Raw genomic sequence first — 56532 nt, forward strand, 5'->3', positions numbered from 1 at the left:
CCGAATCAGCAAGAATGTCGCATAGTCATGCGCCAGTCCAATGGCCATTACAGGAAGAGACCCGACCAATAGAAGGAAGGTATAGCTAAGGCGAGGGCCAATGCGATCACAGAGCCAGCCAATGAACAGGCGGGCTACAAACGTAATCGAGACAGAGGCGATGATCGTATTGCCGATCTGTGCCTTTGTCAGGCCCAGTTCTCCCCGAACCACCGCCATGAGGGGAGCAATCCCAAACCAGGCAAAGAAACAGAGGAAGAAGGCAAACCAGGACATGTGAAATGCCCTCATCTGGGGGGTTTTCAAGCTGAAGAGATCAATGCTCGTTGCCTTGTTTCTCACTTCCATTGATCAATCTCCGAAAAGGAAGGGGTTGGGTTAGCAGGGGATTTCAGCATTCTTGCGCGCATAGAACCACCAGTTCAGCACCAAGCATGTTGCGTAGTAGACGGCGAATCCGTACAGCGCATACTGTGGGGTTTTAGCCTCGATCTGAGTGGCGAAGATCTTGGGGATAAGGTAGGCGCCATAGGCTGCGATGGCTGCGGTCCACCCCAACACCGGTCCCCGCTTGTCCTTGTCAAAGATGACGCCGATCATGCGGAAGGTCGAGCCGTTTCCGATCCCCGTTGTGGCAAAGAGCACGATGAAGGTCAACAGGAAGGGTATGAAATACTGTCTCGGGTCCTCGGAAACCATCGCCAGCGAAACCAGATAGCCGGCACCGATGGTCGAGATGATCATGATGATGGTGTCCCAGTGGGTCACCCGGGCGCCGCCGAACTTGTCGGAGATCCACCCGCCGACGGGACGGAGAAGGGCACCCACTCCCGCGCCGATCCAGATGTAGGCTGCTGACGACAGGCCCGTGGGCTCTCCGGCCTTGGCGCCCACCGCGTAGACGCCAAACACATCGTCGATGAGCTTGGGAAAAGCATTGGCGTAGCCGATGAAGGAGCCAAAGGTCATGACGTAGAGATAGGTCATGATCCAGTTGTGCTTTTCGCTGAAAATTGAGAACTGTTTCTTGAGCGGTTCCTGGATAGCCTTGGGAGTCAGAAACCGCATCCCTCCCAGGGTGATCAACACCGCCACGATCGCCACGATGAAGGTCTTGATCAGGACCGGGAATCCACCCCAGGGGATGATCAGCAGAACAATCGCAACCCAGGCGCCCACAAAACCGATAAGTGTCAGCCACAGGTATTTGCCGACGGCCACAGGCGTCGAGCCCGTCTTGTGGAAGGGGAGGTTGTTCATGAAGAAGAAGGCCAGCAGCACGCAGGTCGCCAGGATGGGCACCCACACGAGGCCTGCGTTCTGGATCCACATTTCTGTGGTACCGCCATCCACGGCGTACTTGTAAGGGTCGCCTCCCATGCCTCCGAACAAGCCGAAAGTGACGGCCCACGGGATCAGGAACTGCATCAGGCTGACGCCGAGGTTTCCCAGTCCTGCGTTGAGGCCCAGGGCCAGCCCCTGCATCCGCTTTGGATAGAAGAAGCTGATGTTGGACATCGACGACGAGAAGGCTCCGCCCCCGACCCCGGAGAGCGAGGCCAGGATGATGTAGATGTGGAAGGGGGTCTCTGGATTCTGTAGCGCGATGCCTGCACCCAAGGCGGGCAGTATCAGCAGGATCGTCGTCATGAACTTGACGTTGCGGCCGCCGCAGATGGCGATCATGAAGGAGTTGGGGATGCGAAGCGTGGCCCCCGCCAGGCCCGCCACCGCTGGCAGAGCGAACATCAACGCACGGTAGCCAGCGTCGTCGTAGCCCTGACCGTTGTTCATGAAGGTGAAGTTGAAGAGCTCACCGTCGGAAGCGAAGTGCAGTTTCTGGATGTACTTGGCGACCATGCCCCAGTAGATCCATACAGCAAAACCAAGGAGGAGATTCGGGATGGAAATCCACAGATTCCTGTTTGCAATCCTGCTTCCTGTATTCTCCCAGAAACCCTGATCCTCAACTTCCCAGTGTTCAATCTTGGACATACAGCACCTTTGATATGACGCTAGTTATCTTTCAAGGAAGAGTCGCGGTACCATCGAACCACCTGATTTCTGCGAGCCAGATAGACAAGAGGGGCTACCAGTGCATGGACCAGGCGGGTGAAGGGGAAAACGAGAATGATCAGGAAGGCCGAGATGATGTGAAGCTTCACCATCAGGGGCATGGCCGACACCAAAGCGATCTCCGGTCGAAGAAGAAAGATCGACTGGAGATAGGGAGACACGGCAGCAGCAAACCACGAAGAGCCCCAGGAATGCAGAACCGCAATATAGACCCCACTCGCCAACTGGAAGAGAAGTAGCAGGTTCATAATCCAGTCCCCGGGGCTTGTGACCACCTTGATCCTGGAAGAACTCACTCGACGGTACAGACTCCATGTAAATCCAAAAAGCGCAAGGAACCCGCAGGAAAGGCCTGTCACTTCAAGGACATAGAGCCGAAGGGGAACTGCATTCCAGGCAAGAATGGAACGGGGAATCATGAAAGCAAGGAGATGTCCCAGCAAGACAACGATGATCCCGTAATGAAAGGGGACGAGCCCCCAGAAGTGCTTCCGGTTCTCCAAAAACTGGGACGACAGACTCGAGTAACTGAAGGGGTGGCCACGATACCGGGAAACACTGACCAGGAAGAACAGGACCAGAGCAACATAGGGGAGGATTGCAAGGAATAGGTAGTCCAGGTACTGAAAGAACGCGAGTGCGAAGAGGGATATCATTCGCTGTCCTCCTTGGAGGATGGGTCCAGGTCGGATTCGTCACTGGCACTCGGCATGCCATACGCATCAAGCAAGGTGTCTCCAATCACCTCAATCACTTGTCGATATGGATTCTTGATCTCTGCAAATCCTTTTCTCATCTTGCTCATCGCCGGGAGAACCTCGTTCACAGCAAGCTGTTTGGCCTGCTCTTCAGGGAGTCGGGAAAGAAGGGGAAGGACATGGCAGAGATGGTCCGGTAGCTCTGCGGTCTCCTCCACTTCATAACTCCTCAACATTTCCCGCATTCTCACAAGGAAGGCCCCTCGCTCATACTGCTCTCCATAGAGAAGCCAGCCCAGTTCCAGGTTGCAGACCGGATTGATGTCAAAGGTTCTCGTGAACTGTTCTTCCAGTTCACAGAGATCGGTAGCTTCGACGAACTCGGCAAATCCACGAAGCCCGCTTCCCAGTTCAGGAACCTGATTATCCAGTTCCTCGCAGGCGGACTTCACGGTCTCCTGATAGCCCGCATGCGGGTAATCAAGCAGTTGAGCCAGAAGCTCGAAGGGGTGCTGTGCCGTTCGTATCATTTCCCCCTCTTGGGCTTTTCGTTAAAACCGAAGCCAACCATCTGCTTGTGCTCCAGAGGATCTCGCATTGTCTCAATGGCAACCTCGCGATGAGATGGCGGTATGACAAAGCGTTCATCAAATGTGCAAAGGGAAGTCAGGCGATAGATCTCATCGACTTCCTCCGGGTTTGTGTCGGCCTGGCTCATGGCTTCGGCAGCCGTTTCACTGTCCAGATCCCCCACCGTCAGGTTCCTTCTCATGGCACGAACCGCCATTTGCTTGCGCAAGGCATAGCGAACGTGCTCTGTCTGACCTGCGCCAAAGAGGTTGCCAAGGAATTGAAGTGGAACGCGAGCTTCATCAATTTCATGAAAGAAATCCCCGGAAACCCGAGTCACGGTCTCTCCATCCTGGCGATGCATTACCGGAGATAGAGGGGGAACATAGAAAAGCATCGGAAGCGTGCGGTATTCGATATGAGGAGGCAGTGCAATTTTCCAGACCTTTACAAACTGATAGACAGGAGAACGCTGGGCATACTCAATCATGTCATCGGCAATGCCGGCTTCCCTGGCTGCCTGGATTACTTCCGGATCATGAGGATCGAGAATTGCATCACGGTGCGCCTCGACAAGTTCATCATCAGGCAGTTTCGCAGTAGCTTCGATCTTCTCTGCATCGTAGAGCAGAACCCCGAGATACCGGATCCTCCCCACGCAGGAATGGAAGCAGGCCGGCGCCTGGCCGGTTTCCACACGAGGAAAACAGAGGATGCATTTTTCTGACTTTCCCGTTGTCCAGTTGAAGTAACTCTTCTTGTAAGGACAGGCCGCGACACAGGAGCGCCATCCGCGGCAATTCTTCTGGTCTATCAGCACTATGCCGTCTTCACCCCGCTTGTACAGAGCCCCGGAAGGGCAAGAGGCAACACAGGCCGGGTTCAGGCAGTGATTGCAGATTCGGGGAAAGTAGAAGAAGACCAGACGCTCAATAGCGGAGAGTTGAGCGCGCTCGTCCTCACTCAGGGAAGAAAGATTTGGGTCATTGGCAGCGTAGATTTCCGACCCACCAAGATCATCATCCCAGTTCGGGCCGGCTGAGATATCGATGTGTTTCCCTGTAACCATGGAAATCGGGCGAGCCGTAGGTTGATCATCACCTGCGGGAGAATTGAAGAGATCCTGGTACTTGTAAGTCCAGGGCTCGTAGTAGTCATCGAGACTTGGCTGATGAGGGTGGTGAAAGATATTCGTCATGGACTTGCTCTTGCTGGTGGACTTCAGGGAAAGCTTGTCACCTTCAAGTTCCCAACCTCCGCGATAGGCCTCCTGATCTTCCCACTTTGAAGGGAAACCTGTGCCCGGCTTTGTCTCCACATTGTTCCACCACATGTATTCAGTGCCTTTTCGATCCGTCCAGATATTCTTGCAGGCGATGCTGCAAGTATGGCAACCGATACACTTGTCCAGATGAAACACCATCGCGATTTGACTTCGGACTTGCATTCAAACTCCTAGACTACCAGTCAAGCTTCGGAAGCTTGCGGACAATGACATGAGTGTCGCGGTTCGTGCCCACGGGGCCCCAGTAATTGAAATGATAGGTGAACTGACCGTATCCGCCGACCATGAGATTGGGTTTCAGTCGCGTACGGGTCAGACTGTTGTGCCCGCCTGCGCGCTTTCCTTTTCTCAGGGGAGACTTAGGAACACTCAGGGTTCTCTCAGGAGAGTGGTAAATGATGCAGATCCCTCGCGGAATCCTTGCACTGACCGCAGCACGGGTCACCACAACTCCATGGTCGTTGTGAACCTCTACCCAGTCGTTATCCACGATGCCAACATCTGCGGCATCCTTGTGATTCATCCAGAACGGCTCCACTCCCCGGGACAGGGTGGTCATCCTGTGGTTGTCCCCATAGGTGGAGTGAATGTGCCATTTCCCGTGAGGAGTCAGGAAATTGAGCATGATGGACGAGTGATCGCCTTGGGGGCTGCCCAGACGAACCGCAACGCCCTTTTCCACCTCTTCAGCGGGATCGGTTACGCGAAGATCTGCATATTGAGTAGGAAGAGGTTTAGGCTTGTAGGTGGGCAGGTGTTCGCCAAACTGCAGATACCCCGGGTGGTCCAGGTAGAAGTGTTGCCTCCCTGTCAAGGTCCTCCAGGGAACCAAGGCTTCCTTGTTATAGGTAAAGGGTGAATAGGCGCGCCCGTTTTCAATCAAACCCGACCACATCGGGCTATTCACAAAACGAAACGGGCGGGTTTGCAAACCCTTATAGTCGGTTCTCACATCACGGCTCTTCTCCACAAGGTGTGCAAGAGGAAGGCCCGTTCGCTTTTCCATGTTCTTGTAAGAGCGGTGAGAAAGCTCCCCATTGGTCACTGTGGCAAGTCGCAGAATCGTGTCGCAAACTTCCTGGTCCCGTTCCAGGGAAGGATACTTTTCTCCTCCCCACTCCACCGTCGCTGAAGAGTCCTTCATTTCATCGTAGTAATCTTCAATGGAGTATTGGGTACCATGAGCGCCCAGCCCATTCTTGCGAGCCAGTGGCCCGAAGGAAATGTACTGCTTGTGCAGGTTCCTGTAGTCTCTTTCAACCACCTTGATGTTCGGCATCGTCTTTCCGGGGATTGCTTCCACTTCACCCTTGATCCAGTCGCGTATCTGCGTCTGTGCAATTTCAGCCGGCGAATCATGTAGAAGAGGAGCGACCACAATGTCGGTCACCTTCTCCGGAAAATGTTTCTCGGAAAGTTCGGAGAACTTCTCGGCAATAGAGCGGAAAATCTGCCAGTCACTCTTCGATTCCCAGCAAGGTGGTACAGCTTCGGAAAGAGGGTGGATAAAACTGTGCATGTCCGTGGAATTCAGGTCGGCCTTCTCGTACCAGGTTGCAGCCGGAAGAACGATGTCCGAGTAAAGCGCTGAAGTATCCATCCGGAAGTTCAGGTCGACCACCAGATCCATCTTCCCGGTTGGTGCCTTCTCCTGCCATGCCACCTCTTTCACCGAGTCTCCGGCAATTTCATCTGCGATGGCATTTGTGTGTGTTCCAAGATAGTGCTTCAGGAAGTACTCGTGGCCCTTGCTAGAGGACATCAGGGCATTGCCACGCCAGATGTACCAGACACGGGGCCAGTTCTCTTCCGCATCCGGTTCCTCCACAGAAAACTTGAGGTCCTTGGAGACCAGGCGATCAACAACATGACGCACGATGCCATCTTCGTTACTGGCACCAGCAGACTTCGCCTCCTTGGCCAGATCAATGCTGTTCTCACTGAACTGGGGATAGAAGGGAAGCCATCCATTTCGCACGGCACGAACCTGCGTATCCATAGTGTGTCCCTTGGCAAGGCTGGACTCTTCCTGCCCCTTGGGAACAGTGTGATAATCCGTAAAGGACTTCTCGTAACGCCATTGATCCGTGTGAACATAGTGCCAACTGGGGGCGTTCTGTAGACGGCTGGCTCCATACCAGTCCTTGCCAAGTGCAATCGCACCCCATGGTTCTCCTGGAGCAAGTTTCTCCTGACCCACATAGTGAGCCAGCCCTCCACCGTTGACCCCCACACAACCGCAGAACATGAGTGCGTGGATGCCTGCCCGGTACATCAGGTTGGCGTGATACCAGTGGTTGATTCCTGCCCCGATGATAATCGTGCACTTGCCATCCGTCTTCTCGGCTGTGATCCCCCATTCGCGTGCAAACTGAATGAGATCCTCACGGCCAATGCCCGTGTACTTCTCAGACCAGGCCGGCGTATAGGGCAAGTCAGCGTTATCGTAGTCTGCGGGGTAATCTCCCTCCAGGCCCCGGGGAACTCCGTACTGGGCCATCAGAAGGTCGTAGATGGTGGCAACCCGAACCGTCTTGCCATCCTCAGTTTCAATTCGACGGACGGGGACGCCCCTTTTCAGGTTGCTTGCTTCTCCGAAGTCATCGAATGTCAAAGAAAGCACTTCATCGCAGTCTTTGAGAAAACTCAGAGCCGGATCGATGGAACTTCCATCGCTGGGATCCTCTAGTCGCAGGTTCCAGTGTCCGGTCTCCTCTTCCGCCCAGCGGAAACCGGAACTCCCACCCGGCATTTTGGGGCGCTGTTCGTCAGCATCCCAGACCAGCATCTTCCAATCACCGTGTTCAACATCCTTGTACCGGGAGATCCGGTTCGCACGAATCATCTGTCCGGCATGAAAACCGTCCTCCTTTTCCTCGATCTCGACGAGGAAAGGGGAGTCCGTGTATTTTTTCGCATAATCGAGGAAGTAGGATACTTTCTGCTCGTGGTGGAATTCCTTGAGCAGAACATGGTTGACTGACATCCACCAGGCACCGTCCTGCCCGGCATTGATCGGAACCCACTGGTCTGCATACTTCGCCACCTGATTGAAATCGGGGGCGAAGACATACATTTTCGTCCCGTTGTGGCGGGCCTCTGCAGCAAAATGGCAGTCAGGAGTTCGTGTCATGTTGAGATTGGAGCCCATGACTGCGAGCATTTTGGAGTTGTACCAATCGGCAGATTCATTCACATCGGTCTGCTCTCCCCAGGCTTCGGGAGATGCATTCGGAAGGTCACAATACCAGTCATAGAAGGACAGAGAGATCCCGCCCATCAACTGCAACATGCGCGCTCCCGATGCATAGCTGATCATCGACATCGCAGGAATGGGAGAAAACCCGGCAATGCGGTCCGGACCATGTTCCTTGATGGTATGAATATTAGCCGCAGCCATGATTTCCAGAACGGTGTCCCAGTCCGTCCGTCGGAAGCCGCCCTTTCCCCGAGCATTCTGCCAGGTTGCCCTTTCGCCGGGATCCATGACCATGGACTGCCAAGCATCGACAGGGTCTTCATGGGAAAGTCGGGCCTTTTTCCAGAGATCCAGAAGGACTCCACGAATGTACGGGTACTTCACGCGAAGCGGGCTGTAGAGATACCAGGAGTAGGAAATCCCCCGCTGACAACCCCGTGGCTCATAGGGAGGGAGGTGTTTCTCCAGGCTGGGATAATCGGTCCCCTGCATTTCCCAGGTTACAATGCCGTCCTTCACGAATATGTTCCAGGTACAGCTTCCCGTGCAATTCACACCGTGTGTACTTCTGACAATCTTGTCGTGCTGCCAGCGGTTTCGATAGAACTCTTCCCAACCCCGTGACTCTGGCGATACCTTGTCCTTTATCCAGGGGATCTTTCCCTTACCCTCAGACATTCTGTCCTCCCGAGAACCTCGTATGTTTGAGTGATTCCTTGTTCGAGGACCGAATCATGGGCTCCCGAATCGCGCGAAAACGTTTCCTCCAGACTCCACCAAAGAGAGCCAGGATTACGGAAGCTCCCAAGAGGCCGAGTGAGGCAAAGGTGGCTGAGTTCATATCACTGAAGACGGGGGTTTCCACTTTCCCTGACACTTCCACGAGCCAGGCCGTAAGAGCGATAATCTCATCTTCATTGAAAGGATGATTCTCAAAGGTGGCCGACATCTGGTCTGTAGGAGGCGAAGTGAGCCAGTTGTAAAGCCCGACTGCCCCTCCCAGCCGCACCCCAGCCTGCGTCAAGTCCGGTCCGAGTCGCCCTCCCCCAAGCCCGGGACTCCCTGAGACCTGATGGCAGGAGATGCAGGCGGGACCTCCGTTCTCCAGAGGCTGGGCCGCAGAGAATAGGGCGCTACCACGTTCAAGATCCTCCGGGGTGAACTCCCGCAGACTGACAGTGCCGACAAACCGGGAGCGCTCCAGAGCCGACTCCCTCTCGATCAGATCCAGTAACTCAGAGGCCTGAGCCTCCCCCACGCCGGGAACGGGGGCCATCACAACGCCATTGGCCTCTTCAAGCAGTTTGATTGCATAGGCGTCGCCCTCTGCAATCTTGGACTGCGGGTCTACGATGAACTTCTGCAGCCAATTGCGTTCCTGGCGTTCTGTCACACCCTTGAGGTCGGGTCCGACCAGTCGCCCCCCGCCAATGGTGTGGCAAGCCACGCAGGACGAGCGAAAGATTTCCTCCGCAGACTCAGCCTCGCCAGTTCCGGGAATCAAAAACAGGAGCAGAAAGAAAACACCAATTACTCTCTTCGGTCTTCCGGTCGAAAGAGATCTTCGTTGAACCATACTTCCTCGAGACTGGTCTTGACTGAGCATTTCTCAACTCCATAAGTAGCTGAAAAAACAAGACCTGCGGAGATTGCGGAGATTCGCAAATTCATACCGACAGGTCCGGATTAGAAGAAGTTATGCCAACACCGTTAACCTGTCAAGCGCTTGCGTGAGAATACTCGGGAAAAGGACGGGATAACACTTGCCAAGCCTGGTCTGGCAGACTCGGCTAAGATACGATAGGCTGACCCGGGAGGTGGACAATGGCACGAAGAAGAAAGCAGGATGCTACCATTGGCTGGTTACTTCTTCTGGCCCTTCCTGTGCTGATCTTTCAGGCCATGGCCGAGCATCCAGTGATCTCGGCTGTCATTGTCCTGGCCATTCTGATTGTTGCAAGATCTGCCTGGAAGGCTCGCAAGGATTCTCAGGCAGAGAGCCTTCGACGAATGCTGGGGGCCTCTCCCGAAGAACTCGATCTCATGAGTGGCAGCGAGTTCGAGCAATGGATCTGCGCCGTACTGGAAAACGAAGGAATCTCCGCAGAGAACATTCGCAACAGCGGAGATTTTGGCATTGATGTGATCGCAGAAGTGGAGGGAAATCGCATCGGCATTCAGGCCAAGCGCTATTCCTCCGGAGTCGGCAACGATGCCGTGCAACAGGTCATTGCTGGAAGCGACTACCACAACTGCAGCTTCGCCGCAGTCGTCACGCAGTCGCATTTCACCCGGGCCGCCCGGGAGCAGGCCTCCCGCGCCCACCTTCCTCTCGCACTGATTGACAGAACAGGACTCTCTCGACTTTCCGACAGACTCCGGAAACTGGTTTCCCGATGAGCTTCGCATCCTGGTGTACGCTCTTGAGCCTGTTCGTGCTGGGAGCCCTGTCCCCCGGCCCATCTCTCGCACTGGTACTTCGAAACACGCTGAGAGGAGGAAAGGGACAGGGCCTGATGACAGCCCTTGGCCACGGGCTGGGCTTTGGTATCTATGCCTGCCTGGTGGCCCTCGGCCTGGGGGGGCTTCTCACCCTGCATCCTCTTCTCTCTCCAATGCTGCATTGGGGAGGAGTTCTTCTCCTCTTCTTTATGGGGTTTCGTTTTCTTGCCAGCTCTTTTCAGCGTCCTCAGGAAACTGGTGGGGAAGCCGTCCGTGGAGGACAGGCCTTTGTGCAGGGCTTCCTGATGGCCATCCTGAACCCCAAGATTCTGGCCTGGATGCTGGCTCTCTTTGCCCCTGTTGCCGAAGATGCCTCCGGCAAGGGGACTCTCCTTGCGATGGCGACGATGGGGATGTGCATTGATGGTTCCTGGTATGCGCTGGTAGCCATTCTCTTCTCGGGGAGCAACTGGCTCAACATTCTCCGAAAACGGGGGCAGCTTCTGGACCGTGCAATGGGAATCCTGATGTGGCTCCTCGCCCTGTGGATGATCTTTGATGCCATGAGCTCGCACTAATTCCTTCTCCAAGGTGGCGTTTTTCTGCTATAATTCAATTGTGTGGGGAGGGAACGGGTTGTATTAGCAGCACGCAAGGAGACTCCCATGTCCCGGTTCCATGGATTGCTACTTCTTTTCCTGATCGCAAGAATCGCTCTCGCCTGTGATCCCGACACTCCTGTCAAAGCTCCTGACAATCGAAGCAGTTGCGAAATTCTGACCTCCTCCACTCCCTTTGTCGAGTTGAACGAAAGTCCGGTAGCTGCAGCACCCAGTTGGTTTCCCACGGAGTACAACTGCCTTGATGTTGCCAAAGACGATGAAGGCTACCTGCTTCTCTTCACTTCAAGCGAAGGCTTTTATCGTCTGACCTCCCCGGACGGAATCGCCTGGTCTGAACCGGACACGCTTCCGTCCTTCCCCCGCCACACGAGTTGGTTCGCTGACATCAAGTGCCCGGATATCCGTTTCTATGACAACGAACTGCTTCTCTATTTCAAAGGGAATATCGCCGATTCCAGCGACCCGATTGAAAAGGGAATCGGAAGAGCCGTTTCCTTTGACCGGGGCTTGAACTGGGACATTCTCCCCAATCCTGTCATCACTCAGGATCAGGGTTGTGACAGTACTATGATCGACTCACCGTCGGTCATTCCCTTTGGCGACCAGTTTCTCATGAGCTACATGGTGAAGAGCCAGGTTGCGGACTTTCACACCTGCATAGCCTTCTCTCCTGATGGCATCAACTGGGACAAACATCCAGGGAACCCCATCATTTCCCCGGAACCCGGCACCTGGTACGACCGTGCTGCCGGCACTCCAAGGCTCCTTGCTGACCCGGATGGCAGCACGCTGCACCTGTTTTTCACGGGGACGAAGATCGGGACTCTCCGTTGCGCCAGAACCGGTCATGCGGTGAGCTTCGACCAGGGAATGACCTGGACGGTGGACCCGCTCCCCGTTCTCGACCTCAACCCGGTGGACGAATCATGGAATGACTCCAGTATCTGGTGTTCCAGTTTCATCTGGGAGGGGTCCAGACTGTCCACCTACTTCGTGGGGATGAGTTCAGACACTTCTCAAGTGATGCAGTTCGGCCTTGCCCAGGCGCTCTGGCCCCTGGACTCCTCGGTGGATGCCCCGGCCGACGGGGGCTCTTCCGGGAATGAACTTCCTCTGCTCATCACCTGGCCGAATCCCTTTGCACAGAACACCACGATCCGCTTTGCCGCCGAGACGGTTCTGCCGGGAGGCAGCTTGGACCTGGTAGTTTATGACATTTCAGGACGACGGGTTCGCAGCCTCTGGACCGGCAATTCCGGGGAACTACCGCCCCTCTTTGTCTGGGACGGAAAGAACGACCAGGGGCGGAGACTTGCTTCAGGGCAGTACTTGCTGAGCGTCACTCAGGGCGACAAAAAGATCGCCACAGCCTGGGTGACGAGCCTGAAGTAGGGATTCCAAGCCTTCCCCTCTCGATAATAAAGACCTATTCTCCCAATAGGTTCATTTCCATTAAACAGATCCGGCACTCGCGCGTCTAATTCCCGGAGACAGCAGTGAACGAAACCAGTGCGGCAGAAGAACGAGAACTGATTCGCCAATTCCTTGAAGGTGATCGATGCGCATTCAACAAGCTCATGAAAGCAAGTCAGGCAAGGGTTTACGGCCTTGTACTGGGCATGATGGGCGATCCGGACACAGCATCAGACATCACCCAGGATGCCTTTCTTCGCGCCTTTCGCTCCCTGCACCGCTTTCGGGGAAACTCCCGCTTCAGCACATGGGTACACAAAATCGCCGTCAATCTCTGTCTCAGCGAGCTGCGGAAGGCGAAAGTGAGGCAATCCCTCTCGATGGACTCGATTTCCCAGCGACTTTTGCCATTCATCGGGAATCCACTCAAAGAGCAGGAACAGACAGAAGTCGCCCAGGCCATCGAGAATGCCATTCACAAACTCCCCCCCCGCCAAAAGGCCGTCTTTCTCCTGCGAAACAAGGAGGAGCTTTCTTTCGCAGAGATCGCAGGGATCCTGAAAAGAAGCGAAGGGGCCCTGAGAGCCAGTTACTTTCAGGCCATCCGGAAACTGCGAAAGGAACTGAAGGATCATGAGTAGGGACTGTACTGGCATTCGGGAAAGTTTTTCTGAGTACCTTCGCGGGGAAGTTTCCGGGGATCTGCACCGGAAGATCGAGGGTCACCTCGGCCTCTGCAGGAACTGCTCCCGGGAACTGGAAGAGTTCGCCAGGTTCCTCAAGCATATCTCCACGAATGAGGACAGCCCTGCTTCAGATGCAGTTCTTCAGAGGATCCACCATCATATCGAGTCCCGTCTCTATGAGGAACGCAAGCCCTTCCCCTGGCTCCGTCTTGCCCTGCCTCTTGCAGCGACTCTGGCCTTGCTCCTCCTCTGGTCTCCTTGGCAACCAAACCTGCTGGAGGAACTGTCTACCGAGGGCCAACAGTCCCTTGCAGAACTCGGGCAGAGCCCGGATGCTCTGGAGGAACTTCCCCTTGAGGAAGAATCCCTGGATCTTCTTCTCGGTGAACTGGAGGAATCGGAATTGGAAACCCTCTCTCTTCAGTTGGAAAGGATCATGGGTTAGTAATGAGTACTATCAAGCAAGCTGGCATTCTTCTTTGTCTCGGACTCGCCCTGCTTTCCGCATCTGATGCAAGCGCCCTCAAGGCCGAAAAGCGTGCGAAAGTGCGAAAACAAATCGAGAAAGTCCGGACCTGGGAAATGACCCGCGATCTGGAACTCAGCGAAGGGCAGGCCCGTTCTCTTTTTCCGGTTCGCGATCAGTATCGCACTGAAGAGCGGGAGTTCAAGGAAGAGCGGAAGAGAATCGAGGAAGAACTCGACAGCCTGGTCACTCTTCGACAGGATCCCGCCAGCGAAAAGGAAATCCTGCACAGACTGGAGCGGCTCAAGCTTCTGGACCGCCAGAAAAGCACCCGTAGAGTGGAGTATCAGCAGAAACTGGGTCGTATTCTGGACACGAGGCAGCAGGCCCGATATGAGCTGTTTGAAAAGAAGTTCGATCGACGCCTGCGGAAGATGATTCAGGATGTCCGTAAGGAGAGCGTAAGGAAGCCCCATCGCATTTCGCAGGACTCCCTGCGAAACAGAAAACCTGCAGATAGCAAGGACAGGAAGAAACCGTCAAAGACCATCAGGAAGAATGAAAAGAAGAAAAAGAAATCTTCCGATGAAAGTACTCGTCGCAAATCAAGGGGATCATGAGAGGAGTCGATATGCTACGCATTGCAAAAATCCTGGGCACTCTGGCCCTGACCATTCCGGCCATCCTGGGCACAGGATGTCTGGAGACACCCTGCGGAGGGGATTGTGAGCCTCCGGCACCCAGCGGGGTCTACTCCATTACCGGTGATGGATATGTAGAAATCCTCTGGGATGATCTGCACATCGCGAATCTCGATTACTATCGGGTCTACTGGTCCTATAATGAAACCGGCTTTTACGAGTATCTCGGCTCCAGCGATGATCCCTGGTTCCTGGATACCGATGTCAGCAACGGCGTCACCTATTACTATGCGGTCTCTGCCGTGAGTACAGAGGGCTATGAAAGCGAACTCAGTTATGAGACCGTTTTCGACACACCACGCCCGGCCGGGGAAGATCTCGTGGTCTGGGACACGGACGAGGAGTCAGGAGTCGATTTCTCCGGCTACTATCAAGACATGATCACCGCATGGGACGATATCGATGCGGACATGTACCTCTACTGGTACGATGGGCAGTACTGGATGGCCAGCACGGATCGCGATCTCTATGGAACAGACATCCAGTACGCAGGCTATGTCGAGTCTCTTGATGAAATCGACTGGGCTCCCGATGGTGGCTGGACTGAGGACGAAGCCGATAATGTCGTCCTCCACGAAGACCATGCCTACCTTGTATGGACCTGGGACAATCACTTTGCTGCTTTCTGGGTGCGGGAAATCGGACTGAACCATGTCATTCTTGACTGGGTCTATCAACTTGACGAAGGAAACCCCGAATTGCTCATCATGGGTACGGAAACTGGCAGCTTACCCCGCATCGGTAAAGCGCCCCGCAATCCGGACATGCCCCCCGTGAAACCTGCCCAGCGCTCTTCCCGTCCCATCCTGAGTGAAATGAGGTGAGGAAATGAAACGCACATTCATCACACTCCTCCTTTCCATGGTTCCTGTTCTCGGAGCCCTGGCGATTGAGGAAGTCTACGAGTATCCGGAAGGCCGGCTTCAGGCCAGCGTCTGGCTCGATGAGGAGAACGGAGCAGTCCACCAGCCCGGAGAAACCGTGGAAATTTACTTCCGTGCGACCGAAGACTGCTATGTCGCCGTCTATGACATCGACACCGATGGTTTCCTGAGCCTGCTCTACCCTCGCTCCGGGCACTCCGGGCGCGTTCTGGGCGAACACATCTATTCCATTCCCGATGAGAGAGACGACTATGAACTGATCATCGACGGGGAAAAGGGAATCGAATATGTAGTAGCCATTGCATCGCCCTATCCCCTGAACTTCGACGCTCTTTACGAGAATGCCGATTTGGCCGATGGCACCCTGCAGGCAGGGAGAGTGACCGGGGCCCCGCACCTTGCCATTTTCGAACTGAACAATGAACTCACCTGGGGTCGTGCCGAAGAGGCCGACGGTTACTCCTCAGACATTGCCTGGTTCTATGTTCGCGATGAAGTTCCCTACCCGCGCTATGTAGTCTACTCCGTGTATCCAGACAGGATCTGGGACCCCTACTGGGATCCCTACTGCGTTCACTTTGACTACCGTTGGGACCACAACTGGTGTCGTCCCTGGTGGTGGCACCGTGGCTACACGCCCTCTTATCACTACTGGTACTACAGTGGCGGCGTTCAGGTCACCTGGCACTACAAGTACCATCACTCATCGGGAAACTCCCACTGGAAGCGATACAAGGCAAAGCGAACTGCCACCCGCTGGCGCAACAAGGCCGTGCGAAGCAAGCAGGTTCGCAGCAATCGCAAACACTGGAGTCCCAAGTCCGTGAGGAAGGCAACTCCCGTCAAGTCTCCCCCTTCAAAGGTGGCTCGCAGCAAGGACCAGAGACGAAGCCCGGCCCCGGGGAAAGTCGCCCGAAAGACGGAAAGCAAACAGGCACAGAAACCGGCAAAGGTGACGAAAGAGAAGGTAAAGGAAGAGAAGGAATCCCGGAAGAAGTCAGAGACCAAGTCCCGGAAATCCAGGAAGTCCGACTCCAAAAAGCCGACAAAGAAGAACAAGAAAGAATAGGTACTATCGAATGAAAAGCCCCCTTCTTCTGAAGAAGGGGGCTTTCTCTATGCATAGAGGATAAGCTCCGTTGAAAAGGCTAGCGCAACTTCACCAGCCTGCGGGTCTCTCCCTTGAGGCAGGCCCAGTAAGTTCCACTGGCAAAACTCGCAGGGAGTAGCCAGGTCCCGCTTTCCCCTTCGATTCTCTGCGTGGCAACACGCCGTCCCCGCAAATCATAGACACGAATCAAAGATCCGCGCTCTGCCCGACTCCAGAAGAGCCGAGGAGAAGCAGAAGGGCTGTCCCTGGTCTGAAAGACAAGGCTGCCCGGGGAGGGCGGGCTTGATGTGGAACTTCGCAGACCACGAAAGAGTGCCAGGGAGCGAGGCGGCAGAGTAACAAAAAACTCATCGCTGCTTCCGAGGCTCTGGGTACTAAGGAACAGGGGACTCGCCGGATCACTGGAAACAGGCGTGTAGAGATCCATCGTCAGATCCACCTGACTCCCGTTCATGCGAAGAGTACAGGGCTCGCTTACCGCCTCCGAAGAATTGATGAGCAGGAAGGCGAGATTCTCTTCGTCCACCGACGAGAGTGCCAGCACCCGGGGGAGATTCAGGGAGTCGACCGGAACTCCTCCGATCACCGGTGTTTCCATCTCACAATCAACATCCACCGGCATGACATGTCCCGAGAGAGCCTGATGCGCCAGTTTGAATCCGAGACCCCTCATGGTAAGTGCGGAATGCCCAGTCACAGGATCATAGTGGAACATCATGAGATAGCCGCCAAAGTGGCAGGTTGAAAAGTGCCAGGAACCCAGGAAGTCCTCCTGATTCTCCAAGCTTGAAACTCCCCCCTGATACAGCGCGGTAAAGGCCGCAGCACCGGGTCCATAGAGGGCATTCGACTGTTCGTTGAGTGTCGCGTTCCACTCGGTAATCACCCAATTCGGGTCATATCCCAGAGCCGTCTGCACCGAATCCGCCTGGAACTGGTAGAAGTCCCAACTTTCTTTCGCCTTGTGCTCTGCAAGGGAACAGATGAAGGCCATATTCTCACTCCCCACATCATCGGTCGGCTGGATCCTTCCATACCAGTGATGAATCTGAAAATCGAAGCTGCTGAAGAGCTCATGCATTTCCTGTTCGTCCAGTTCAGAAGCAGGAAGCGGATAGCAAAAACCGACGGGAACCTGATCCAGCCCCAGGCTGAGGAGTCGATCGGTCATTGCATTCGCCATTGCAATTGCGCCGTCATGATTGATGGTTTTGTAATCGACCACCAGCTTGATGCCCGGCTCCGGTTGGTAGCCATAGCTCAGGCCATCGCCGATCAGGATGCCGGTACTGTCTGGCTTCACTTCAAAGAAACGTTCGCCGAGCGGGGCGGATAGAATGTCGCTGGTTTCAAACCAGGGTGTCACCGAAATCGGCATCCCTTGTGAATCCAGTTCCACTTCATAGACGCTGACGCTGTCGGGTTCGAGAGGGGGAAATCTCAACAATAGATCCGTGTCCTCGCTAGGCCAGGCTCCAAAGAAATCGGGAAGAAGGGGATCGCGAAGAGGATCTCCTCCAAGGGGCCTTCGCCAGTGATCCCCTCCGAAGTAGTACTCCCGACTGTCCTCTGCCGTCCAACTGTACTCCAGTTCCCAGTCGCCGGCGATCTCATTGCCGATTTCAAAGGCTCTTACTGAAATGGGGCCCGGCTCAATACCATTGGCAATCAGCGCATCGTCACGCATGACCCCCAGGCCGACACCCGAAGGCGCAAGGAAGAACTCCGCGAAGTCGGCAGCATCGGTGGCGCTTCCGGTTCCAAAGCGATAGACCAGCGTCGCATCCAGTTCATCCCCGGATTTCTCCTTCAACTCACGAAGAACTCGTATGAAGCGAAGGGCGTTGAGCCCCTCGCTCCCCAGGTACTCGTCGAAAAACATCCCGTGATTCCAGAGATTGTAGGCATTGGCCCGGCTCCCGGAGGGCCAGCGAAGGGAGGTCATTCCTAATTCAACGAGTTGATCCTGCAGGTCACTTTCCAGCCAGGCATCCCTTGGGCTTCGATATCCAGCGATGCCCCCCCAAGATAATGAAGAGATCTCCTGACAGGGATTGGAGGGGTAGAAATCGAGTTCAGCAGCGAGTAGAGACAGAGGAAATACAAGTAAGGCAATAGCAATCTTCATTGGATTCTCCTTTCTCTCCATCCACTGCAATTGACGAACCTGAGCCAAAGGCACTGCAGAATCCCCGTATTCCCGGGTTTTGCTTGCCTATATTCTACCATGTCGTCTTGTTTTGTGCGAAATGGGTCGATTGGAAAATCGTTATTCCACTAGCCACGATCCCTGTTTCCCAGAGCCTCCGCCACCTTGCCCAGGCGATCTTCCAGGCTCTGGACCCGACGATCAAGGTCTCCCCGGCTCTCCTCTTTGAATTCCTCCGCTGCCCCGGCACTCTTTCCAAGGCGAACGAAACGGACGTAACCGAGAACCAGTGTGATCACAAGGGCGAAGGTCAGAACCCAGAATCGGGAAACTGAACTGTCCGTCGCAATGACCCAGCCGATTCCATAGAGCATGGAAAAGAGGCCCCCGAGAAGCAAGCCATTGCTGATCACGGGGAGTTGATCTGCACGAATCAGGGAGATCATCATGGTCAGTGTAGCAAAGATGATGAGGATGATGCTCGTGCTTCTGCCCCAGGGTTCCAGTGCGTCTTTCGCTGCATCTCGTAGCTTGTTGCGTTCGGCCACGATCGTGGAAATCTCCTGCAGGTCCTCCTCCGTCAGACGCTCCGGTGACCGGTGATCCCGAATGCCCTGTTCTTGCTGCGTCAACTCGCGAATCTCCTTCTCATGCTGCTCAGGCGGAGGATAGTAGGTGTAGACCCCCACGCCTACGAAGGCGGTAAGCATCAGTCCGAGGAAGAGAGAGAAGATCGTTTTCAGTCCTGTATTGTTTCTGCTGGCTCCCTGCATGGCAGGCCTCCCGGGTTTTGTGGTACTAAAAGTGCGCATTGATCAGTGGAAGCAGTCTCAGACCACGGGGGTTGTTGCCCACATAGTTGATCAAGCCGATCTGCACGCCTTTCAAATTCGCTGAGTAATTCACCAGGCCCATTTGGAGGCCGGTGAAACTCTCATTGGCAAGCTTGAAATGGAGAAAGTCCTCCAGATCGATTCGGTCGATGTAGAGCCCGTTCATGGCGCCAAACATCACTCCCTTGACTTCGGGGGCAAAGGCAAGCAGTCCTCCGATGGCAACTCCGCGAATGCGTTCACTGGCCCCGAGACCCAGGCCTGCCAGGAGAAGGCCGTCGAGTCTCTCCCCTCCAATTCCTCCCAGGGTAGCGAAAATGCCCTTCCCATCATCACTGACAGCTGCCAAGCCTCCGAGGGCTATTCCCCGAAGCTTCGAGGAGTAGACTCCGCCGCCCGCTATGGCCAGTCCTTTCAGGCTTTTCTCTCCACCAGCGAAGAGACCGGCCGACGCAACTCCCCGCACCTGCTTTGCCATTGCAATGCCGAAGCTTCCCATGATGCCGTCCATTTGCTCTCCGCTCAGGGTCCATCCTCCGCTCAGATTGATGCCCCGAAATCGTTCCTTCACATCCACCATGATGAGTCCCGCAGCAATGCCCGTCATTTCCCGGGCACCCACGCCGAGGGCTCCCGTGGCAATTCCACGAATGTGATCCCGTGCACTGACGCCAATGCCGCTGAAGGCAAACCCGTTGATCTCGCGAGACTGGGTGCCAATCAGACCGAGAGTAAGGCCATTGTAGACCGCATCAGGATTCTTGCCGGGGTTCCAGAGACTGCAAGTGACTCCATCGATCTGCTCTACCCCATCGTCGATGACATTGAGCCGGACCCCTGTAAAGCGCTTCGAGTTTCCAAAGCTCAGGCCATTTCCCTTGTATGCAATGTCCAGCGAGCTCGCCTCTGCGGCCGCGGCAAGAATCAGGAACAGACTGAGTGTGATCGCTGATTTCATGTTTCATCCCGCTTTCTATCAGAGCGTTCTCACAAGCCCCGATGTTGACTGTGTCAACTTTACCTCTTTGTGTTGACATTGTCAACATTCTTTTCTATAATTCTCCCATGAGCCACAAAAAAGCACGCTACCACCATGGCGAACTGAGAGAGGCACTCCTTTCAGAAGCCGCTGCCATGATTGCAGACAAGGGCGTAGACAGCCTTACCATGCGGGCCATCAGTGCCCGTCTCGGTGTTTCAAGAGCTGCCCCCTATCGCCATTTCCCCAGCAAGTCCGCACTCCTGGTGGCCGTCGCATCCCATGGTTTTGCGAGGCTTGAGAAAAGGCTCCAGGCCGTTCAAGCCGCTAGCAAGCGAGCAAGTGTCGAGCGTTTTCGTCGCATGGGGGAGGAATATGTGCGTTTCGCTCTGGAGAACCCGGCTCACTATCGCCTGATGTACGGCAAAGAGGCTCTCAGTCGCCAGGATCGACCGGAACTCCGCGAAGCCGCCAATGCGATCTTTGACCAACTGGTCGAGATCATCCGAGTCCATCAGGCAAGCGGGAAAATCCGAAAGCAGGATCCCCGAATGCAGGCCTTTGTCGCCTGGAGCACCGTACACGGACTGGCCATGCTGGTGATCGAAGAGCAGATCCTGGGAATCGTGGATGTGGATCGACTGATCCGCCAAACCACAGCCACCATGCTGGAAGGAATGCGCAGGAAATAGGTCCCGAAGACTGGCTCCGCCTGCAAGTCTAATCCGCTCTAGCGCAAGAATTTCCCAATGTCGTGGCCCCAAAAGAAGAGCTTCAAGCTGCGTTGACTTGTGCAAGCGACTTCCCTATGATCGCTCCGATTTTATAAACCACAACGAAGGAGTAAAAATGGGTGTTGTCGTCATGGGCGTCGGCATCTGCGGAACCTTCCCCGCCTCCGGAGGGCTGTCCTATCGCGAGATGATCGCAAAGGCAGCAACAATGGCCTACGAGGATGCGGGCGTGAAGGCAGAGCAGATTGACGGTGCGGTCTCCTGCGAAGAGGACTTTATTTCGGGTTACTCCATTGCAGATGAGTATGTACCCGATCAGCTTGGCATGGTTCGCAAGCCGGTATATACGGTGGGTGGAGATTTCCTTCAGGGAATCGCATCGGCTGTCATGCAGATTCAGACCGGACAGTTCAAGACTCTCGTTGTGGAGAGCTACAGCAAGGCTTCCAACATCCTGACCAAGGACGAGATCCTTCACTTTGCGCTCGACCCGGCCTTCAACCGCTTTGGAGTTTCCCCCCACTATCTGGCTGGTATCGAGATGCAGCAGTTCCTCGAAAGCTCGGCCTACAGTGAGGAAGATGTGGCAGAAATTGCGGCCTATAACCGCAGTCGCGCGATCGGCAACCCACTCGCCTGTTATTCCTCCGATGTGGAAGCAGACGACATTCTTGGCAGCCGGCTCATCTCTTCCCCGGTCACCGAACTCATGATCGCTCGCCCGGCAGACGCTGCGGTGGTCGTGGTCCTCGGCGCAGAGGAAGCGGCGCTGGAGTGCCCGCAAAGTCCGGTCTTTATCTCCGGAACCGGCTGGGCCTCCGGCAACTCGATTATCGAGCGGCGCGCTCATGACAATTCTGATGGCACAGAACTGGCCGCCCGCATGGCCTATGAAGAGGCCGGCATCAGCGTTCCCGAGCAGGAACTTGATCTGGCCTATGTGAGCGACCTTTACGCACATCGGCAACTCATGCATCTGGACGCGCTGGGCATCTCCAGCAACTTCCTGCCGCAGGTCAATCCCGATGGCGGCAGTCAGGCCATGGGCGATCTCTATGAAGCAAACGGTGGCGCCCGCTTCTACGATGCCGTGAAACAGCTTCGCGGGCAGGCAGGTTCGCATCAGGTTCAGGATGCAAAGACGGCACTCTTGCATGGATGGAGAGGAATACCAACGGACACCTGCTCGGTAGTTGTCCTGGACGCGGAGGGAGGCAACAATGAGTAATCGAGTCGCCGTAATCGGTGCCGGCATGACGAAGTTTGTCCGCCGCGCCCAGGAATCCCCCGGTGAGTTGGCCGCTCAGGCCGTGGAAATGGCTCTGGACGATGCCGGACTTACGATCAATGACATCGATGCTGTCTGCCTCGGCACGGCCCCGGATGCCTTCGATGGCGTTCACCTGAACGCAGAACATCTGATCGCTGGCGCAGGCGGAACTCACAAGCCTTACATGCGTCACTATGTTGGCGGAGGCACCGGCATCTTCAGCCCCATTCACGGCTGGATGCATGTAGCGTCGGGCAAGTTCAAGAATGTTCTCGTGGTCACCGAAGAAAAGATGAGCCCAACGCATCCGCATCCTGCGGGAGCCTTCATCACGATCTTTGATCACACGACGGAACAGCCGCTGGACCTGACACTCATCCACATCTTTGGAATCGAGATGGCCAGGTTCATGCACGTGTATGGTTACAGCGAGCGCGATCTTGCGGAGATCAGTGTGCTCTGCAAGGGCAATGCTCTCCATCATCCTGCGGCACAGGTGGCCGAGAAGATCACGGTACAGGATGTTCTCGATTCTCCTGTTCTCAGTTGGCCGGTGAAGCGTCGCGACATCAGTCCCACCAGTGACGGCGCCTGTGCGATCGTCATGACGAACGAGCGCGTTGCTCGCACTCATTCGAAGGCTCCGGTCTTCATTGATGGCGTGGGCTTCCGTCTCGACACGGCCTATTGGCCCACCCGCGACCTGGCCTACCCGAATTATGTGGCCATGGCGGCACTCGATGCCTACAAGATGGCCGGCATTACCAAGCCCGAAGATGAGATCGACATCTATGAGCCCTACGACCCCTTCAACTACAAGGCCCTTCATCACATGAATGGTCTTCTGATGGACAAGTCGGGACGCAAGGTGCGCGAACTCTTTGACGCAGGCGCTTTCACGAAGGAGGGAAGCCATCCCATCTGCCCCTCGGGCGGAGCTTTGGGCGTAGGCAACCCGATCGCAGCTACCGGTCTCATGAAGATCGCCGAGCTCTATTTCCAGCTCAGCGGACAGGCAGGCAAACGGCAGGTCTCCAGAAGCGCCCATCGGGGCGTGGCCCAGGCCTGGGGAGACCTGATGCAGGTGGGAACCGTGGTGGTCATGAGTTCGGAAGGCGCCATGCCGGTGGAAGCCAGCAAGTGGGCGAAGAAAACGAGCAAGGATCTGCCGGGAACACCTCTGAAGAAGGTGGAGCAGGTTCCTCACTTCTCCTATCAGCCGGATTTCCGCTACGCTTGGGACAACGGTTTCGCACTGACCACCTATCTGGATGGTCTCAAGCGTGGAAAGCTGACGGCCTCCCAGTGCAATGACTGCGGACGCATGATGGTTCCGCCGCGAAGCTTCTGCGAGCTCTGCAACCTGCATCCCGTCAGTGAGTATTACGAGATTCAGGACAGCGGAACGGTCATGACCTATACGCTCTCCCATGTTAACTGGGATTCTTCTCCCTTGCCCAAGGGAGAGGTGAAGATTTTCGCGGTCATCGAGATTGACGGAGCGAGCAAGGACATGGGCATCGTACACTGGCTGAAGGACGTGAAGCCGAAGGATGTGGAGATCGGCATGCGTGTAAAGGCAGAGTGGAAACCGGAGAAGGATCGGGAAGGAACGATTCTCGACATCAAGTACTTCCGTCCCCTGAAATCCGGGGAACGCACGAGCCGGGCCGTGAAGCAGATCAAGCCGGTGGAGCTGGACGCAATGAGTGCAAAGGCTTTCCCGGGGCAGATCCCCCTGAATTATGTCTACACGGCGGGTCTTGGCGGAACACGCTTCTACCAGGATCTGGCCAAGGGCAAGCTCAGCGGAACCTACTGCTCACACTGTGATGCGATTCATGTTCCCGCGAGTGCTTTCTGCGAGACAGGGATGATCGAACTGGATGTTCAGAAGAATGCCCGGGTCGTCAATCCGAAGTCCGGAATCCTGCGCTCCTTCACCGAAGTGTATGAGGATCGCAGCGGACACCCGCTCAAGAAGCCGGCCATCGTTGCACAGGTCTTCTTTCCGGGAACCGTGGGGAGCCTCTTCGGGCTTCTGGAACTTGGCAAGGGAGAGACTGCGGAGCTCGGAACTGCTGTGGAGCTTATGAAGAGCAGCAAGGTCGGACCCGAGCACATCAAGTTCAAGCTCAAGGGTCGTAAGAAGTAGGCGAGCTCTTCCCTTTGTCTCGCAAGAGATGCGCCCTCTCTCCTTGTCGAGAGAGGGCGTTTCATGATATACACTCAAAGAAGCGAAGAGAAATCGGTAAAGAAATAGAGATTAATCGCCAACTCGACAAAGAACTCAAAAGCAAGCTCTAGGATGTAAGATAGTGTTTATCATCATCGCAGACACGGAGGGACAATGAATCACTATCTGGTTCTAGCTCTTATTGCCAATGTCTTCGCAGCAGTTATCGCGGCTGTGGTTGCAGACAAAAAGGGATACTCTGCCGAACTCTGGCTTATCCTCGGTCTGATCTTCGGACTTCTCGGCCTATTTGCGATTGCTGTGATGCCGGCCGGGAAAAAGAGAGTCAGAATAGCCTTCTCTGATAGTGACGAAGGAAACTACCGGCAGTGCCCCTTATGCAAGGAGTTGGTTCTCCGGGAAGCGGCTCGATGTAAACACTGTCAAAGCGACCTTGAGCCTCTTTCCCCTTTTCAAAGAGTGGAGGATCCTCATGGGGATAGACATTCAGAGACTAAGGGCTCCTCAAGGGATGATTGGGTAGTTATTGCAATTATCGTCGGAGTGCTGTTTCTCGTCTGGCTTGCCTACGGTCGCTAGATGGCGAAGGTCGCACGCATTCGCGGGAAGTGGGACCGGATAAAGCTTGGCACAATTTCGGCACTTCAAACCGTCTCCTCAAATTGCGAGAAAGGAAAGCCCCGCAATTCCTTGCGGAGCTTCGTCTTGCAGGTACGCCCAGGAGGAGTCGAACCCCCAACCTTCTGATCCGTAGTCAGACGCTCTATCCAATTGAGCTATGGGCGCATTCTCATTCCGCGGAGCCAATCCCGCGGCAGGCGGAGAGGCAGGGATTCGAACCCTGGGTGAGCTTTTTAAACCCACACTCGCTTAGCAGGCGAGCACCTTCAGCCAACTCGGTCACCTCTCCGAGGTGAAAGGCGGAGGACGAGGGACTCGAACCCCCAAGGGCAAAGCCCGACGGTTTTCAAGACCGTTGCCTTACCAGTTAGGCTAGTCCTCCGAAGCGGGGATCTTAGCCCATGCCTTGTCGGCGCGCAATATATCAAGCTCCCTTCTCCCTGTCAATCCAGCGGGAATCATAGTCCTGCGGATCATAATCCCCCTTCCCTCGTCGAATACGACGCGACTTCCTGGCCGCGGCAAGCAGGAAGAGCAGCAGCCCCAAAGAGACCCATCCCGCTCCCAGAAGGGTGCCACCCCATCGGTAGGCGGGCAGAATCTCCTGGTCGAAATAGGCCTCAAAGCTGCGGCCCCGAAGGTCGTAATGTCTCTGGAGCGAGGGAAAGAAGTCCTCTCCTGCTTTCAGCGAGGAAAGAAAATCCGACCAGGAAGATGGATCCTCCATCAGGTAGCGCAAAGCGGCCTGGCTTTCTGCATAGGCCAGCGTGGCCCGAGGCCCGGAGGACGGAAAACTGCGGCGAAGATCGGAAAGAGGAATGCCCCTGCCCAGGATTGCCGTGCGGGCAAGAAGGCCGACCTTCTGCACATCCCACTCGACAGCAAAGACCTGTGCCCAGCCTTCATGAAACCACCGGGGGAGGCGAGGATGTTGCAATTCCCGGTCGATGAGAATATGCGCCATCTCATGTCGCAGGATCTGTCGCCGCCGCTCCAGACGCAAAAACCGGTCCTTGTCGAGGAGGATGCTCTCTCCCCTTTCCAGAATCAGGGCAGCCGCCCACTCGGGATTGCGCCCGCCGGCCAGCTTCGAAAAGGACTCCCGGTCCGGGGCAAGGATGACCCGAATTGCCTGCTTGTTAGAAACCGTCCCCCAGTCCGCCAGAGCCCTTTCCAGTTCGGACTGGATCTCAACTGCCAAAAGTGAGTCGGCCGGCTCGCAGCGAATCTGGATCTCCGCCCCAGCAAAGGCGGGCTGGAAACCCGCAAGAAACAAGAAAAGCAAGAAGCTCTTCCAGCCCTTTCTCCAGACACTCGCCCCGGGGCAGGCCAGAAATCGCTTGCTGAACAGGGATTTCCAAGCTCTGGCCTTCAGAAGATCTCCTCCATTGTGGGTATTCCAGAACCATCTGGGCAAATTGACACTTCTTCTTCGAGAACGCATGAAGTCAGGGCATTGAGCTTTCGATGATCCCGTGACCGGCCACGCGGTCCCCATCATAGAGAACCAAACTCTGACCGGGAGCAACGGCGGAAACCGGCTCTTCAAACTTCACCCTTAGCCAGCCATCCTCGAATTCCACACTCTCCAGCCTCTGGGCTTCGCTCCGGTAGCGTACTCTGCCACGGAGACCGGAACCGGGACGGAACCAGGCCGAAGAGGCCCGAAGCTCCCTGCAGAGGAGATCGGACTCCTCGCCGAGAGTGATCCGCCCTGTCTCGGCATCCATGTGACGGACATAGAGAGGGCGGCCTGCAGCCACGCCCAGACCATGTCGCTGACCGATGGTAAAGAGCTCCATACCGGGATGCTCTCCCAGTACATTTCCCTCAGGCCCGATGATCTCTCCGGGGTGCAGGGCACCAAACTGCCGGAGGTAGTCGGCCAGACTGCTCCCCCCCAGAAAACAGATGTCCTGACTCTCCTTCTTCCCGGCCACATGCAGGCCCGCAGCCCTTGCCAGGGAACGCACCTCGGTCTTCTGCATTGCACCCAGGGGGAAAACGACCAGGGGGTAGAACTCCGGAGCCAGGCCGGCCAAGAAGTAGCTCTGGTCCTTTCCAGAATCCAGACCACAGGCCATCTGCCAGGGATCTCCCGGAAGAATCCGCGCATAGTGCCCCGTGGCTACGAGATCGAAACCTCCCCAGAGAGCTTCCTCCATCAGACGGGGAAACCGCACCTCGGTATTGCAACGCACACAGGGGTTCGGAGTGCGGGCTTTCGAGTACTCGTCCTGGAAATTGTCGATCACCGCCAGCTCAAAGCGCTCGGTTTCGTCGATCACCCGGTGTTCAATGTTCAGGGTGTCGCAAACCCGGCGAGCATCCCGGACAGATTCCACAGAACAGCAACTCCTCTCGGGGAGAACTGTCTCCTCCCCGAAGCAGTAGTTCCGGAATGTGGTCCCTGTAACTTCTGCACCGGCTTCGAGCAAAAGGTGAGCCGCAAGGGAAGAATCCACTCCCCCGCTCAAGGCAAGGAGTACCTTCTTCCCGGCAACCCGGGAACTGAGATTCGGTGTCGAGTTGTTCACGGGTTTAGCGGATCACATATCCGCGACTTGTGGCCAGTTCGTCCTTGGCCTTGTCGAGAAGGATCTCCCACTCACTGCTCCCATGGGGAATCTTGCGGGAATAGCTTTCCACCCGCTTCACGGCCTCTTCATTGATCAGATCCTCGATCTCCAGATCCTTCGTGATCCAGATTTCAATGAGATCCTCGAAGACTCGCTCGGTCACGGTGATGTCGACAAACTCATCGTCAAGAAGACGATTGCAAATGCGACGGGCCAGGATCTCGATTCTTTCCTCATTGAGTCTCATATCGTGTAGCCCCTTTTCCTGGCAAACTCGCTCTTGAGCTTGCGGCGAAGGACATTGCGATCCATGTCACCGCTGTTGATCTGTCGCTCATACTGTTCGAGAACCAAATCCACTTCATCGTCGATCTCGTCCTCGATCTTCAGTTCCTCGGTGATCTCCCAGGCAATCGCACGAAAGACATCATCCTCATCACCCGTGAGGAAAATACCATCGTGTTCCCGCAATTTCCGCAGGAGCTTCTCGGAGAGGTAATCAATCTTCTTTGGGGAAAGTCTCATGGTTCCTCCTGAGAGAAAACTAGAGCCGGCATTCGCTTCTGTAAAGGGCATTCTGTGGCGCGTTTTTCGCATGGACAAGACCGGCAAGGACTATCCAGAGGAAGGACGGGAAGGCATGAGGAAGCCTTGGTACGGGGAAGACAGGCCCGGGAGCTTCGAGAACTGGCTGAACCTGCAGGAAGAACTGCAGGAAGGGCTGGAACTTTCCCTGCGTGCCCGTCTGGGCGACGAATCCGAGCTTCTTCGAAGCTACCGCCGGGAATATCTGGAGGATCTGCCTCGCTGGACCGGCCAGGTGCTGCGCCCCCGTGACCTTCTGGAGAGACTCTCCCGGGCAAATCTCGTCCTTCTGGGCGACTACCACAGCCTGGTCCAGAGCCAGAGGTCTGCTCTTCGCCTGCTCCGGCGCATGGTTCAACAGGGACTTCGGCCCTCTCTCGGCCTGGAGATGTTTCCCATTTCCCTGCAATCCGAACTGGATGCCTTTCTCTCTCACAAGCTCGACGAAGAGGAACTCCTTCACCTCTTTCGCGAGCACTGGGATTTCCTCTGGAGTCCGGTGCGAGCCCTCCTTCTCTATGCCCGCTACCATCGCCTCCACATACTTGCCCTCAACAGCGATCCCTCAAGTGCTTCTTCCCCGCTTCTGGAGCGGGACCACAATGCGGCCAGGGTCATCTCAAAGCACCGTCCCGGAAGGCAAGAAGGCCCCCTTCTGGTCCTCTTCGGCGACTTCCACCTGGCCAGCAATCACCTTCCTGCAGCACTTCGGGAATCAGGCTACCGGGGCAAGATCCTCCGCATCTTCCAGAATCCGGAGGGACATTACTGGCAGTCCCTGCGCCAACTCGGGGAAAGTCCGGAAATCCTGGAACTGGAAAATGGGGACCTGAGCCTGCAAAGTGCCACCCCGATTGTGAAGCTCCAGAGTTACCACTACTGGCTGACTCTTCGGGAACTGGATCTGGATACGGTGCATCTCACCCCTCCGAGTGAGTCCGGAGAATTGCTCCCGGACCTCAGCCAGGAAGTAGACCACCTGCTGCATATGATCGCGAAACTGCTTCGCATTCCTGTGCTTGAAGAGAGTCAGGCTGCGATCTTCTGGATGGGCGAAGAGAACTTCGCCAAAGAAGTCTCCGAGCAGGGACACTGGACCGAAGCAGAGACCAGGAAGGTCGCCAGCGGTCTGGCCTTCGGGATTGGAACCTATCTCCTGGAGAAAAATGTCGGCATCCTTGCAGAACTCAGCCAGAACCGGATGGCCGAAATGGCGTCCCGAATCCTGCACGCTCGCTGTTCCCGCATTCACTCCCGCCCCCGCGGACTCAGTGATGACTTTTACCTGAGAGTAATTGAGAATGCCCTGATCTTCCTGGGCAGCAAGATTCTCAACCCGCTTCGAAAGTACCGGGATCTTGCCTCCCTGCGGAAACTCCTGCGGGAGAGCGACCGCGAGGAAAGGGACTGGCGAAAGCGTGCGGAACAGTGCCTGGACTATCTGGAAGCAGAGGAGCGTTACCTGAAAGACGGGGATGTCGAGCACTTCCCGGGCCGCCTCTACCGGCTCGATGCTGCAGGGCATCTGGCACTTACCCGCTCCGTGGGGAAACACCTCGGGGGACGGCTCTATGAAGCCCTCATGGATGGCAAGATCGACCGGATGAGCATCCGGGAACTCTTCTTTGAGAACTTTCCCCTCGAAGGAAGTCCCACCCGAAGTTACCTGGGTCTTCTGGACCTTCTCGGCGCAGCCGAGGGCAATGAGTTCTTCGCCGGAAACATCGAAACGCTCTAGGCTACTTCTTCAACTCCCGACCGAGTGTCTTCTCAACGGACTCCATCTTTCCTGAAAGCCGGCCACTGCGCCCCTTGTGGTCATCGATCTTGATCAGGGTCGAGATCCTAAGATTGTCTTCTCGCATCCGGGCATGACAGCGACCGATCAGATCCATGACCTCATCCCATTCGCCTTCTACCGTGGTACCCATGGGGCCGAAACGGTATTCCAGTCCGCTCTTGTCTACGATATCCAGAATGCCGGCGACCGCCTCGCTGAGGTGATCCCCCCCCGTTCCCGTCGGTGCGATGGTGAAAAACGCCAGCATCATCCTCCTAGTTGCGGGCTCCCCGCAGTATGATCAAGCGAAGCAGGTGCATGACGGATACAGCGGCGGCCGCCACATAGGTCATGGCTGCGGCTCCCAGCACTTTTTTCGCACCCGCGCTTTCATCACTCGCAAGGATGCCCTTGTCGCTCAACATCGCCATGGCCCGGCGACTCGCATCAAACTCCACGGGAAGGGTCACCAGATGGAAAATCACCGCAAGGCTGAAAAACCAGATCCCCAGATCCATCAGAATACGAAAACTCGGAAAGATGAAACCGACAAAGAAGAGAGGGAAAGCAAGGCCGCTCCCCAATCCCACGGCGGGGGCAATAGAACTTCGAAGGGCCAGGGGCAGCCACTCGCTCTTGTGCTGAAGTGCATGTCCGGTCTCATGAGCCGCAATGGCCAGAGCCGCCAGACTTCTTCCCTGATGGACTCCCGGGCTGAGGTTGACAGTCCGGTTTCGTGGATCGTAGTGATCATCAAGCTTGCCCTGTGTTGCATTCACCACAACCGAGGACAGGCCCTCGTCGGAAAGCAGTCGTCGGGCGACTTCTTCCCCGCTCATGCCACAACGAGCCGGAACCTGGCTGAATCGCGCATAGTTGCTCTTCACCCGTGCCTGGGCCCAAAGTGCGAGAGCCATGGCCGGAAGCAGGAGGATGAAAGTAGGGTCCCAGAAGAGGGGAAAAAACAGGGCGAAACTCATGAATCACTTCCTTGGTTCATTGGGTTCTCTTCTTCATTGGAAAGGTCCTCCTTCAGCTTGTCCAGAATCTCCCGAACCTGATCCTCGTCCCCGGGAAAAACCATCAGGCGAAAGGAGCCTGTTGACATATTCAGGGCCGTTCCAAAAGGACCGATCCCGATGGGTTCAATTAGAAAGTTCAAGCCCAGTTCCTCCAGCACACTCCGAAGAAATGAAACCTCCACCGGATCGTCCAGAACAGCAACTTTCACCAGTTTTCTGTCTTCAGTATCCATGAATACCTCCCCCTGAGGATTATGGCGATCCATGAGCTCCTGCGCCAGTATTTCCGCAAAATGTACAGGAAACGCAGAGCCAAGCGGGCATTGACAAGAGGGTCAATGTCTCCTAGTTTTCACAAGTTCCCGCCCTGTTGGCGAAATCCCGGAGGCTCCCCTAGCATGCTCAAGCGCTTCACCCTGATCTCCCTTCTCCTCCTGTCCGCACTTCCGGCCTCCGGAGTGACGGTTCTTCTGGGCAACCATCATGTCAGCTTCGACATCGTGGGAGCGACTCGCTATTTCGAGTTTGCCGACTTCGAAGAGTGGCAGTTCCCGATTCAGGATCTCAACTGGGGAATAACGGGGCTGGATCTCAATCCTCTGGTGGACCCCAACCAACTTGACCTGAATCTTCCCGCCGACAGTCCGAAGCAGAACCGCAACCGGATCAGATTGAGTTTTCAGGGAAATCTGGACATCGGTCTCCGAGTCCGTTCAGCCATCAGCCCCCGTTGGGGAGTCGAAGGCTATTTCAATTACACTCCGGCGGATCTTGTCATCAACTTCAACGGGAGCAACCTGGCTGCTGCAAACTTCAACCGCTACTCCGGTGCCACAAATCCTCTGGATCCAGAGGTCTATCTGAACTGGATCTACGGGGACTTCCCCACCTACCACATTACCCGGTTCGGAGCCAACATGGACTATGTCTGGCTTCGCTCCAATGACAATGTCTTCAACTTCTATGTGAATGCGGGTGCAGGAATCGTCTCCTACTTCCGCACGGGCGATCTGATCGTCCCCACGGACTACAACCTTCCCGGAGAGCCAGAGCTTCCCGTTCCCACAGCTCCGGAAAATGTGACCTGGTATCTCCCGAACGACAGTTTCCCGAGCGTGAATCTGGGTACGGGGGGAATCTTCTTCCTGCATCGCTACTTCGGTCTGAACTGGAATCTTCGGGCGAGCTACACCAGCTTCGAGTTCAAGCGCCTGAACTTCGATCCTGAGAACCACTGGATCTTCAGCGCAAGCATCGGCTACTCGATCCGAATCTAGGCTGAGACGCGGTACTTGCCGTCAATCAGGCGAATCTTGTCGAAGACCTTCCGGATCTCTTCCTGCAGTGCCTTTGCCTCCGCATCATTCATTCCTTCTTCTCCAGATGAGACCGGACGCCAGAACTGGCGGTATTTTCGGTCCAGCAAACTACGCAATTCCGTTTCCAGAGCTTCCAGTTCCGGATTCCTGTCTTGTGAATCTGTCATGCGTCTCCTCCTGCTTGACGACCTCTGGAAAATAGAACATCCTCTTCCGCCTTTCCACCCCAAGGATTCTGATGAAGATTGCTGTCATCTCCGATACTCACGGCAAGATGCCGTCTGTCCTGATGGACCGCCTAGAGGGCGCCTCCCTGATTCTCCATCTTGGAGATCTGGGACCGACCGCCCTTCTCTCCCTCTTATCCTCAGTGGCCCCCACTCTGGCCGTTCAGGGCAACAACGACCCGCCCGGGCTGCCAGAACTGCCCGAGAGGAGAAACCGGAGGGAAGGCCCGATCAAGATCCGCATGCGCCACCTTCCCTGGAGCGAACAGGAAATGCGGGGACTCGGCGAGCCGACTCTCTTTCTTCACGGCCACCTTCACTATCCGGTGCTGGAATCGATCCCCCGGGGAAGGCTCCTCTGCCCGGGGGCCGTTCAGGGAGCCAGACGGGGATCTCCCCCTTCTCTGGCCTGGATTGATTTGCAGGAAGATCGGGTCTTGCTGAGAATCCGGGAACTTGAAAGCTCGAAACTGATTCAGGAAGAAGAGTGGATTCTGCCATAGAAAAAGCCCCATCCGCTTTCGCGAACAGGGTTCTTTCGATGGTGCCCGGGACGAGAGTCGAACTCGTACGGACTTTCGTCCACTGCCCCCTCAAGACAGCGTGTCTACCAATTCCACCACCCGGGCGAAGCCCTATTCGGACTCCGTTTCACTGGCCCCACCCGCGGGAGGAGAGGCTTCTTCCTGGGGCGCAACCGTATCGAGTTCGTCAAGAATCGAGGCGCCCTCTTCCACTTCAAAATTGTTGATCGCGCCGGATTTCTGCTGTTTTGCAACGATTCCCTCTGTCGGCTCGGTGGTCCGGGCAGAAAGAATGGACAGAATCAGGGACAGGCCAATAAAGCTAAAGGCCAGGTACCAGGTCATCCTGCTCAAGAAGTTGCCGGCGCTGCGTCCCCCGAGCAAGGCGGCATCACTGGAGCCGCCGAAGGCACCCGCAAGGCCGCCTCCCTTGCTTGACTGCATCAGAACGACGATCACGAGCACTAGGCTCACGAGAATAAAGATTGTCAGTAGGATCAGATACATCACATTCTCCTGAAAGCGGTTGATCCGGAAGAGGCAAGTTATCAAAGGGCTTGCGGACTGTCAAGACACTGAGAATGGCGGGATGAGGGCAAGAAAACTCTCTGCCTCCAGACTCGCGCCCCCGACCAGGGCGCCATCCACATCCTCCAAAGCCAGAAGCTCCCGAACATTGTCGGGCTTGACGCTGCCGCCATAGAGAATCCTCATGCCCGAAGCGATGGAATCCCCATGTTTCGAGCAAATCCTTTCGCGCATTGCCCGATGGACCTCCTGCGCCTGATCCGGGGTCGCGGTAAGACCCGTACCGATCGCCCAAACCGGTTCGTAGGCCAGGACGACCTTCGAAAGCCTATCTTCCGGCATCCCCTGCAAGACTCCCTCCGTCTGCCCGAGAACAATCTCGAGCGTCCGGCCTGACTCCCTTTCTTCCCGGGTTTCGCCTACACAGAGAATGGGAAGCAGCCCCGAGTCGAAAGCGGCGGCGGCCTTTCGGGCGACGCCCACATCGCTTTCATGGAAGTACTGCCTGCGCTCGGAATGGCCGAGAATGACCCAGTCTGCCCCGGCTTCCCGGAGAAGAGGCGCGGAGATCTCTCCCGTGAAGGCACCTTCGGGAGCTTCATGCAGGTTCTGACCTGCCACACCGATGCCGGAAGCCGTCAGCAGTTCGGCGACGGCCGGCAGACTGACAAAGGGAGGGGCCACGAGAAGGTCTGCCTCTGTCTTGCGTCCTTCCATGCCGTCCTGAATGCCCTTGACCAGGTCGCGGGATGCCCGGGGACCGAGATTCATTTTCCAGTTCCCGGCAATCAGGATTCTACGGCTCATGGGTCACGCCTTTCGCCTCGGTCAGAGCCTCCACACCGGGCAGGTCTCTTCCCTCTACCAGTTCCAGACTCGCGCCGCCACCCGTGGAAATGTGGCTCAGGCTCTCTCCGAGACCCAGTTGCTTGACGGCGGCCACCGAGTCCCCTCCGCCGACCACCGTGCGGGCTCCCTTGCCCGTAGCCTCGGCAAGTGCTCGCGCCATTGACAAAGTACCCTGGGCAAAGGGTTTCAGTTCAAAGACACCCATGGGACCGTTCCAGAAAACGGTTTTCGCCTGAGAAAGTCGGCCCGAATACAACTCGCAGGTGTCCGGCCCGATATCCAGTCCCATCCATCCTTCCGGCAAGTCCGTGGGAAGAACGGTGCGGATTTCTGCATCCGCCGACATGTTGGGGGCAATCAGGAGATCCACGGGAAGCAGGATTTCCTTGTTCATTTCCCGGGACTTCTCGATCAGGGAGCGTGCTGCATCGAACAGTTCCTCGTCCACGATGCTATTGCCCACACCCAGCCCCATGGCCTTGAAAAAGGTGAAGGCCATGCCGCCGCCGATCAGGATGCTGTCGACATGCTCGAGGAGGTTTTTGATGACGGGAATCTTGCCCGAAATCTTGGCTCCTCCAAGCAGGGCGACGCAGGGGCGCAGAGGCTCGTCAAATAGCCCGCCCAGATACTCCAGTTCTTTTTCCATGAGAAAACCGGCGGCCGCAGTTTCCATTTTCCGAGCCACACCCTCGGTCGATGCATGGGCGCGATGGGCCGTGCCAAAGGCATCGTTTACATAGATGTCAGCCAGCGAGGCCAGTTGCTCGGCAAAGGCCTCCTCATTGTCGGTCTCTTCGGCATGGAAGCGCAGATTCTCCAATAGCAGAATCTCACCCTCCCCCATTTCCGAAATCATCGACTCGACCTCTTCTCCCAGGCAATCCCGCGCAAATCGGACCGGCGCGTCCACCAGTTTTGCCAGGCGGTCGGCGACCGGGGAAAGGCTCATCTCAAAAACGACTTTTCCCTTGGGACGCCCCAGATGGCTGGCAAGGATGAGTCGGGCACCGTTGTCGATCAGGTGTTGAATGGAGGGCAGGGCCGCACGGATGCGGGTGTCATCCGTCACCTCCTGCCGGTCATTGAGCGGCACATTGAAGTCCGTTCGCATAAAGACAGTTTTGCCGGCGGTATCCAGATCCCGGATGCTGAGCTTGGAAAACATGCTCCCCCCCCACACGAAGGTTCGAGGCTTGGAAATGCGTTCAATTCAAGGTAGGCAGGCATTCTGGAGCCTGTCAAGAGGAGACGCGACCGGCGAGAACTGCCTTGACCGGGCCTTCATAATCCAGAGCATCCCGGCAGGCCAAAAGAGTCGCCCCCGTCGTGCAGAGATCGTCAACCAGCACCAGACAGGCATCTCCGCGATACTCCTTGCGACGACGGAACTCGCGCCCTGCCGCAGACAGTCTCTCCTCCCTTCGCCGGGAAGCCTGTTGCCCGCTCATCAGTCCCCGATGAAGCAAGCACCGGGGTTTCTCCAGTCCCAGTTCCCGGGCAATGCCTCTGGCCAGCAGTTCACTCTGGTTGAAACCCCGCTTCACCCTTCGAAAAAGCGGAAGGGGAACCGGCACCAGAAGCCAGGGACGAGGCCAGCCGGAATGACGAAGTCGCTCGGCCATGGCCGAAACCAGCAAAGGAAGAACTGCATCGCGGCCCGTGTATTTCCAGGCCTTGATCAGCCCTGTCAGGGTTCTTTCAGCCTCAAAGGCGGCAAGCAGCGGGAGCCCGGACAAGCGTTCCTCCCCCAGCAGTGGGCGAAGTTGCACATTGCATCGCTCGCAGAGCAGGGGAAAACGCGCGCCCTCCAGACGAGGAAAGACCAGTTCCTGCCCACAGGCGTGACATTGGCTCGGGAACAGGGTTCCCGCCCAGTATTTCAGATTCAATGGTAACTCACTCTCCGGGAGAGAGAAGCCCGAGGGATTGGGCCATGTCAGATAAAGGCGCCCTGAGTCCTGTCCAGAAACGGAAGGCTTCATGACCCTGATAAAGAAGCATCGAGCGTCCATCCACGACCTTGCAGCCCATTTCCCTGCAAGCCAGCTGCCAGGGAGTTTCATGACTGAGCAGGTCCATACAGAAGACCGGTCGAGGGGGAAGAGGCGGGAGAGGGTCGTCATTGTGTAGACCCAGGGAAGTCGCCTGGATCACGAGATCACAATCTCCGGGCACATTGTCGGCAAGGCCGACGGAACAGGAGGAGTCCGCAGGCATCAGGGACTCGATCAGTGCCTCCGCCCGCTTCGGGGTCCGGTTCAGAATCCGGACACTCTCGGCACCCTCTTCCACAAGAACCCTGAATGCCGCTCGAGCGGCACCTCCCGCACCAATCAGCAGAGCCTGCTTTCCCCGGAGACTGCCATAGTTCTCGGCAAGGGCGGAACGGAAGCCGTGAAAATCTCCATTGTGCCCTTCCCAGGACGAGCCCGAAGGTCTCAGGGTGTTTACGGCTCCCAGCAGCCCTGCCTCATCGCTCAGTTTGTCGAGAAGTCTGAAGCCCTCTTCTTTCAGGGGAACCGTCAGGTTCAGGCCCCGATAGCCTTCTCCCAGAAGCCTGTCGAGGGTTTCTTTCAGGGAAGCGGCGGAACAGTGAATCTTCCGGTACTCGCCCTGCAAGCCCGACGACTTCAGGGCCGCTTCCTGCATCGCCGGAGAGCGGGAATGCTCCACCGGATCTCCCAGCAGTCCCAGAAGCCAGAAGGATGTCATTTCCCGCTACTCCGCCCCTTCAGGATGCGGTAAAAGAGAAGGATGGACCAGAGAACCAGTCCCAGACTGATCCACTGGCTGAGAGTGAACCCCAGAGCGCCCTGGCCGCTGGCATCGTAGAAGCGAAAGAGATCCACGATACTGCGATGGATTCCATAAAGCAGCAGAAAGCTGGCAAAGACCAGCCCCCTCACTCGCAGGGGAAGCCAGAGCAGGGCCAGAAAGATGAGAAGGCCGCCGAAGGAGGCATAGAGCTGGCTTGGATGCACGGCCGGAGAAAGGGGAATCCCCTCCAGGCTCCCACTTGGGCCTGACAGAAACTCACGAGCCGAGTGGCTGGCTGCACTGTGTTCCGGAAAGTGAACTCCGATGGAGCAGTCGGTCGGCAGACCATAGCAGCAGCCGTTCAGGAAACAGCCCACCCGGGTAATGAAAATCCCCAGGGCGAGACCCGGGGCCAGAATGTCAGCCAGAGAGAGAAAATCCTGACCCTTCTTTTTCAGGAACCAGGCAGAGGCGGCAATCGCCAGCAGGATTCCCCCGTAGAGCGTCATCCCCCCTTCCCAGAGATAGAAGACACTCAAGGGCCGGTCTGCAAAAGAATCCAGATGCGAGAGCACAAAGAAACCCCGCGCACCGAGAACGGAAGAAATGAGAATCACCTGGAATAGATCCAGAAAGATCTCTTTCTCGTAGCCAGCCTTCACCCCTCTCTTTTGAACCAGAAAGAGGCCCAGAAGGAAGCTCAAGGCCAGAAGAAAACCGAAAGAGTGGATCTTCAGGGGACCCAGCGTGATGAGGTCGGGATGCATGCTACTCCTTTTGCGCGAATCCTAGTGCCGGGATTCGCTTTCATCAATCAGTATCTCCGCCAGTTTCTCGCAATGTTCACCTGCACACCAACAAGAAGGCAGGTCGAGATCAGGACGCTCCCCCCGAAACTCACTCCCGGAAGCGGCAGGCCGGTCACGGGAGCCAGTCCCATGGTCATCGCCACATTGACAAAGACATGGAAGAGAAGATAGGCGCTTACGCCCACCGAAAGCAATTGACCGAAGGGATGTCGCACACGGGCGGCAATCCGGATTCCCTCGACAATCAGGAGGGTATAGGCGGCAAGCAGCACCATGGCTCCCAGAAAGCCGAACTCCTCTCCGAGAACCGAAAAAATAAAGTCCGTGTGGCGAGCGGGTAGGAAGGCCAGACCCTTTTGCGTGCCCTCCAGAAAACCGCGCCCGGTCAATCCTCCCGAACCCAGAGCAACCTTGGACTGAAAGATCTGGTAGCCCGCACCCAGGCGATCCAGATCCGGATCAAAGAACACATGGATTCTCTTCTGCTGGTAGGGGAGCAAGAGGCCCCAGAGAAAAGGAACCATCAGGCCGCTGGCAATGCTCGTGAGGAAGGAAGTCACTCTCGCCGGGATTCCCATTTCCGGATAGAGGAAGATCTGGGCAAGAAGGATTGTCAGGAAGGCCATCCAGATCCAGTGGGGAAGTCCGAATCCCTCCACGCCGAGGATTTGACCATAGAGGACAAGTAGTGCGCTAATCAGGGGTGCAAGAAGCAGGAGCATTCTTCGAAGGGCAAAGCCTTTCCAGATCAGCATGGGAATCAGAAGCCAGAAGAAGGTGATCGCCGTGCCCAGATCCGGTTGCTGGAGGACGAGAACAGCCGGGGGAAGCACCAGAGCCAGTGAGCCGAGGACCAGACGACTGGGGCTGCTGATCCTTTGCGCCGCCATGTAGGACGACAGCATAAAGATCATCACAATCTTGAAGAACTCGGATGGCTGGAAGCCCACTGGCCCGATCAGGATCCAGCGATGGGTTCCTCCCCTCGCAGGAGGAAAAACGAGAATCAGGATCAGAACCAGAAGGCCCAGACCATAGAGAATCCAGGAAAGGTAGTCCTTGAAAATCCAGAAAGGCAGAAAAGAGGTAAAAAGAAGTCCGCAAAGGCCGACCCCCACCCAGAGAATCTGCCGATGGAAGAAGCCGCGGTGGATGGTGTATTCCGAGCGGTCCTCATCGAAGCCCCAGGAGCCAACAGGAGAGGTCACCGAGTAGAGCATGAGGATTCCCGTAAGCAGGATCAAGGCAAGGGGCAGTATGAGGCGAAGCGAAGAGTGGAGCATCAGAACTCTCCTCTCTCACGAAGCCAGTACTCCACGAGTCTCGAAAAGATCGGCGCGATGTCCGTCCCGTGCTCTCCGTGTTCGACAATCAGGGCGATTGCGATCCTGGGATTCTTTGCAGGGGCATAACCGCAGAACCAGGCGTGTTCGAGCCCGTGGGGATTCTGCACAGTTCCTGTTTTTCCAGCACTCGGGATTCCGGGAACCGCAGACTCCCGCGCCGTTCCCAGCGGACCTTCCATCACCCGGAAAAGACCTTTTCGAATCCGGCGAAGATGCGGTTCTTCAATGCCCAGCTTTTTCGCCCTGCGACTTGAAGGAAGAGACTCCCCGAGAAGAAGTTTCGGGCTCGGCAGAATGTCCCCCCGTGCCAGGCCCGCATAGACGATGGCCATCTGCAAGGGTGTGCAGAGGTATTCACCCTGCCCGATTGAGAGATTCCAGGCATAGCCGCGGGTCCATCGCCCCTTGCCGAATCTCCGGTTGTAGTAGTCCGAATCAGGAACAAGGCCGGCCTGTTCGGAACCGAGATCCAGGCCCGTTCTGCTTCCCATTCCAAATCTCCGGGCCATGTCCGCAATGGGATCCACTCCGATCGCATCCCCGATCTGGTAGTAGTAAACATCGCAGCTTCTCTCCAGAGAACTCTCCATGCTCACCTTGCCGTGGCCCGAAGATAGCCAGCAGCGAAAGTAGCGGGTTCCCAGATCCAGCCCACCCCCGCAGGGTTCAAAGGAACTGCGGTGCAGGAGCTTCTCCTCCAGAGCGGCCAGGGCAACCAGCGGCTTGAAAGTACTTCCCGGTGCATAGCCAGCCTGAAGAACCCGATTGAACATCGGGCGAGACGGATCTTCCCGGAGTTTATTCCATTCCGTGGCCGTCATCCCTCCGGAAAGAAAATTGGGGTCGAAAGCCGGGCGACTGGCTGCCGCAAGCAGATCTCCGCTTTCAATATCCATCACCACGCCGGCACCCAGACCCCATTCGGCAAGGGCACTGTCGAGAACTGCACAGAGACCGATATCCAGACTCAGACGAAGGGTTTCCCCTTCCACCGGCTCCAGCCTCTCCACGGTCTGAAGAAGCGACCCTCTGGCATTGACCAGAAAGAGTTCCTTGCCATCCTGGCCTCGCAATCGGTCCTGATAACGGCGCTCGACTCCTGAGCGACCCATCAAATCCGCGGGGAAATAGGCCCGGCTGCTGCCTCTCCAGGTTTCCAGTTCCTCCCGGCTTACTTCGCCGACATAGCCGAGAATATGCGCAGCAAGTTCCCCCCGGGGATAGGTTCTTCTAGCCCAATCCCGCAGTCTTAGGCTGGGAAGATCCGGGAGCCTTTCTTCCACCCGGAGGATCCTCTCCTGATCCAGATCCCTTTCGAGAACGATTCGGGAAAGTTTCTCCTCAAGGGCTTCCTGATAGAGCGCTTCCAGACGCTTTTCAGGCCAATCCAGAATCCGGCAGATTATCGGGGCCAGGGTGGAGTCGGATTCCAGCGCTCTTCGGGAGAGGCTCAACTCGCAGGCCGTCACATTCAGGGCAAGAGCCTGACCCTGTCGATCCAGCACCAGCCCGCGGGCGGAAGGAATCCTTTTCTCGAGAAACTGATTGTCCCGCGACTGCCCTAGAAAGGCCGAGCCCTGAAAAAGCTGCAGCCAGGCAAGACGCAGAATCAGAAGGCCCATCATGAGGATCACCAGGAGAAGGAGACGGTGAGCCGGGCTGGAAGCCCGGGGACTTCTAATCCTCATTCGCTTCACGGAAGACACCCAGTCCTTCCCTGAACAGGAAGATCAGTCCCAGAAGGAGGAAGTAGAAAACCAGCCCGAGGAAGGCATGAAGCAGGCCCTCCCGAAGCCAGAGGAGAAGGGCGTGAAGGATTTCGGGCCAGTCATAGACCAGATAGAAAATCAACCTTGCCAAAAGAAAGGAGAGAAGAAAGAGAACCATCCGCATGAGGACACTCTTGCGATCCACACGATGGCGCAGATCCGACAAGAGCCAGGCGCTCGGGACAAAGGCGGCAGAACTGGCCCCCAGGGTTTCGAAGTCGGAAACATCGCGGATCAGCCCGAGGGCAAAAGCCCAGAGCAGGGTAGGGACTCGTCCAGCGCGCATCGCAATCCAGAAAAGAAGAAGGAAGGCAAAATCCACGCGATAGCCGGCCGGCGCAAAGCTCTCCAGAAGCGGCTGAAAGAGGAAAAAGAGAAGCAGGATCCCGAGTTGAGGGCGGCTTTCCGTCATCTCCCGCTCCCTTCCATCGCGGGAAAACCGTCGGCGCCTTTCGAGGCCCGGGTGACCACAAAGAGATCCTCAATTCTCAAAAGCGGGGCTGCTGCTTCAATCAGAATCTCCTGTCTCAGCGAAGCAGGATGTTTCCTTACTTCGGAGACACGGCCCAGGAGAAAGCCGGGCGGGATTTTCCCCTCAAGCCCCAGCGTCACAAAGCGGTCTCCCACTCTGACATCCTCCGAAGGTGCCACGCGGTCGATAAAAAATCCCAGCCTCGGGTTCCATTTGAAGGCACCCAAAACCCGGCTCCGAAGATCCCGGGCACCCAAAGAGAAGTGCTTGCTGTTGATCATCAGAACTTCGCTGCTCTCATCGCCCAGGCTTTCAATCCTTCCGACCAGGCCCTGATAACTGACCACCGGCATACCGGTTTCCACACCATCTGCACTTCCCTTGTCGATCCGGATCAGGTGACGCTCATGGCTGCGGAGAGGGTAGCTCAGAAGTTCCGCCGGCAGGAACTGATACTCATCCTGCACATGGAATCCCAGAAGTGTTCGAAGGCGACCGTTTTCCCGAAGTATTTCCTCGGCCCGTTCTCCTGCAAAGCGAAGACTCATGACCTCTTCCCGCAGCTTCTCGTTTTCACTAGCGGTTCGGGTCAGGTAGTGGGCAAGGCGGGTGACTCCATCGGAGGGCCAGGCCAAAACTCGATACACAAGCCTCGCTGGCTGAAAGCGCACTTCCTCGGGAGCTTCCACAAGGGCAAAGGAAAAAGCGAGAAGCAGGATCAGAAGCGCCGGGTCACGGTATTTCAGAAAGGGAGAGGGCCGGTATGCCATCTCAGTGTTCCGCTCCCTGCATGATGACCTGATCGTATTCTTCCAGATTGTCGAGTATCTTGCCCGCACCGAGCACAACGCAGGTCAGGGGATCGTCCACCAGGTTGACGGGCAGGTTGGTCTCATCCTTGAAGCGTTCTTCAATGCCCTTCAGGAGGCTTCCGCCGCCGGTGAGTACAATGCCGCGATCCACGATGTCTGCCGCCAGTTCCGGGGGAGTTTGCTCCAGAGCCGCCTTCAGAGCGCCGACAATTGAAGCTAGCGGTTCCTCCAGGGAATCCCGGATCTCGTCGGAGGTAATGCGGAGAGTGCGGGGAAGTCCGTCACCCTGGTGCAGACCCTTGACCTCCATGGCCAGCGTCTTGACCGAAGGATGGGCATTGCCGACCTGGGTCTTGATCTGCTCGGCGGTCTGTTGACCGATCATCAGATTGTACTTACGGCGGATGAAGTTGACGATGGCCTCGTCCATCTCGTCGCCCGCCACACGGATCGAGGAATCGGTGACAATGCCATTGAGGGCAATCACAGCGATCTCACTGGTTCCCCCGCCGATATCCACCACCATGTTGCCCGCAGGTTTGTCTACGGGAAGCCCGACACCGATGGCCGCAGCAATGGGTTCGCTGACCAGATAGACCTCCCGTGCCCCTGCGTGCTCGGCAGAGTCCCGCACTGCTCGCTTCTCCACTTCGGTGATGCCCGAGGGAACGCAGATGATAATGCGGGGGCGGATGAAGGTCTGGCGTTTCTTCGCCTTTTCGATGAACTGACGGAGCATGATTTCCACCACATCGAAGTCGGCAATCACGCCATCCTTCATGGGGCGAATCGCCTCGATATCAGGATGCGTACGCCCGAGCATGAGTTTGGCCTCGCGGCCCACTGCATGCACCTTGCGGCTGTGCGTGTTCACGGCCACCACACTTGGCTCGTTGAGGACAATGCCTTCTCCGCGGACAAAGATCAGCGTATTGGCGGTCCCCAGATCGATGGCGACATCATTGGAAAACAGTCGGGATATCTTTCCGATCACTTCAGTCCTCGTCTCGGTTCAGGGAAGGTATCCTCTTTCCCTCAGACTGCAATGTGTACCCTGGCCCAGAATCACATGATCCAGCAGGCCGATTCCCATCAGTTCACAGGCCTCCCGGAAACGCAGGGTGAGGCGGATATCGTCCTCACTCGGCTCCGGATCCCCGGATGGGTGATTGTGCATCAGCAACAGGGACTCACAGGCTGCGAGAATCGCAGGCCGGAGAAGTTCCCTTGGATGAACCACCGCTGCATTCAGGCTTCCCTTGGCCACTAGCACCGAACGAATCACCCGGTGGCGGGAATCAAGAAGCAGGGCGCGGAACTCTTCCTGCCGGCACAGTTCCATCAGGGGACCATAATGCCGCGCCACATCATCGGGTTCCCGCACCTGGGGAAGATCACCCTCCCGCAGCTTGCGACTGCGTCGTCCCAGCTCAAAGCTGAGGTACAGAAGGCGAGCCTCCCATTCTTCCAGTCCTCCCAGGCTTCCCATCTCCTCGGGAAGTGCCCTGGATAGCTCCTGAAGACTCCCGAAAGCCCCCAGAAGAGCCCGGGAACACTGTTCCGGGCGGAGAGACCCCGAACTGAGAAAAAAGGCTCCCAGAAGCTCTCCCGTCTCCATTTCCTCGGGATCCTTCCCGGGAACTGCTTCCGGAAGTGTCGGATCCATCCTTCCCTGTCCACGGGAAAGACAAGCCTTCGAAGCATCCCGAAGTCGGGAAGACTGCCCTTTTCTTCCTAACATATCGCATGGCCTTTCGCCAGTCCTTTTGGATCAGGGAAGTGGAAAGGGGGAATTGAAGAGGAAGAGGATCCGGAATCGCAGAGATTATGCCAAAAAAAAACCCCGCCCGAAGGCGGGGTTCCTCAAGCCGAAAATCGACTAGAAGTAGTACTTCATCTGAACAGCGTAGACACCGAGTTCGCCGGGGCCACCAAGCATCCAGTTGAAGGCATCAAAGAGAGCGCCTTCGCGATAGGCGACATCAAGATCGAAGTCACCCACGTGCAGACCCAGACCGAAGACAAAGCCGAAGGGATAGGAAGCATTATCGTCCTGATCCTTGTCCCAGCTCTTGGTACCGGCGCAACGCACGGTCAGCCAGTCATACAGGTCATGCTCGATACCAGCGTAGAAGCCGGGCATCGTGGTGGTGGATGTATCGAGGCTGTCGACACCAGTAGACGTGCTCCCGCTCCCGTAATTGAAACCCAGAACGAGGCTGTTGTCCTCGTTGATGGCATAGTCGAAACCAAGACCGAAGAACATCGCGGTCGTGGTGGTCGCGTCATCTGCACCATCATCCGTGGTTCCATAGACGAAGACCGGAACGGCCGTCACCCCATCACGCCAGGCGTAGAAGGCACGGAAGGCAAAGCCCATGCTAGAGGCATCGACATCCTTGCCATAGTCAAAGGCCAGGTCGACATTGGTGTCGCCCATGTCATAGTCAATACCGAAACCGAAGTCGAACTTGGAGTCGTCTCCGGCATCGTACATGTCATAGACAAAACCGATGGTCGCCATTTCCAGACCATATCCGTAACCGATGGTCAGCTTGTCCGCAGCACCGTTACCGATGCCCAGATAGAAGCTACCCCAGCCTTCCTCGGACTTGGTCATGGCCAGACTCGTGGCATCGGGATCACCATCTCCGTCCAGAGCATCAAAGTTCACCCACGCCATATCACTGTAGTTGGCGATCTCGCCATACCACGAATCAACATCCCCGGCGTCCTTCCAGTAAGGAGCTCCACCGAGAGTTGCAGAGCGCACATCCGTCGCTGAGGCACTAAAGACCATCAGCAGCAGAGCACCCGTTACGATCATCAAACGACTGAATCGAGACACAATTGACCTCCTGATCAGGAAAAACACGTCTCTCTAAAGGTCGGGGGACCGGTTCCCAGGTTTTCCAGGTCTCTCACCCCCAGGCCTCGGATCTCTTTTCCCCCCGCACGGATTTCCCAAAACGAGTCGGCCGGGCTCGCCCCGGTAATCGTGGGGCTTCCTTGAGATCCTCGAACCGCGTGCAAAGTAGGGGAGGCTTCCCAAGCTGTCAATCGAAAAAGAGTCCCTTATGTCACAATCTGTTAGTAATTAAACATCTCCCCGAGAGACCTGTTCTTCTCTTCGGGAGACAGGGACTCGTGGAGCTCAGGATAGAAGTCTCCGGACTGCGGAAAGCCTTGACCTGCCTGACCCAGAGAGTTCTCCCCTCTCGGTGAGCTCTTCACAACGGACCTCTCCGCTGGCATGGAGAATCCGCCCTTCTCCGAGGTAGAGGGCGACATGGTCAATCGCTTTTTCCCCGAAAAAGAGTAAATCCCCCGCCTCCCAACTCCCGGGATCCTCCCGGTTCAGCGCTTCTCCCCCTTCCACCTGCAGCCGGGAATCCCGGGGCAGGCAAATCCCGAGACTCGCAAAGAGCAACTGCTGCAAGCCACTGCAATCCATTCCCGAGGAAGATCGTCCACCCCACTCGTAGGGAATCCCGAGAAGTCGAAATCCCCTTCGGACAAGCGCCTTTACCCCACCTTCTCCCGGACTTCCCAAAGGGGCCAGATGCCGACGGGGAGTCCAGACCTTCTGTCCCCCGGGAAGTCTCCAGGGGTGGAGACCTGTCCGGGGCATCAATTCCGGGAGAAATCCCTGATGAAGTGAGTCCGCTTCCGGAAGCCGGGTTCCAAAGGAGAGGTCCTGCAGGATTCCCGAATCCTCCCGTTCTTCTGCATAGGCATGGCTCCAGCGGCTCGTGACCTGCCAGAGCCCCGCTTCCAGGGGAGCCCCCTCCTGAAGATGCCAGGAACGAAGCCATCCCTCGTAGGCATCCGGACCCTGAACCTTCAGCCATCGACCTTCATCGACTGCATCCAGAATCAGCACCGATTCCCCCAGGAGTAACTGGCTGATCTGTTCTGCTTCGTGCCTCGCTTCGCGACGAATCGAAGCACTCGTGTGGCGAACAATCCCGGTTCTCTCGCTCATTGTATTCACTCCCGATGGGGCAGGCCCCGGGGGTCAAGAAGATCCCGAAGAGCGTCGCCCAGAAGATTGAAACCCAGAACGGCCAGCGCCATCGCCATTCCCGGCAAGAAGGTCAGCCAGGGGGCCGTGCGAATGTATTCATACCCGTCCCGGACCAGAGTCCCCCAACTGACCTGCGGAGCCTGGGCACCAAGGCCCAGAAAACTCAGGCTTCCTTCTGCAATGATGGCTGTGGCCATGCCCATGCTGAAGAGAACCATCAGGGGAGCCATGCAGGAGGGCAGAATGTGCAGAAACAGGATGCGCGCAGTGCCGGCTCCATTGGCCACGGCCGCTTCCACAAACTCCTCACTTCGAAGAACAAGAACCCGGCTGCGGATGACTCTGGCCACCTGCGCCCAACCCAGAAAGCCGAGGGCAAGAAAGAGAACCAGAAGGCTGGCACCGAAGGAAGAAACCACGGCCACCAGAAGCAGGAGTGCGGGAAAGGATAGAGTCATGTCGGCCAATCGCATCAGGATCTGGTCAACTATCCCCCCGTGATAGCCGGCAAAAAGTCCCGCAAGAGTGCCCAGAGACAGGGCAATGCCACGCGAGAAAACCCCCACCAGCAGGGAGATCCGGGCACCTTCGAGGATCCGGGCCAGTAGATCCCTCCCCAGGGCATCGGTTCCGAAAAGATGATTCGGCCCGGGACGCTCCAGTGCCTCTTCCGGAGATGTCGACAAGGGATCGAGCCCGGGAATCAGGCTGGCAAAGAGACCCAGAAGCAGGAAGACGGAGACCAGTATCGAGCCCAGAATGAACCCTCCGTGCCTCCTCCACTTCATGATGCAGACCTCGTTCTCGGATCGATCCAGAGATAGGACAGATCCACCAGGAGGTTCACCAGAAGAAAGGAAAGGGCCATCACAAGAATCGCTCCCTGAATCGCGGGAAGATCCCTTGTGGCCACCGCATCCAGAGTGTAGCGACCGATTCCGGGCCAGGCAAAGATCTTCTCGGTCAACACTGCACCCCCCAGAAAGCTGCCGAAGTCACTGCCCAGCACCGTCACCACCGGCAGGAGGGCGTTTCTCAGGGCGTGGATCCAGAGAACTCTCCGGGGGCCCGCTCCCTTGCTTCGGGCTGTGCGAATGTAATCCTGGCCCAGAACCTCCAGCATGGAGGAACGGGTCATCCGGGCTACCAGGGCAGAGGAGGAGAGAGCCAGGGTCAGGGCCGGCATGAGGAGATGGGCCAGGTCGCCATCGCCCATGCCCGAAGGAGGAAGCCAGTGGAGCTTCATGGAAAAGAGATAGATGAGAATCATGCCCAGCCAGAATACCGGCACCGAAACCCCGGCTGAGGCAAGAGCCATGGAACAGCGATCCAGCAGGGAACCCGGACGGGAGGCGGCGGCCATGCCCAGTCCCAGACCCAGAAGCGTGGAAATCAGGAGGGAGGAGAGTGCAAGGCGAAGCGTATTGGGGAAGGTCTCGGCAATGCTGTCGAATACCGGCTCCCGGCTCACCATGCTCCGGCCCAGATCGCCGCGACAAAGGCGCCCGAGAAAGGCCAGATATCGCAGGGGAAGCGGGTCATCGAGGTGGAGTTCCTGCCGCATCTCCTCAATCACCTGCTCGTCGTAGCGCTCGCCGGCCACGGATTGAACCGGGTCACCGGGAATCACATAGAGAAGCAGAAAACTCAAAAAGCTGAGGCCCAGAATGACGGGCAGAGCCGCAAAGAGCCTACGGACGATGTGGGTCGCCACTTTTCATCTCCCGGTAGTCCTGTCCATTGAAGATCACGGGGGCCTCGTAGCCCCGGATTCCGGGGCGAATCACCTGCAGGGTGACCGGGTGCCAGAGCCAGATCCAGGCTGCCTTTCGATAGAGACTTTCGTTGATCCGGTTCACCAGTTCTTCTCGTGCCGCCCCGGCAGGACGCAGGCGAAGTTCCTCCAGCATGAGGTCCATCCAGGGATCCTCCATCCCGCAACGATTGCCGCCTCCTCCGCGATTTGAAGAGTGAAAGAGAGGGTAGAGGAAGTTCTCCGCATCCGGATAGTCCGCCAGCCAGTCCATGACAAAAGCATCGGCGCTTCCCTGATTGATTGCCTCCTTGAAGGCCCCCCAGTCCCGCACCACGATCTTCACCCGCACCCCCACCTCGGCCAAATAGCTCTGCACGGCTTCCAGGAGGCGACTGGTCTCCGGGTTCTCCTTCTGCCAGATCTCCATTTCAAAGCCGTCGGGCAAACCAGCTTCCTGCAAGAGCTTGCGGGCTTCCTGTGGGTCATAGGAAAGCACTTCTTCGGGATCCCGCGAGCGGAGTGCCGGGGGAACCGGCCCCCGGGCCGGGATTGCCGCATCTCCGCGGAGGGTTTTCATGATCGCAGGCACGTCGATCGCCCGATTCAGAGCCTGCCTCACCCGCAGATCGTCCAGAGGCGGTTTCTGCAGGTTCAGGCCCAGATAGGTCACCGAAAGCTGCTGCTGGCGAAGGAGGGGACGATCTTCATTCTGCCAGTAAGCAAACTCCGCCTGGGGAATCGTAAGGAGGTCCAGGTTTCCCACCTCAAACTCGGCAACCGCTGTAAATGCTTGCGGGATAATGCGAAAGGAAAGACGGGAAAAACCGTCGGGAGGGCAGTCACCGCGGCGAGCAAGAAGGAACTCCTCCCCCCTCTTCCACTCCTCCAGTCGCCAGGCTCCCCCGGCCACGGGAATCCGCCCCCGCCTTGCGGGCTGCCCTTCCTCTCCTTCCGGGTAGAGCCTGGTGGCCGGCATGGCCAGAAGCCCGGGAAAGGGGCTAAAGGGCTCCCGGAGCCGGATTCTCAGAGTGCTGTCATCCGGAGCTTCCAGACCCGAAATCCGGGGACTGAGACCATTCTGAAAGGCCTCGGCGCCCTCAAGAAGGGACAGAACCCAGCGTCGCGGCGAAGGATGCTCCGGATCCAGAAGTCGGTGGAAACAGCGAAGAACCGTGCCGGAATGAAGCAGGCTTCCATCGTCGAAGAACCTTCCACTCTCCAGATGAAAGAGGTACTCGCATCCGGACTCATCCAGAGACCAGTCCCGCACGAGATCCGCAAGGGTTTCTCCCGAAGGACTGAAGCGAAAGAGACCCGGATAGATCAGGGAAACCAGAAGCCCTGACGACTGATCCACAGCCCGAATGGGGTCGAGAGACTGTGGTTCCTCGCCCAGATAGCTTCGAAAAGTGTCGGAGGGCGGAGTGGGGCCTGAGCAGGAGAGACTGGCAAAGAGGGCGAGCGCAATGCCGGCCTTCCTCACTTCTCCCACCTTTCGGCAAGGGGAAACTCCCCGTCAGAATGGTGGTCCACAAAGACAAAGACCGAGCCGGAAGCATAGGTCCAGGTGATCCGGGGCTTGAGGCTCAGTTCATCCAGCGTCTCGTCAAGCCGGTCCGGGGGTCCGAACTGCCAGTAGATCTTGCCTCGATCCGACCAGGCTCCCATGGAACGGGGGCAGCCGTAGTTCCGGTTCAGGACACTGAGTTCTTCCAGAAAACGGGACTCTGCGCCTTCTTCCCTTCCTTGCCAGAAGTTATCCCAGGCTGCTTCCCTGCCTCCGGGAGGCACTTCTTCCATGCGATCCAATTCTCCATACCCGGAGCGGAACTCCAGCAATTCCAACATTTCCGTCCAGTAGCTGCTCCAGGTTCCCGGACCCGGGCCCAGCTTGAGAAGGCCGTTGAGTTCCTGGCGCAGGGAAGCTGTTTCGGCAAGAACACGGAGGCGATACGGGCCCAGAGGGAGTTCCTCGAGCGGGATCTCCCATTCCAGCTGATGCTTGCCCGGCTTCAGATACACCTGACGTCTCTCATCCAGGAGGAGTCTCATCTCGCGATCCTCCAGGTGAAGGCTCAGGGACAGGGAGTCCGTCTCCACCCAGAGATCCAGTTCGACAGCTACACGCAGCGAGGAGGAATCGGGCAGGAGAGAAAGGTGGTCCTGCAGCGGAATGTCCCAGGGATCGAAGAAATCGGGAACCCTGCCACTCGTTTCCGGCCTTGCTTCCCAGCGCGGTCCCTGCATGAAGAAGGGAAGGGATGCTGGGGCGGGAATCTCCACGCGGAGCTTCCTCACCCAGGCTCGCCGGCCGCCGCGGCCGTGAACTCTCAGTTCGAGATCCCAGTCGCCGGGAGGAAGGGACAGTTGCGCCCTGCCACTCCAGCTCTCGCCCTCGCTTCGGCAGGACAGAAAATCCGGGCGGGTCAGTTCCTCCAGAAACAGAATCCCTTCCTGCCTCTGGCCCTCTTTGGCCCGGGCAAGATAGCTCCCGCGAATCTCCGCACGATAAATCTCCCCCTCACGATGAAAGAGAAGAGAGCGAATGGGAAGAGAGAGCTGAATGTCGAGTTGAGGGGTTTCGCCCTGGTCGAGGGTGAGATGGCGGTCCACCCGGCTTCCCCGGGGAAAGGGATCCTCGCGACGGGCACCCTGTGAAGACAGGGCGAGAAAACAGAGAGCCAGGGCAAGAATTGAGCGCGCAGTCATCCTTCTCTTCTCCATCCGGTCGGCGAATCATAGGGGGAAAGGGGAAAGCTGCCAAGGAATCAACGACGAATGTCGCTCTCGATCTTTCCGTCCATCAGTCGAACCACGCGTTCCGCACGGTCGGACACGGAAGACTCGTGAGTCACCAGAATGACGGTGTGGCCCTGTTTATTGAGATCTTCAAGAACTGCCATGATCTCCTCCCCCGTTTTGCTGTCCAGATTCCCGGTCGGTTCATCGGCCAGAAGAATGGAAGGATTGTTGACCAGGGCTCTTGCAATTGCGACCCGCTGTCTCTGTCCACCGGAGAGTTCCGTGGGTTTGTGCCGGGCGCGATCACTCAAGCCCACGGATTCGATGGCCGTTGCCACACGACTGCGGCGCTCCGCAGCGGGAAGACCGCTGTAGATCATCGGGAGTTCCACATTGTGGAGGACATCGGCCCGGGGAAGCAGGTTGAAGGTCTGGAAGACAAATCCGATTTCCCGGTTCCGGATTCTCGCAAGTTCATCATCCTTGAGGCTGGAGACCGTTTGGCCGGCCAGTTCATAGGATCCTGAACTGGGAGTGTCCAGGCAACCGATGATGTTCATGAGCGTGGACTTCCCGGAGCCGGATGGCCCCATGATGGCCATGTACTCCCCTTTTTCGACGCTCAGATCCACCCCGTCAAGGGCGCGGACCTCGCTGTCGCCCACCTGATAGATCTTGAAGAGATCCCGAACATCAATCATGAATCGCTCCCGAGATGCCGGCACTTCTATTCAGCTCGGATAGCGCGATGAGATAGGCGGTCATCCCGTCGATTTCCTGACTTCTTGCTCGAGTGACCGAGACCTCTGCACTGCTGACCTCAAGAAGTGTCGCCGCCCCCACCCGGTAACGCTCCCGGGCAAGCCGCAGTTCTTCGCGCGCCAATTCCCGTGTAGCACGAGCCAGTTCCACCCGCTTGCGGGAGTTCTCCAGCGTAAGCAGGAGGCTCTCAAGAGCCTTTATCAGGTTCCTCTCCTGCAGGTCCCGGCTGTATTGCCGAACCCTCTCGCTCACTCGAGCGGAAGCAATGGCTCTGCGTGTGGCAAAACCACTGAAGAGGTTCCAGCGAAGGGAGAGGCTGTAAGAAGAGCCGTAATTCTCTTCGAATATACCGAGAGGCTCTGCCGGCCAGACCTCATCCCCCCAGGAATAGGAGTAGCTCCCGACCAGGGAGGGCCAGAGGCTGGAGCGAGCCTGCCGTAAAGAGGCAAGGGCCGCTTCCTGCTGAAAGCGCGCGGAGAGAAGCTCCGGATTGGATTTCAGGGCGGAAGCCAGGATCTCATCTCTGGGCAGAAGAGGGTAGGTATCAAAGTCCAGTTGCTCCACCCGAAGATCAGAATCCGGTACAATTTCCAAAAGTGTGGCCAGAGATATCCGGGAAAGGGCCAGAGAGTTTTCCGCTGTCAGAAGCCCCAAGCGGGATTCCGCAAGATCCACGCTCGCTGAAAGAGTGTCCGAACGGGCCACCGCACCCATGGTGTAGGCTCTTTTTACCTGATCAAAACTCTCCTGGCTCAGTTCGAGGCTCCGGGCAGCCAGCGTTTCCAGCATCTGGGCCTTGTGCAGTTCATAATAGGCCGTGGTCACTTCCCGATCCACGGCGTTTCTGGCTACCAGAAGGTCGTTCCGGGAAGCCTGAACCTGAAGTTTGGCCGCTTCCAGACCTGCGATGCCCCCGAAACCGGAAAAGAGCGTCAGGGAACCACTGAGACCGAAGGAGTAACTCTCCGTATTGGAGCCGGAGCTTGGTTCCGTCTCATAGCTCACCCCGCTAATCGGATCTGTCCACTCCCGAGCCGAAGACGGTCCCCTCGTGCTTGAGGAATAGGAGACAGAGCTGTTGAAGACGGGGAGAAAGGAACCCCAGGAGGCCAGCAGGTTCTCCCTGGATAGATCCAGAGACTGGGAGGAGGATTTCAGGGACGGTGAAGCCTCCCTCCCCCTTCGGACACACTCCTCAAGACTGAGGGTCCGGGACTGGGCCGCAGTGATCCCAATAAGCAGCAGGGCAAGAAAGAGAGAAACACGAGTTCTCATGGCACCATCCTCATTCAGCTCAAACCTCTCTGAGTACGGACAGGGAAGGGCGAGGTTTCGAGGCGGCAACACAAGAAAAGGGAGCCGATTGGCTCCCGAGTCCTAGCCCCGGATCCGGAAATCAAAGGGAATCATGATCGTCGTCTTGACCGGCACATTCCTCTGTTTTCCGGGCTTGAAACGACAACGGCGTGCCGCTCTCAGAGCTTCATTGACCAGGATCTTCGGAACTGTGGAACTAAGAACCTGGGCATCAAAGACATTCCCCCGCTCATCCACATAGACAAGAATCTGGACAATCCCCTCCATCTCTGCTTCCCTTGCAATCTCCGGATAGCGAACCGGGGCCCGGAAAGTCAGAATGGGAGGTTCATCGAAAGCGTAGAACTTCTGGGGACCGCCGCCGCCATCGATTACAGGCGGAGGCATATCCTCAAAGGAATCGAAGCTGGTGTCCTCGATGGTGTCTTCCTCGGAAGCCTCGTCCGAGATTTCAATCTCGACGCGAACCTTCGGCATCTCGATTTCCTGGGGTGGAGGAGGAATCTCGATCTCATCGGGGATATCGATGATCTCGAAGACCTCTTCCTTCAGCTTGTAGGGATTGGGAGCATAAGCCGGAGTGAAAAGGAAAAGAAGAAACACGATGAGTACAGAACCGCCAAATGCATAACGGAGCAACTTCTGGTATTGCCTCTTGACCAGTTGTTGAGCGGTAATGACCATCGTTCGCTACTTCCCTGACTCCATGTCGCTGGAGAAACTGACGCGAACCGCATTGATCGCCTTCAGTTCCTCCTGCACGGAGTTGATAATTTCATACTTCACGCGATTGTCGGCCTTGAAAGACACGATCAGGGCAGGATTCTCTTCCAACTTCTTTCCGATAATCGCCTGTATATCCTGCATGTAGATGAGCTTGTCATTGATGGAAATGCGTCCAGTGCGATCCACCCAGATGTTCGCCAACTGCTCGGTCCTCTGCTTCTTCGCTGCCTCGGCCCGCGGCAGGTTGACCTCCAGCCCTTCCTCATGTTTGAAGATGGTAGTCGTCATGAAGAAGATGAGAAGAAGAAAGGCAATATCCGCCATGGAGGACGTGGGGATGGTCGGAGACTTGCGGGGCTTCTTCTGTATGACAGCCATGACCTAGCTCTTCCCCATCTTGAGTGAGATTTTGCGGATTCTCGCGAGCTTCAGTTCATCAAGAACATCCACCATGACGCCATAGTCCGCATGGGGACTGGTTTCGATCACTACAATAAGCTTGGGGTTTTCGTCCTGAGCCTCCTGAACCAGTTTCCGGATGTCCTTCACCTTGACCGGCATTCCCTTGACCGTAATGGAATTGTCCGCGTGCGCCTTGACTTCCAGGATGTTCTTGCGACTCACCTTGGCCGCAGATTCGGTCTGGCCGCTGGGAAGAACCATGGGAAGGCCCCGCTCCAGGTTGAACACCGTGGAGACAATGAAGAAGATCAGCAAAAGGAAGGCGATATCCGATGTCGATGCCATCGAGATCTCGGGAATCCCCCGCTTCTTCTTCTTGCTTAAAAGGCCCATGCGATCTCCCCGCGGACGGAGCTAGATGCCCAACTCGACGAGTTCGTTCACCAGTTCCGCACTGGTCTCTTCCATCTCGACCACAAAGCGATCCACCTGTCCCACAAAGTAGGAGTGGAAAAGGCTGGTCGGAATCGCAATGACCAGTCCTGATGCCGTGGTGATCAGTGCTTCGGAGATACCGGAGGCCACCAGCTTCGCGCTTACCTGGTCGGCTGCGGCGATGGCCTCGAAGGCGCGAATCATACCGGAGACCGTTCCGAGGAAGCCGAGCATGGGAGCTACATTCACAACCGCCGCGATGGCAGTCAGGCCCTTTTCCAGAAAGGCCATCTCAATGGAGCCGGCCGTCTCTATGGCTTCTTTCACATCTGCGGAACCGCGGTGGGACTTCTGAAGACCCGCATGCAGGATGGAAGCAATCGGACCGGGTGTGCGTTCACAGACGCGGGATGCGGCTTCCACGCCCTCACTCCGCAGAGACTTCTGCACCTGAACCATCAGCTTGCGGGTGTTGACCCGGGCACGCGACAGGGTCCAGAAGCGCTCCAGAATAAAAACGAGAGCGACAAGAATGGAGATCAGAAGCGGCCACATAAAGGGGCCACCCTTGATAAAGAGGTCACCGACGCCACTGCGTCCGAGACGGGTCTTCCGGAACCACTCGTTGAATCCGCCCTTGGAATAGAAATCGGAATAGGCTGCTGCCATGCCGGTTGTGTCGGCATCAGCGATCGTTCCCGGAGCAATCCGGTAGAAGACGGTCTCTGCCGCCGCTTCACCCGCAGCTTCATCCTGCGCGAGAGCCGGAATGGCGAAAATCCCCGAGATCAGAAGAACCATGATCACCCGAACGAGTGCCTTGGTGAAGCTCATCGAACACTTCTCCTTAATTGAGTCCATGCGACGCTTTATGCGAACGGTTCCACCCTGTGTCTGATAGGCAGCCGTCTGACGCAACCGCAAGTAACGGTTGATTTTGAAGGAGACTCAAGACGCCTGAATATAGGGAGGAGCTTGGGCTCTGTCAACTCGAAAAGGCGCGGGAGTACGGGCACTTTCTTCAAAAACCCAGGTCTTCTGAACTGAAAGAAAGAAGGTAGTTTCCCGTGCCTTCCCGGTCGAGAAAAATCAGGGTGAGAGCGCTCTCCCTTCGCCCGATCGCCTGCCCCGGAAAGAGGGTCCTTCCGCCAATCCTGTAGGTCCATACCTCAAAGGCCTCGCTTTCACTGCCCAGGCTCCCGAGGCCTCCCATTCCGATCTTTCCCAGATCCCGATCCAGTTTCATGTCACCGGGACTGTCAAACTCCCCGGAACGGCTCCGTGGGCGGAAGTCCCCGGTATCGGGCATTCCGTGGAGTTTGCGCAGGGCCCGCTCCAGGGCCTCCCTGTTCTCCGGCATTGCCTCCACCTGAATCTCATCAGGGGGACCCAGACGAAGCCAGACTCTCCCGCGATCCGACAGGGCCCCGCCCTCTGAGCCGCCGAAGCGAGACTCCACCTCCCGGTACCGCCTGCGGAACTCCTTGCGCTGGCCCGGAGCATTCTCCCACAGTCTGCGCAGTTCCTCCGATTTCAGTGCCGAAGGCTGAAGGCTCCAGCGCAGAATATCGTCAGCATCCAGCAGAAGCTCTGCCTCGATCTTCTCTCGCCTCTCTCTTTCCTCCCCCGGAAGCCCGGGTTCCAGGACATGAAAAACCCTCTCCTCTTCTCCTCCCGCATCTCCTCCAGACAGAATCCGAAGACGGTAGCTTCCCGTTTCCAGAGAGTCCAGGGGGAGACGAAGCCTCAGCGGCAGAACTTCTCCCTTGTGTTGCCAGGCACCTTTTCTCTCCAGACGCAGCAAGCCAAGGCGATCCTCCACCAGCAAGCGCAGACTGAGCCAGCCTTTTCCGGCGGTAGGCGGGGGCTGAAACTCCGAATACAGTTCCAGAGACCCCTCCCCGGCCGCATAACTTGCCCAGGGATTCGCAGAAGAGTCTTCCGTCATCAAAAGAGGATCCGAGAGTCCCCCGGAGGAAAAGTCCCGAACCCGGATTCGCGCACTCAGTTCTCCTCTGGGGTGCCGGGCAAACCAGCCTCCCGGGAG

57 protein-coding genes, 4 tRNA genes and 2 pseudogenes (2 of these 63 cut by a window edge) are annotated in these 56532 nt (G+C 56.8%); 16 read left to right on the forward strand and 47 right to left on the reverse strand.

Going from position 1 to position 56532, the window contains the following annotated elements:
* The 7 genes and pseudogenes from QGH30_02065 to QGH30_02095 all read right to left on the reverse strand — a co-directional run.
* Nucleotides 1-348 (reverse strand): annotated as a pseudogene (locus QGH30_02065) (MFS transporter); it reaches 912 nt to the left of the window's first position.
* A gap of 30 nt (nt 349-378) precedes the next feature.
* A complete protein-coding gene (locus QGH30_02070) occupies nt 379-1995 on the reverse strand; it encodes an MFS transporter (GenBank protein ID MDP7021121.1) in 1617 nt (538 codons plus the stop codon).
* A 20-nt stretch (nt 1996-2015) separates the two neighbouring features.
* Entirely contained in the window at nt 2016-2732 is a 717-nt protein-coding gene (narI, locus tag QGH30_02075; protein ID MDP7021122.1) for a respiratory nitrate reductase subunit gamma, read from the reverse strand.
* Nucleotides 2729-3304, reverse strand: coding sequence for a molecular chaperone TorD family protein (locus tag QGH30_02080; protein ID MDP7021123.1), 576 nt, complete (start codon nt 3302-3304; stop codon nt 2729-2731). The genes narI and QGH30_02080 overlap by 4 nt, the downstream gene beginning before the upstream one ends.
* Nucleotides 3301-4791, reverse strand: a complete 1491-nt coding sequence (gene narH, locus QGH30_02085; protein ID MDP7021124.1) for a nitrate reductase subunit beta — start codon at nt 4789-4791, stop codon at nt 3301-3303. The genes QGH30_02080 and narH overlap by 4 nt, the downstream gene beginning before the upstream one ends.
* 13 nt (nt 4792-4804) lie before the next feature.
* On the reverse strand, nt 4805-8506 hold the full coding sequence (locus QGH30_02090; GenBank protein ID MDP7021125.1) for a nitrate reductase subunit alpha: 3702 nt from the start codon (nt 8504-8506) through the stop codon (nt 4805-4807).
* Nucleotides 8499-9404, reverse strand: a complete 906-nt coding sequence (locus QGH30_02095) for a c-type cytochrome (GenBank protein ID MDP7021126.1) — start codon at nt 9402-9404, stop codon at nt 8499-8501. The genes QGH30_02090 and QGH30_02095 overlap by 8 nt, the downstream gene beginning before the upstream one ends.
* A 248-nt stretch (nt 9405-9652) precedes the next feature.
* Between QGH30_02095 and QGH30_02100 the strand changes: the two genes are divergently transcribed.
* The 8 genes from QGH30_02100 to QGH30_02135 all read left to right on the forward strand — a co-directional run bounded on the left by QGH30_02100 (nt 9653) and on the right by QGH30_02135 (nt 16112).
* Complete coding sequence (locus QGH30_02100; protein MDP7021127.1) at nt 9653-10228, forward strand: restriction endonuclease; 576 nt, start codon at nt 9653-9655, stop codon at nt 10226-10228.
* Nucleotides 10225-10848 carry a LysE family translocator gene (locus QGH30_02105; GenBank protein ID MDP7021128.1) on the forward strand — a complete coding sequence of 208 codons (624 nt, stop codon included), beginning with the start codon at nt 10225-10227 and terminating at the stop codon, nt 10846-10848. The genes QGH30_02100 and QGH30_02105 overlap by 4 nt, the downstream gene beginning before the upstream one ends.
* Before the next feature lie 87 nt (nt 10849-10935).
* On the forward strand, nt 10936-12285 hold the full coding sequence (locus tag QGH30_02110) for a FlgD immunoglobulin-like domain containing protein (GenBank protein MDP7021129.1): 1350 nt from the start codon (nt 10936-10938) through the stop codon (nt 12283-12285).
* Nucleotides 12286-12389: 104 nt separating this feature from the next.
* A complete protein-coding gene (locus QGH30_02115) occupies nt 12390-12947 on the forward strand; it encodes a sigma-70 family RNA polymerase sigma factor (protein MDP7021130.1) in 558 nt (185 codons plus the stop codon).
* The gene (locus tag QGH30_02120; GenBank protein MDP7021131.1) at nt 12940-13437 is read left to right on the forward strand and encodes a zf-HC2 domain-containing protein; all 498 of its coding nucleotides are present in this window, start codon (nt 12940-12942) and stop codon (nt 13435-13437) included. The genes QGH30_02115 and QGH30_02120 overlap by 8 nt, the downstream gene beginning before the upstream one ends.
* A gap of 2 nt (nt 13438-13439) precedes the next feature.
* On the forward strand, nt 13440-14078 hold the full coding sequence (locus QGH30_02125) for a hypothetical protein (protein MDP7021132.1): 639 nt from the start codon (nt 13440-13442) through the stop codon (nt 14076-14078).
* Nucleotides 14079-14089: 11 nt separating this feature from the next.
* Nucleotides 14090-14983, forward strand: a complete 894-nt coding sequence (locus QGH30_02130) for a hypothetical protein (GenBank protein ID MDP7021133.1) — start codon at nt 14090-14092, stop codon at nt 14981-14983.
* 4 nt (nt 14984-14987) lie between these two features.
* Complete coding sequence (locus QGH30_02135; protein MDP7021134.1) at nt 14988-16112, forward strand: DUF4384 domain-containing protein; 1125 nt, start codon at nt 14988-14990, stop codon at nt 16110-16112.
* 79 nt (nt 16113-16191) lie between these two features.
* On the opposite strand, the gene QGH30_02140 is transcribed toward QGH30_02135, so the two are convergent.
* From QGH30_02140 to QGH30_02150, 3 genes are all read right to left on the reverse strand, one after another.
* On the reverse strand, nt 16192-18282 hold the full coding sequence (locus QGH30_02140) for a hypothetical protein (GenBank protein MDP7021135.1): 2091 nt from the start codon (nt 18280-18282) through the stop codon (nt 16192-16194).
* A 149-nt stretch (nt 18283-18431) separates the two neighbouring features.
* Entirely contained in the window at nt 18432-19076 is a 645-nt protein-coding gene (locus QGH30_02145) for a hypothetical protein (protein MDP7021136.1), read from the reverse strand.
* A gap of 25 nt (nt 19077-19101) precedes the next feature.
* Nucleotides 19102-20094, reverse strand: coding sequence for a hypothetical protein (locus QGH30_02150; protein MDP7021137.1), 993 nt, complete (start codon nt 20092-20094; stop codon nt 19102-19104).
* 107 nt (nt 20095-20201) lie between these two features.
* Between QGH30_02150 and QGH30_02155 the strand changes: the two genes are divergently transcribed.
* From QGH30_02155 to QGH30_02175, 5 genes and pseudogenes are all read left to right on the forward strand, one after another.
* Entirely contained in the window at nt 20202-20807 is a 606-nt protein-coding gene (locus QGH30_02155) for a TetR/AcrR family transcriptional regulator (GenBank protein MDP7021138.1), read from the forward strand.
* A gap of 157 nt (nt 20808-20964) precedes the next feature.
* Nucleotides 20965-22077: a hypothetical protein gene (locus QGH30_02160; GenBank protein MDP7021139.1), complete on the forward strand. Its 1113-nt coding sequence runs from the start codon at nt 20965-20967 to the stop codon at nt 22075-22077.
* Nucleotides 22070-23230 (forward strand): annotated as a pseudogene (locus tag QGH30_02165) (thiolase domain-containing protein). Before QGH30_02160 ends, QGH30_02165 begins: the two are co-directional and overlap by 8 nt.
* 9 nt (nt 23231-23239) lie before the next feature.
* Nucleotides 23240-24274 carry a zinc ribbon domain-containing protein gene (locus QGH30_02170; protein ID MDP7021140.1) on the forward strand — a complete coding sequence of 345 codons (1035 nt, stop codon included), beginning with the start codon at nt 23240-23242 and terminating at the stop codon, nt 24272-24274.
* Between the two features lie 195 nt (nt 24275-24469).
* Nucleotides 24470-24895 (forward strand): hypothetical protein, encoded by a 426-nt coding sequence (locus tag QGH30_02175; protein ID MDP7021141.1) that lies wholly within the window; start codon nt 24470-24472, stop codon nt 24893-24895.
* Between the two features lie 133 nt (nt 24896-25028).
* Here the strand turns inward: QGH30_02175 and QGH30_02180 are convergent.
* The 7 genes from QGH30_02180 to QGH30_02210 form a co-directional block, all read right to left on the reverse strand.
* Nucleotides 25029-25102, reverse strand: a tRNA-Arg gene (locus QGH30_02180).
* A gap of 33 nt (nt 25103-25135) precedes the next feature.
* Nucleotides 25136-25226: transfer RNA gene (locus QGH30_02185), tRNA-Ser, on the reverse strand.
* Nucleotides 25227-25237: 11 nt separating this feature from the next.
* A tRNA-Ser gene (locus tag QGH30_02190) sits at nt 25238-25319 on the reverse strand.
* Nucleotides 25320-25361: 42 nt separating this feature from the next.
* Complete coding sequence (locus QGH30_02195) at nt 25362-26354, reverse strand: hypothetical protein (protein MDP7021142.1); 993 nt, start codon at nt 26352-26354, stop codon at nt 25362-25364.
* A 31-nt stretch (nt 26355-26385) separates the two neighbouring features.
* Nucleotides 26386-27474, reverse strand: a complete 1089-nt coding sequence (gene mnmA / locus QGH30_02200) for a tRNA 2-thiouridine(34) synthase MnmA (GenBank protein MDP7021143.1) — start codon at nt 27472-27474, stop codon at nt 26386-26388.
* Nucleotides 27475-27478: 4 nt separating this feature from the next.
* The gene (locus QGH30_02205) at nt 27479-27763 is read right to left on the reverse strand and encodes a DUF507 family protein (GenBank protein ID MDP7021144.1); all 285 of its coding nucleotides are present in this window, start codon (nt 27761-27763) and stop codon (nt 27479-27481) included.
* Entirely contained in the window at nt 27760-28041 is a 282-nt protein-coding gene (locus QGH30_02210; GenBank protein ID MDP7021145.1) for a DUF507 family protein, read from the reverse strand. The genes QGH30_02205 and QGH30_02210 overlap by 4 nt, the downstream gene beginning before the upstream one ends.
* Before the next feature lie 70 nt (nt 28042-28111).
* On the opposite strand from QGH30_02210, the gene QGH30_02215 reads away from it, so the two are divergent.
* Nucleotides 28112-29839 (forward strand): ChaN family lipoprotein, encoded by a 1728-nt coding sequence (locus QGH30_02215; protein ID MDP7021146.1) that lies wholly within the window; start codon nt 28112-28114, stop codon nt 29837-29839.
* Nucleotide 29840: 1 nt separating this feature from the next.
* Here the strand turns inward: QGH30_02215 and QGH30_02220 are convergent, their stop codons facing one another.
* Genes QGH30_02220 through QGH30_02230 form a run of 3 tightly spaced genes read right to left on the reverse strand, consistent with a single transcriptional unit; the run spans nt 29841 to nt 31136 of the window.
* Nucleotides 29841-30152: an MTH1187 family thiamine-binding protein gene (locus QGH30_02220; protein MDP7021147.1), complete on the reverse strand. Its 312-nt coding sequence runs from the start codon at nt 30150-30152 to the stop codon at nt 29841-29843.
* 4 nt (nt 30153-30156) lie between these two features.
* The gene (locus QGH30_02225; protein MDP7021148.1) at nt 30157-30861 is read right to left on the reverse strand and encodes a zinc metallopeptidase; all 705 of its coding nucleotides are present in this window, start codon (nt 30859-30861) and stop codon (nt 30157-30159) included.
* A complete protein-coding gene (locus tag QGH30_02230) occupies nt 30858-31136 on the reverse strand; it encodes a hypothetical protein (GenBank protein MDP7021149.1) in 279 nt (92 codons plus the stop codon). Before QGH30_02230 ends, QGH30_02225 begins: the two co-directional genes overlap by 4 nt.
* A 165-nt stretch (nt 31137-31301) precedes the next feature.
* Here QGH30_02230 and QGH30_02235 point away from each other — a divergent pair, with 165 nt between their 5' ends.
* Entirely contained in the window at nt 31302-32180 is an 879-nt protein-coding gene (locus QGH30_02235) for a hypothetical protein (GenBank protein MDP7021150.1), read from the forward strand.
* Here QGH30_02235 and QGH30_02240 read toward each other — a convergent pair.
* Nucleotides 32177-32389 carry a hypothetical protein gene (locus QGH30_02240; GenBank protein ID MDP7021151.1) on the reverse strand — a complete coding sequence of 71 codons (213 nt, stop codon included), beginning with the start codon at nt 32387-32389 and terminating at the stop codon, nt 32177-32179. The two genes, QGH30_02235 and QGH30_02240, sit on opposite strands and share 4 nt — an antisense overlap.
* A 71-nt stretch (nt 32390-32460) precedes the next feature.
* Here QGH30_02240 and QGH30_02245 point away from each other — a divergent pair, with 71 nt between their 5' ends.
* Nucleotides 32461-32952, forward strand: a complete 492-nt coding sequence (locus tag QGH30_02245) for a metallophosphoesterase family protein (protein MDP7021152.1) — start codon at nt 32461-32463, stop codon at nt 32950-32952.
* Between the two features lie 39 nt (nt 32953-32991).
* Here QGH30_02245 and QGH30_02250 read toward each other — a convergent pair.
* From QGH30_02250 to QGH30_02375, 26 genes are all read right to left on the reverse strand, one after another.
* Nucleotides 32992-33078 (reverse strand) — tRNA-Leu (locus QGH30_02250).
* Nucleotides 33079-33084: 6 nt separating this feature from the next.
* Complete coding sequence (gene secG / locus QGH30_02255) at nt 33085-33480, reverse strand: preprotein translocase subunit SecG (GenBank protein ID MDP7021153.1); 396 nt, start codon at nt 33478-33480, stop codon at nt 33085-33087.
* Between the two features lie 60 nt (nt 33481-33540).
* Nucleotides 33541-34308: a triose-phosphate isomerase gene (gene tpiA, locus QGH30_02260; GenBank protein MDP7021154.1), complete on the reverse strand. Its 768-nt coding sequence runs from the start codon at nt 34306-34308 to the stop codon at nt 33541-33543.
* A complete protein-coding gene (locus tag QGH30_02265) occupies nt 34298-35518 on the reverse strand; it encodes a phosphoglycerate kinase (protein MDP7021155.1) in 1221 nt (406 codons plus the stop codon). The genes tpiA and QGH30_02265 overlap by 11 nt, the downstream gene beginning before the upstream one ends.
* Before the next feature lie 73 nt (nt 35519-35591).
* Complete coding sequence (locus tag QGH30_02270; protein MDP7021156.1) at nt 35592-36242, reverse strand: hypothetical protein; 651 nt, start codon at nt 36240-36242, stop codon at nt 35592-35594.
* A 7-nt stretch (nt 36243-36249) separates the two neighbouring features.
* Entirely contained in the window at nt 36250-37065 is an 816-nt protein-coding gene (locus QGH30_02275; GenBank protein ID MDP7021157.1) for a shikimate dehydrogenase, read from the reverse strand.
* The gene (lgt, locus tag QGH30_02280; GenBank protein ID MDP7021158.1) at nt 37062-37877 is read right to left on the reverse strand and encodes a prolipoprotein diacylglyceryl transferase; all 816 of its coding nucleotides are present in this window, start codon (nt 37875-37877) and stop codon (nt 37062-37064) included. The genes QGH30_02275 and lgt overlap by 4 nt, the downstream gene beginning before the upstream one ends.
* A gap of 47 nt (nt 37878-37924) precedes the next feature.
* On the reverse strand, nt 37925-39202 hold the full coding sequence (rodA, locus tag QGH30_02285; protein ID MDP7021159.1) for a rod shape-determining protein RodA: 1278 nt from the start codon (nt 39200-39202) through the stop codon (nt 37925-37927).
* The gene (gene mrdA / locus QGH30_02290) at nt 39202-40953 is read right to left on the reverse strand and encodes a penicillin-binding protein 2 (GenBank protein MDP7021160.1); all 1752 of its coding nucleotides are present in this window, start codon (nt 40951-40953) and stop codon (nt 39202-39204) included. The genes rodA and mrdA overlap by 1 nt, the downstream gene beginning before the upstream one ends.
* Nucleotides 40943-41446 (reverse strand): rod shape-determining protein MreD, encoded by a 504-nt coding sequence (gene mreD / locus QGH30_02295; protein MDP7021161.1) that lies wholly within the window; start codon nt 41444-41446, stop codon nt 40943-40945. Before mreD ends, mrdA begins: the two co-directional genes overlap by 11 nt.
* Nucleotides 41443-42276, reverse strand: coding sequence for a rod shape-determining protein MreC (gene mreC / locus QGH30_02300; GenBank protein ID MDP7021162.1), 834 nt, complete (start codon nt 42274-42276; stop codon nt 41443-41445). Before mreC ends, mreD begins: the two co-directional genes overlap by 4 nt.
* Before the next feature lies 1 nt (nt 42277).
* Entirely contained in the window at nt 42278-43309 is a 1032-nt protein-coding gene (locus QGH30_02305; GenBank protein MDP7021163.1) for a rod shape-determining protein, read from the reverse strand.
* Between the two features lie 21 nt (nt 43310-43330).
* The gene (radC, locus tag QGH30_02310; protein ID MDP7021164.1) at nt 43331-44059 is read right to left on the reverse strand and encodes a DNA repair protein RadC; all 729 of its coding nucleotides are present in this window, start codon (nt 44057-44059) and stop codon (nt 43331-43333) included.
* Between the two features lie 138 nt (nt 44060-44197).
* Nucleotides 44198-45166, reverse strand: coding sequence for a hypothetical protein (locus QGH30_02315; GenBank protein MDP7021165.1), 969 nt, complete (start codon nt 45164-45166; stop codon nt 44198-44200).
* Nucleotides 45167-45472: 306 nt separating this feature from the next.
* Nucleotides 45473-46303: a C40 family peptidase gene (locus tag QGH30_02320; protein ID MDP7021166.1), complete on the reverse strand. Its 831-nt coding sequence runs from the start codon at nt 46301-46303 to the stop codon at nt 45473-45475.
* Nucleotides 46304-46308: 5 nt separating this feature from the next.
* On the reverse strand, nt 46309-47133 hold the full coding sequence (locus tag QGH30_02325; GenBank protein ID MDP7021167.1) for an ABC transporter permease: 825 nt from the start codon (nt 47131-47133) through the stop codon (nt 46309-46311).
* Nucleotides 47130-48059 carry an ABC transporter permease gene (locus QGH30_02330; GenBank protein ID MDP7021168.1) on the reverse strand — a complete coding sequence of 310 codons (930 nt, stop codon included), beginning with the start codon at nt 48057-48059 and terminating at the stop codon, nt 47130-47132. Before QGH30_02330 ends, QGH30_02325 begins: the two co-directional genes overlap by 4 nt.
* Nucleotides 48037-49584 carry an ABC transporter substrate-binding protein gene (locus QGH30_02335; protein MDP7021169.1) on the reverse strand — a complete coding sequence of 516 codons (1548 nt, stop codon included), beginning with the start codon at nt 49582-49584 and terminating at the stop codon, nt 48037-48039. The genes QGH30_02330 and QGH30_02335 overlap by 23 nt, the downstream gene beginning before the upstream one ends.
* The gene (locus tag QGH30_02340; protein MDP7021170.1) at nt 49581-50810 is read right to left on the reverse strand and encodes a GWxTD domain-containing protein; all 1230 of its coding nucleotides are present in this window, start codon (nt 50808-50810) and stop codon (nt 49581-49583) included. Before QGH30_02340 ends, QGH30_02335 begins: the two co-directional genes overlap by 4 nt.
* 59 nt (nt 50811-50869) lie before the next feature.
* The gene (locus tag QGH30_02345) at nt 50870-51544 is read right to left on the reverse strand and encodes an ABC transporter ATP-binding protein (protein ID MDP7021171.1); all 675 of its coding nucleotides are present in this window, start codon (nt 51542-51544) and stop codon (nt 50870-50872) included.
* A complete protein-coding gene (locus QGH30_02350; GenBank protein ID MDP7021172.1) occupies nt 51537-52880 on the reverse strand; it encodes a TolC family protein in 1344 nt (447 codons plus the stop codon). Before QGH30_02350 ends, QGH30_02345 begins: the two co-directional genes overlap by 8 nt.
* Nucleotides 52881-52982: 102 nt before the next feature.
* Nucleotides 52983-53606, reverse strand: a complete 624-nt coding sequence (locus QGH30_02355) for an energy transducer TonB (protein ID MDP7021173.1) — start codon at nt 53604-53606, stop codon at nt 52983-52985.
* 6 nt (nt 53607-53612) lie between these two features.
* On the reverse strand, nt 53613-54026 hold the full coding sequence (locus QGH30_02360; protein ID MDP7021174.1) for a biopolymer transporter ExbD: 414 nt from the start codon (nt 54024-54026) through the stop codon (nt 53613-53615).
* Nucleotides 54027-54029: 3 nt separating this feature from the next.
* Entirely contained in the window at nt 54030-54443 is a 414-nt protein-coding gene (locus QGH30_02365; GenBank protein MDP7021175.1) for a biopolymer transporter ExbD, read from the reverse strand.
* 21 nt (nt 54444-54464) lie between these two features.
* Nucleotides 54465-55319 carry a MotA/TolQ/ExbB proton channel family protein gene (locus tag QGH30_02370; protein ID MDP7021176.1) on the reverse strand — a complete coding sequence of 285 codons (855 nt, stop codon included), beginning with the start codon at nt 55317-55319 and terminating at the stop codon, nt 54465-54467.
* A 187-nt stretch (nt 55320-55506) separates the two neighbouring features.
* On the reverse strand, nt 55507-56532 hold the 3' portion of the coding sequence (locus QGH30_02375) for a GWxTD domain-containing protein (GenBank protein MDP7021177.1). The gene runs 438 nt beyond the window's last position; 1026 of the gene's 1464 nt are visible here — the last part of the coding sequence; its start codon lies off the right edge, out of view; the stop codon is at nt 55507-55509.

Source organism: Candidatus Krumholzibacteriia bacterium, from assembly GCA_030748535.1.
GTDB lineage: Bacteria > Krumholzibacteriota > Krumholzibacteriia > JACNKJ01 > JACNKJ01 > JASMLU01.

Bases quoted from the DNA above. Each gene is read 5' to 3' on its own strand.
- QGH30_02100 (MDP7021127.1), top strand. From the start codon at position 9,653: ATGGCACGAAGAAGAAAGCAGGATGCTACCATTGGCTGGTTACTTCTT.
- QGH30_02235 (MDP7021150.1), top strand. From the start codon at position 31,302: ATGCTCAAGCGCTTCACCCTGATCTCCCTTCTCCTCCTGTCCGCACTT.
- QGH30_02320 (MDP7021166.1), bottom strand. From the start codon at position 46,303: ATGAGCGAGAGAACCGGGATTGTTCGCCACACGAGTGCTTCGATTCGT.
- QGH30_02135 (MDP7021134.1), top strand. From the start codon at position 14,988: ATGAAACGCACATTCATCACACTCCTCCTTTCCATGGTTCCTGTTCTC.
- QGH30_02070 (MDP7021121.1), bottom strand. From the start codon at position 1,995: ATGTCCAAGATTGAACACTGGGAAGTTGAGGATCAGGGTTTCTGGGAG.
- mreC (MDP7021162.1), bottom strand. From the start codon at position 42,276: ATGGCATACCGGCCCTCTCCCTTTCTGAAATACCGTGACCCGGCGCTT.
- QGH30_02220 (MDP7021147.1), bottom strand. From the start codon at position 30,152: ATGATGCTGGCGTTTTTCACCATCGCACCGACGGGAACGGGGGGGGAT.
- QGH30_02340 (MDP7021170.1), bottom strand. From the start codon at position 50,810: ATGACTGCGCGCTCAATTCTTGCCCTGGCTCTCTGTTTTCTCGCCCTG.
- mrdA (MDP7021160.1), bottom strand. From the start codon at position 40,953: ATGAGGATTAGAAGTCCCCGGGCTTCCAGCCCGGCTCACCGTCTCCTT.
- QGH30_02355 (MDP7021173.1), bottom strand. From the start codon at position 53,606: ATGGTCATTACCGCTCAACAACTGGTCAAGAGGCAATACCAGAAGTTG.
- QGH30_02125 (MDP7021132.1), top strand. From the start codon at position 13,440: ATGAGTACTATCAAGCAAGCTGGCATTCTTCTTTGTCTCGGACTCGCC.
- secG (MDP7021153.1), bottom strand. From the start codon at position 33,480: ATGTATCTGATCCTACTGACAATCTTTATTCTCGTGAGCCTAGTGCTC.
- QGH30_02365 (MDP7021175.1), bottom strand. From the start codon at position 54,443: ATGGGCCTTTTAAGCAAGAAGAAGAAGCGGGGGATTCCCGAGATCTCG.
- QGH30_02170 (MDP7021140.1), top strand. From the start codon at position 23,240: ATGCCGGTGGAAGCCAGCAAGTGGGCGAAGAAAACGAGCAAGGATCTG.
- QGH30_02150 (MDP7021137.1), bottom strand. From the start codon at position 20,094: ATGAAATCAGCGATCACACTCAGTCTGTTCCTGATTCTTGCCGCGGCC.
- QGH30_02080 (MDP7021123.1), bottom strand. From the start codon at position 3,304: ATGATACGAACGGCACAGCACCCCTTCGAGCTTCTGGCTCAACTGCTT.
- QGH30_02240 (MDP7021151.1), bottom strand. From the start codon at position 32,389: ATGACAGATTCACAAGACAGGAATCCGGAACTGGAAGCTCTGGAAACG.
- QGH30_02210 (MDP7021145.1), bottom strand. From the start codon at position 28,041: ATGAGACTTTCCCCAAAGAAGATTGATTACCTCTCCGAGAAGCTCCTG.
- QGH30_02370 (MDP7021176.1), bottom strand. From the start codon at position 55,319: ATGAGCTTCACCAAGGCACTCGTTCGGGTGATCATGGTTCTTCTGATC.
- QGH30_02230 (MDP7021149.1), bottom strand. From the start codon at position 31,136: ATGGATACTGAAGACAGAAAACTGGTGAAAGTTGCTGTTCTGGACGAT.
- lgt (MDP7021158.1), bottom strand. From the start codon at position 37,877: ATGCATCCCGACCTCATCACGCTGGGTCCCCTGAAGATCCACTCTTTC.
- QGH30_02155 (MDP7021138.1), top strand. From the start codon at position 20,202: ATGAGCCACAAAAAAGCACGCTACCACCATGGCGAACTGAGAGAGGCA.
- QGH30_02215 (MDP7021146.1), top strand. From the start codon at position 28,112: ATGGACAAGACCGGCAAGGACTATCCAGAGGAAGGACGGGAAGGCATG.
- QGH30_02345 (MDP7021171.1), bottom strand. From the start codon at position 51,544: ATGATTGATGTTCGGGATCTCTTCAAGATCTATCAGGTGGGCGACAGC.
- radC (MDP7021164.1), bottom strand. From the start codon at position 44,059: ATGTTAGGAAGAAAAGGGCAGTCTTCCCGACTTCGGGATGCTTCGAAG.
- QGH30_02265 (MDP7021155.1), bottom strand. From the start codon at position 35,518: ATGTTTTCCAAGCTCAGCATCCGGGATCTGGATACCGCCGGCAAAACT.
- QGH30_02110 (MDP7021129.1), top strand. From the start codon at position 10,936: ATGTCCCGGTTCCATGGATTGCTACTTCTTTTCCTGATCGCAAGAATC.
- rodA (MDP7021159.1), bottom strand. From the start codon at position 39,202: ATGCTCCACTCTTCGCTTCGCCTCATACTGCCCCTTGCCTTGATCCTG.
- QGH30_02360 (MDP7021174.1), bottom strand. From the start codon at position 54,026: ATGGCTGTCATACAGAAGAAGCCCCGCAAGTCTCCGACCATCCCCACG.
- QGH30_02105 (MDP7021128.1), top strand. From the start codon at position 10,225: ATGAGCTTCGCATCCTGGTGTACGCTCTTGAGCCTGTTCGTGCTGGGA.
- narI (MDP7021122.1), bottom strand. From the start codon at position 2,732: ATGATATCCCTCTTCGCACTCGCGTTCTTTCAGTACCTGGACTACCTA.
- QGH30_02160 (MDP7021139.1), top strand. From the start codon at position 20,965: ATGGGTGTTGTCGTCATGGGCGTCGGCATCTGCGGAACCTTCCCCGCC.
- QGH30_02275 (MDP7021157.1), bottom strand. From the start codon at position 37,065: ATGACATCCTTCTGGCTTCTGGGACTGCTGGGAGATCCGGTGGAGCAT.
- QGH30_02350 (MDP7021172.1), bottom strand. From the start codon at position 52,880: ATGAGAACTCGTGTTTCTCTCTTTCTTGCCCTGCTGCTTATTGGGATC.
- narH (MDP7021124.1), bottom strand. From the start codon at position 4,791: ATGCAAGTCCGAAGTCAAATCGCGATGGTGTTTCATCTGGACAAGTGT.
- QGH30_02130 (MDP7021133.1), top strand. From the start codon at position 14,090: ATGCTACGCATTGCAAAAATCCTGGGCACTCTGGCCCTGACCATTCCG.
- QGH30_02140 (MDP7021135.1), bottom strand. From the start codon at position 18,282: ATGAAGATTGCTATTGCCTTACTTGTATTTCCTCTGTCTCTACTCGCT.
- mreD (MDP7021161.1), bottom strand. From the start codon at position 41,446: ATGACGGAAAGCCGCCCTCAACTCGGGATCCTGCTTCTCTTTTTCCTC.
- tpiA (MDP7021154.1), bottom strand. From the start codon at position 34,308: ATGAGCCGTAGAATCCTGATTGCCGGGAACTGGAAAATGAATCTCGGT.
- QGH30_02205 (MDP7021144.1), bottom strand. From the start codon at position 27,763: ATGAGACTCAATGAGGAAAGAATCGAGATCCTGGCCCGTCGCATTTGC.
- QGH30_02120 (MDP7021131.1), top strand. From the start codon at position 12,940: ATGAGTAGGGACTGTACTGGCATTCGGGAAAGTTTTTCTGAGTACCTT.
- QGH30_02090 (MDP7021125.1), bottom strand. From the start codon at position 8,506: ATGTCTGAGGGTAAGGGAAAGATCCCCTGGATAAAGGACAAGGTATCG.
- QGH30_02095 (MDP7021126.1), bottom strand. From the start codon at position 9,404: ATGGTTCAACGAAGATCTCTTTCGACCGGAAGACCGAAGAGAGTAATT.
- QGH30_02325 (MDP7021167.1), bottom strand. From the start codon at position 47,133: ATGAAGTGGAGGAGGCACGGAGGGTTCATTCTGGGCTCGATACTGGTC.
- QGH30_02225 (MDP7021148.1), bottom strand. From the start codon at position 30,861: ATGAGTTTCGCCCTGTTTTTTCCCCTCTTCTGGGACCCTACTTTCATC.
- QGH30_02245 (MDP7021152.1), top strand. From the start codon at position 32,461: ATGAAGATTGCTGTCATCTCCGATACTCACGGCAAGATGCCGTCTGTC.
- QGH30_02175 (MDP7021141.1), top strand. From the start codon at position 24,470: ATGAATCACTATCTGGTTCTAGCTCTTATTGCCAATGTCTTCGCAGCA.
- QGH30_02145 (MDP7021136.1), bottom strand. From the start codon at position 19,076: ATGCAGGGAGCCAGCAGAAACAATACAGGACTGAAAACGATCTTCTCT.